Origin of the sequence: Paenibacillus sp. GCM10027629 (assembly GCF_042676425.1) — a bacterium.
GTDB lineage: Bacteria > Bacillota > Bacilli > Paenibacillales > Paenibacillaceae > Paenibacillus_K > Paenibacillus_K terrigena.
The window spans coordinates 1-57,671 of record NZ_JBHTGZ010000021.1; the positions used below are offsets into that span (position 1 = coordinate 1).

The 57,671-nt window shown below is 46.9% G+C and carries 58 protein-coding genes, 1 rRNA gene and 1 riboswitch (1 of these 60 running past the window's edge); of the genes, 57 read left to right on the forward strand and 2 right to left on the reverse strand.

Annotated elements, in window-relative coordinates:
* The first annotated feature begins 167 nt into the window (after positions 1–167).
* Positions 168–284: ribosomal RNA gene (gene rrf, locus ACFQZR_RS27715) — 5S ribosomal RNA — on the forward strand.
* An 88-nt stretch (positions 285–372) separates the two neighbouring features.
* Here rrf and ACFQZR_RS27720 read toward each other — a convergent pair.
* Positions 373–900 (reverse strand): hypothetical protein, encoded by a 528-nt coding sequence (locus tag ACFQZR_RS27720; RefSeq protein ID WP_379351551.1) that lies wholly within the window; start codon positions 898–900, stop codon positions 373–375.
* A gap of 242 nt (positions 901–1,142) precedes the next feature.
* On the opposite strand from ACFQZR_RS27720, the gene ACFQZR_RS27725 reads away from it, so the two are divergent.
* From ACFQZR_RS27725 to rsmI, 10 genes are all read left to right on the forward strand, one after another.
* Entirely contained in the window at positions 1,143–1,328 is a 186-nt protein-coding gene (locus ACFQZR_RS27725) for a sigma factor G inhibitor Gin (protein ID WP_018759508.1), read from the forward strand.
* 197 nt (positions 1,329–1,525) lie between these two features.
* Positions 1,526–3,061, forward strand: coding sequence for an aminotransferase class I/II-fold pyridoxal phosphate-dependent enzyme (locus ACFQZR_RS27730; RefSeq protein ID WP_379351552.1), 1,536 nt, complete (start codon positions 1,526–1,528; stop codon positions 3,059–3,061).
* Positions 3,062–3,075: 14 nt separating this feature from the next.
* The gene (gene tmk / locus ACFQZR_RS27735) at positions 3,076–3,777 is read left to right on the forward strand and encodes a dTMP kinase (protein ID WP_379351553.1); all 702 of its coding nucleotides are present in this window, start codon (positions 3,076–3,078) and stop codon (positions 3,775–3,777) included.
* Between the two features lie 39 nt (positions 3,778–3,816).
* A complete protein-coding gene (locus ACFQZR_RS27740) occupies positions 3,817–4,146 on the forward strand; it encodes a cyclic-di-AMP receptor (protein ID WP_018759505.1) in 330 nt (109 codons plus the stop codon).
* 38 nt (positions 4,147–4,184) lie between these two features.
* Positions 4,185–4,628, forward strand: a complete 444-nt coding sequence (locus ACFQZR_RS27745) for a YaaR family protein (RefSeq protein ID WP_379351554.1) — start codon at positions 4,185–4,187, stop codon at positions 4,626–4,628.
* A gap of 30 nt (positions 4,629–4,658) precedes the next feature.
* Entirely contained in the window at positions 4,659–5,636 is a 978-nt protein-coding gene (gene holB / locus ACFQZR_RS27750) for a DNA polymerase III subunit delta' (RefSeq protein ID WP_379351555.1), read from the forward strand.
* A gap of 1 nt (position 5,637) precedes the next feature.
* The gene (locus tag ACFQZR_RS27755; RefSeq protein WP_314590624.1) at positions 5,638–6,438 is read left to right on the forward strand and encodes a PSP1 domain-containing protein; all 801 of its coding nucleotides are present in this window, start codon (positions 5,638–5,640) and stop codon (positions 6,436–6,438) included.
* Between the two features lie 28 nt (positions 6,439–6,466).
* Positions 6,467–6,871: an initiation-control protein YabA gene (locus ACFQZR_RS27760; protein WP_379351556.1), complete on the forward strand. Its 405-nt coding sequence runs from the start codon at positions 6,467–6,469 to the stop codon at positions 6,869–6,871.
* A 57-nt stretch (positions 6,872–6,928) separates the two neighbouring features.
* Positions 6,929–7,696, forward strand: a complete 768-nt coding sequence (locus ACFQZR_RS27765; protein ID WP_379351557.1) for a tRNA1(Val) (adenine(37)-N6)-methyltransferase — start codon at positions 6,929–6,931, stop codon at positions 7,694–7,696.
* The gene (gene rsmI, locus ACFQZR_RS27770; protein ID WP_379351558.1) at positions 7,693–8,577 is read left to right on the forward strand and encodes a 16S rRNA (cytidine(1402)-2'-O)-methyltransferase; all 885 of its coding nucleotides are present in this window, start codon (positions 7,693–7,695) and stop codon (positions 8,575–8,577) included. Before ACFQZR_RS27765 ends, rsmI begins: the two co-directional genes overlap by 4 nt.
* A gap of 320 nt (positions 8,578–8,897) precedes the next feature.
* Here rsmI and ACFQZR_RS27775 read toward each other — a convergent pair whose 3' ends face one another.
* On the reverse strand, positions 8,898–9,152 hold the full coding sequence (locus ACFQZR_RS27775) for an AbrB/MazE/SpoVT family DNA-binding domain-containing protein (protein WP_018759498.1): 255 nt from the start codon (positions 9,150–9,152) through the stop codon (positions 8,898–8,900).
* 284 nt (positions 9,153–9,436) lie between these two features.
* Between ACFQZR_RS27775 and ACFQZR_RS27780 the strand changes: the two genes are divergently transcribed.
* The 46 genes from ACFQZR_RS27780 to cysK form a co-directional block, all read left to right on the forward strand.
* On the forward strand, positions 9,437–10,732 hold the full coding sequence (locus ACFQZR_RS27780; RefSeq protein ID WP_379351559.1) for an HD domain-containing protein: 1,296 nt from the start codon (positions 9,437–9,439) through the stop codon (positions 10,730–10,732).
* Between the two features lie 50 nt (positions 10,733–10,782).
* Positions 10,783–11,550: a TatD family hydrolase gene (locus tag ACFQZR_RS27785; protein WP_379351560.1), complete on the forward strand. Its 768-nt coding sequence runs from the start codon at positions 10,783–10,785 to the stop codon at positions 11,548–11,550.
* Between the two features lie 181 nt (positions 11,551–11,731).
* A riboswitch (cyclic di-AMP (ydaO/yuaA leader) is annotated at positions 11,732–11,918 on the forward strand.
* A gap of 268 nt (positions 11,919–12,186) precedes the next feature.
* Positions 12,187–13,311, forward strand: coding sequence for a resuscitation-promoting factor (locus ACFQZR_RS27790; protein WP_379351561.1), 1,125 nt, complete (start codon positions 12,187–12,189; stop codon positions 13,309–13,311).
* Between the two features lie 144 nt (positions 13,312–13,455).
* On the forward strand, positions 13,456–14,001 hold the full coding sequence (gene rnmV, locus ACFQZR_RS27795; protein ID WP_026264167.1) for a ribonuclease M5: 546 nt from the start codon (positions 13,456–13,458) through the stop codon (positions 13,999–14,001).
* Between the two features lie 5 nt (positions 14,002–14,006).
* Positions 14,007–14,909 carry a 16S rRNA (adenine(1518)-N(6)/adenine(1519)-N(6))-dimethyltransferase RsmA gene (gene rsmA, locus ACFQZR_RS27800; RefSeq protein ID WP_379351591.1) on the forward strand — a complete coding sequence of 301 codons (903 nt, stop codon included), beginning with the start codon at positions 14,007–14,009 and terminating at the stop codon, positions 14,907–14,909.
* 106 nt (positions 14,910–15,015) lie between these two features.
* Entirely contained in the window at positions 15,016–15,909 is an 894-nt protein-coding gene (yabG, locus tag ACFQZR_RS27805) for a sporulation peptidase YabG (RefSeq protein WP_379351562.1), read from the forward strand.
* 125 nt (positions 15,910–16,034) lie between these two features.
* Positions 16,035–16,310 carry a biofilm formation stimulator Veg gene (veg, locus tag ACFQZR_RS27810; protein WP_018759491.1) on the forward strand — a complete coding sequence of 92 codons (276 nt, stop codon included), beginning with the start codon at positions 16,035–16,037 and terminating at the stop codon, positions 16,308–16,310.
* A 153-nt stretch (positions 16,311–16,463) separates the two neighbouring features.
* Entirely contained in the window at positions 16,464–16,637 is a 174-nt protein-coding gene (locus ACFQZR_RS27815; protein ID WP_018759490.1) for a small, acid-soluble spore protein, alpha/beta type, read from the forward strand.
* A gap of 143 nt (positions 16,638–16,780) precedes the next feature.
* Positions 16,781–17,635: a 4-(cytidine 5'-diphospho)-2-C-methyl-D-erythritol kinase gene (ispE, locus tag ACFQZR_RS27820; protein WP_379351592.1), complete on the forward strand. Its 855-nt coding sequence runs from the start codon at positions 16,781–16,783 to the stop codon at positions 17,633–17,635.
* A gap of 84 nt (positions 17,636–17,719) precedes the next feature.
* Complete coding sequence (gene purR, locus ACFQZR_RS27825; RefSeq protein WP_379351563.1) at positions 17,720–18,553, forward strand: pur operon repressor; 834 nt, start codon at positions 17,720–17,722, stop codon at positions 18,551–18,553.
* Between the two features lie 6 nt (positions 18,554–18,559).
* Positions 18,560–18,937 (forward strand): RidA family protein, encoded by a 378-nt coding sequence (locus ACFQZR_RS27830; RefSeq protein ID WP_379351564.1) that lies wholly within the window; start codon positions 18,560–18,562, stop codon positions 18,935–18,937.
* A 138-nt stretch (positions 18,938–19,075) separates the two neighbouring features.
* Complete coding sequence (gene spoVG, locus ACFQZR_RS27835) at positions 19,076–19,360, forward strand: septation regulator SpoVG (RefSeq protein ID WP_018759486.1); 285 nt, start codon at positions 19,076–19,078, stop codon at positions 19,358–19,360.
* Between the two features lie 166 nt (positions 19,361–19,526).
* On the forward strand, positions 19,527–20,921 hold the full coding sequence (gene glmU, locus ACFQZR_RS27840) for a bifunctional UDP-N-acetylglucosamine diphosphorylase/glucosamine-1-phosphate N-acetyltransferase GlmU (protein ID WP_379351565.1): 1,395 nt from the start codon (positions 19,527–19,529) through the stop codon (positions 20,919–20,921).
* Positions 20,922–21,025: 104 nt separating this feature from the next.
* A complete protein-coding gene (locus tag ACFQZR_RS27845) occupies positions 21,026–21,979 on the forward strand; it encodes a ribose-phosphate diphosphokinase (protein ID WP_018759484.1) in 954 nt (317 codons plus the stop codon).
* A gap of 125 nt (positions 21,980–22,104) precedes the next feature.
* Complete coding sequence (pth, locus tag ACFQZR_RS27850; RefSeq protein WP_379351566.1) at positions 22,105–22,665, forward strand: aminoacyl-tRNA hydrolase; 561 nt, start codon at positions 22,105–22,107, stop codon at positions 22,663–22,665.
* A gap of 84 nt (positions 22,666–22,749) precedes the next feature.
* Complete coding sequence (gene fin, locus ACFQZR_RS27855) at positions 22,750–22,980, forward strand: anti-sigma-F factor Fin (protein ID WP_083927291.1); 231 nt, start codon at positions 22,750–22,752, stop codon at positions 22,978–22,980.
* A 229-nt stretch (positions 22,981–23,209) separates the two neighbouring features.
* Positions 23,210–26,737, forward strand: a complete 3,528-nt coding sequence (gene mfd, locus ACFQZR_RS27860; protein ID WP_379351567.1) for a transcription-repair coupling factor — start codon at positions 23,210–23,212, stop codon at positions 26,735–26,737.
* Positions 26,724–27,779 (forward strand): peptidylprolyl isomerase, encoded by a 1,056-nt coding sequence (locus ACFQZR_RS27865; RefSeq protein WP_379351568.1) that lies wholly within the window; start codon positions 26,724–26,726, stop codon positions 27,777–27,779. Before mfd ends, ACFQZR_RS27865 begins: the two co-directional genes overlap by 14 nt.
* 286 nt (positions 27,780–28,065) lie before the next feature.
* Positions 28,066–28,608, forward strand: a complete 543-nt coding sequence (spoVT, locus tag ACFQZR_RS27870; RefSeq protein ID WP_379351569.1) for a stage V sporulation protein T — start codon at positions 28,066–28,068, stop codon at positions 28,606–28,608.
* A gap of 131 nt (positions 28,609–28,739) precedes the next feature.
* A complete protein-coding gene (locus ACFQZR_RS27875) occupies positions 28,740–30,437 on the forward strand; it encodes a putative polysaccharide biosynthesis protein (RefSeq protein WP_379351570.1) in 1,698 nt (565 codons plus the stop codon).
* Positions 30,430–31,908 carry a bifunctional methyltransferase/pyrophosphohydrolase YabN gene (gene yabN / locus ACFQZR_RS27880; RefSeq protein WP_379351571.1) on the forward strand — a complete coding sequence of 493 codons (1,479 nt, stop codon included), beginning with the start codon at positions 30,430–30,432 and terminating at the stop codon, positions 31,906–31,908. Before ACFQZR_RS27875 ends, yabN begins: the two co-directional genes overlap by 8 nt.
* A 147-nt stretch (positions 31,909–32,055) precedes the next feature.
* Positions 32,056–32,328 carry an HU family DNA-binding protein gene (locus ACFQZR_RS27885; protein ID WP_018759477.1) on the forward strand — a complete coding sequence of 91 codons (273 nt, stop codon included), beginning with the start codon at positions 32,056–32,058 and terminating at the stop codon, positions 32,326–32,328.
* A gap of 1 nt (position 32,329) precedes the next feature.
* Positions 32,330–32,608 carry an RNA-binding S4 domain-containing protein gene (locus ACFQZR_RS27890; RefSeq protein ID WP_018759476.1) on the forward strand — a complete coding sequence of 93 codons (279 nt, stop codon included), beginning with the start codon at positions 32,330–32,332 and terminating at the stop codon, positions 32,606–32,608.
* A 209-nt stretch (positions 32,609–32,817) separates the two neighbouring features.
* A complete protein-coding gene (gene yabP / locus ACFQZR_RS27895) occupies positions 32,818–33,099 on the forward strand; it encodes a sporulation protein YabP (RefSeq protein WP_018759475.1) in 282 nt (93 codons plus the stop codon).
* Complete coding sequence (yabQ, locus tag ACFQZR_RS27900) at positions 33,096–33,683, forward strand: spore cortex biosynthesis protein YabQ (RefSeq protein ID WP_379351572.1); 588 nt, start codon at positions 33,096–33,098, stop codon at positions 33,681–33,683. The genes yabP and yabQ overlap by 4 nt, the downstream gene beginning before the upstream one ends.
* 33 nt (positions 33,684–33,716) lie before the next feature.
* On the forward strand, positions 33,717–34,037 hold the full coding sequence (locus ACFQZR_RS27905; RefSeq protein ID WP_018759473.1) for an FtsB family cell division protein: 321 nt from the start codon (positions 33,717–33,719) through the stop codon (positions 34,035–34,037).
* A 133-nt stretch (positions 34,038–34,170) separates the two neighbouring features.
* The gene (locus tag ACFQZR_RS27910) at positions 34,171–34,653 is read left to right on the forward strand and encodes a S1 domain-containing RNA-binding protein (RefSeq protein WP_018759472.1); all 483 of its coding nucleotides are present in this window, start codon (positions 34,171–34,173) and stop codon (positions 34,651–34,653) included.
* A 394-nt stretch (positions 34,654–35,047) separates the two neighbouring features.
* A complete protein-coding gene (gene spoIIE, locus ACFQZR_RS27915; protein ID WP_379351573.1) occupies positions 35,048–37,477 on the forward strand; it encodes a stage II sporulation protein E in 2,430 nt (809 codons plus the stop codon).
* Between the two features lie 96 nt (positions 37,478–37,573).
* Complete coding sequence (locus ACFQZR_RS27920) at positions 37,574–38,242, forward strand: tetratricopeptide repeat protein (RefSeq protein ID WP_379351574.1); 669 nt, start codon at positions 37,574–37,576, stop codon at positions 38,240–38,242.
* 77 nt (positions 38,243–38,319) lie between these two features.
* The gene (locus ACFQZR_RS27925) at positions 38,320–39,063 is read left to right on the forward strand and encodes a vWA domain-containing protein (RefSeq protein ID WP_018759469.1); all 744 of its coding nucleotides are present in this window, start codon (positions 38,320–38,322) and stop codon (positions 39,061–39,063) included.
* A complete protein-coding gene (locus ACFQZR_RS27930; protein WP_379351575.1) occupies positions 39,047–40,015 on the forward strand; it encodes a serine/threonine protein kinase in 969 nt (322 codons plus the stop codon). Before ACFQZR_RS27925 ends, ACFQZR_RS27930 begins: the two co-directional genes overlap by 17 nt.
* A gap of 47 nt (positions 40,016–40,062) precedes the next feature.
* Positions 40,063–41,511 carry a tRNA lysidine(34) synthetase TilS gene (gene tilS, locus ACFQZR_RS27935; protein ID WP_379351576.1) on the forward strand — a complete coding sequence of 483 codons (1,449 nt, stop codon included), beginning with the start codon at positions 40,063–40,065 and terminating at the stop codon, positions 41,509–41,511.
* Positions 41,512–41,578: 67 nt separating this feature from the next.
* A complete protein-coding gene (gene hpt, locus ACFQZR_RS27940) occupies positions 41,579–42,118 on the forward strand; it encodes a hypoxanthine phosphoribosyltransferase (protein ID WP_018759466.1) in 540 nt (179 codons plus the stop codon).
* An 88-nt stretch (positions 42,119–42,206) separates the two neighbouring features.
* Entirely contained in the window at positions 42,207–44,264 is a 2,058-nt protein-coding gene (ftsH, locus tag ACFQZR_RS27945) for an ATP-dependent zinc metalloprotease FtsH (protein ID WP_379351577.1), read from the forward strand.
* 230 nt (positions 44,265–44,494) lie between these two features.
* Positions 44,495–45,433, forward strand: coding sequence for a quinolinate synthase NadA (nadA, locus tag ACFQZR_RS27950; RefSeq protein WP_379351578.1), 939 nt, complete (start codon positions 44,495–44,497; stop codon positions 45,431–45,433).
* 192 nt (positions 45,434–45,625) lie between these two features.
* Positions 45,626–46,993 carry an extracellular solute-binding protein gene (locus ACFQZR_RS27955; RefSeq protein ID WP_379351579.1) on the forward strand — a complete coding sequence of 456 codons (1,368 nt, stop codon included), beginning with the start codon at positions 45,626–45,628 and terminating at the stop codon, positions 46,991–46,993.
* Between the two features lie 87 nt (positions 46,994–47,080).
* On the forward strand, positions 47,081–47,974 hold the full coding sequence (locus ACFQZR_RS27960; protein WP_379351580.1) for a carbohydrate ABC transporter permease: 894 nt from the start codon (positions 47,081–47,083) through the stop codon (positions 47,972–47,974).
* A 16-nt stretch (positions 47,975–47,990) separates the two neighbouring features.
* A complete protein-coding gene (locus ACFQZR_RS27965; RefSeq protein ID WP_018759461.1) occupies positions 47,991–48,872 on the forward strand; it encodes a carbohydrate ABC transporter permease in 882 nt (293 codons plus the stop codon).
* A 9-nt stretch (positions 48,873–48,881) separates the two neighbouring features.
* A complete protein-coding gene (locus ACFQZR_RS27970) occupies positions 48,882–50,678 on the forward strand; it encodes a sensor histidine kinase (RefSeq protein ID WP_379351581.1) in 1,797 nt (598 codons plus the stop codon).
* Entirely contained in the window at positions 50,675–51,868 is a 1,194-nt protein-coding gene (locus ACFQZR_RS27975) for a response regulator transcription factor (RefSeq protein ID WP_379351582.1), read from the forward strand. The genes ACFQZR_RS27970 and ACFQZR_RS27975 overlap by 4 nt, the downstream gene beginning before the upstream one ends.
* 268 nt (positions 51,869–52,136) lie before the next feature.
* Positions 52,137–53,753, forward strand: coding sequence for an L-aspartate oxidase (gene nadB / locus ACFQZR_RS27980; protein ID WP_379351593.1), 1,617 nt, complete (start codon positions 52,137–52,139; stop codon positions 53,751–53,753).
* Positions 53,746–54,612: a carboxylating nicotinate-nucleotide diphosphorylase gene (nadC, locus tag ACFQZR_RS27985; RefSeq protein WP_379351583.1), complete on the forward strand. Its 867-nt coding sequence runs from the start codon at positions 53,746–53,748 to the stop codon at positions 54,610–54,612. Before nadB ends, nadC begins: the two co-directional genes overlap by 8 nt.
* 2 nt (positions 54,613–54,614) lie before the next feature.
* Positions 54,615–55,385, forward strand: coding sequence for a type III pantothenate kinase (locus ACFQZR_RS27990; protein ID WP_018759455.1), 771 nt, complete (start codon positions 54,615–54,617; stop codon positions 55,383–55,385).
* Between the two features lie 28 nt (positions 55,386–55,413).
* A complete protein-coding gene (hslO, locus tag ACFQZR_RS27995) occupies positions 55,414–56,307 on the forward strand; it encodes an Hsp33 family molecular chaperone HslO (protein ID WP_018759454.1) in 894 nt (297 codons plus the stop codon).
* A 78-nt stretch (positions 56,308–56,385) separates the two neighbouring features.
* Positions 56,386–57,348: a peptidylprolyl isomerase gene (locus ACFQZR_RS28000; protein ID WP_379351584.1), complete on the forward strand. Its 963-nt coding sequence runs from the start codon at positions 56,386–56,388 to the stop codon at positions 57,346–57,348.
* 224 nt (positions 57,349–57,572) lie between these two features.
* Positions 57,573–57,671, forward strand: the 5' end (the start) of a protein-coding gene (cysK, locus tag ACFQZR_RS28005) for a cysteine synthase A (RefSeq protein WP_018759452.1). Its footprint extends 840 nt past the window's final position; the window shows 99 of its 939 coding nt (coding positions 1–99); its start codon is at positions 57,573–57,575; its stop codon lies beyond the right edge, outside the window.

Below are 57,671 nucleotides of genomic sequence, written 5' to 3' on the forward strand. Positions count from 1 at the left end.
AGCACAGCAATGTGTGGAGCTGACCAATACTAATCGGTCGAGGGCTTATCCTAAAACATAAAACGCAAATTTATTTCGCATCTGGTTTTCAGAGATCAAATATTAGCTAAGGCTGGATATTTATCCTGATGATTTTGATGGACGAGAAATCGTTCGGAAAAATCCTGTTTGGTGTCGATGGCGGAGGGGTTCCACGCGTACCCATCCCGAACACGACCGTTAAGCCCTCTAGCGCCGATGGTACTTGGACCGCAGGGTCCTGGGAGAGTAGGACGATGCCAAGCAGCTAAAGACCACTTTTGAGATTCATTTCTCGAAGGTGGTCTTTTTTTGTTTTATAGCCCAAGTGGGTGTGACAAGAAAAAAGCTCTATTACGCTTTGTAATAGAGCATTTCGCTATCCGTTAATTTGAATAGGCCGTGTTTTGGTTGTTTTCTGAAGCGTGTGAAAAGGAATTGCCTCGGAATGATCAGCCAGAGATGCCAGATGAGACTACTGGTTACGAACGAGATCGGGAACCAAGGATATAAGATCAAGCAGACGCAAAGGACTAGCCATGCGAGATGGCGATGTACACGGATAAAGATGCGATAGCCGATATATTGATCTGGAAGAAAGCCAATCCAAGGCAATACGCGGCGGAAACGCCATTTTTTACGAATGGGTTCTCCTGCGAGAAGAAGGACTGAACGGATCACCACAAAATGGATCCAGAGAACAAATAATAAAGCGATTGCACTGTATAGTAACCCAAGTGGTCCGGAGAGCAATGTCTCAAGTAGTAGGACAATGGGAACGATAGCGAGATAGAACTTAAGCACCAACTTATTGTAGACGACTTTCTGAATTAGGGTATATTGATAAAATGTTGCCTGTGTACTTGGGGGAGTGGGTGGCATTGTGTATTGTTCCTCCTTTGTGCCGAATAATATGATTTCTTCTACCCTCAATAAGGACCTTCTATGTTATATATCGGTAGACAAGCCCAAAAGATTTGCTCATCCAATTAAAACGTACAGACACCTAATTCGGTTTTGCCGCATAAAAATATAAAAACATTTGAAAACAACCTATGAAATCGGTTTAAAATACTAGATAACGTGCCATACTAATAGCAAAACAGGTTAAGGTGGGATTGTCGATGGAACATGTTCATGACAGCACCTGCATCATCTGCGGCGAGAAGAAGGAAGAAGGCATCGTCATTATATCTGAATTCATTTGTCTAGATTGCGAAGCCGAAATGGTGCATACAGATGTACAGGATGCAAAGTATCCGTTTTTTATTCATCAGCTAAAAAGAATTTTTATTTCAAATCATGTGTAATGCAAGATGAGTAATTTGTGAGGCTTTCGTTATGGCGAGGGCTTTTTTTGTTTTGGGTCCCCCGCAAATCACCTGATTGCTTGGAAGACAAGCATCAATTTGTGGGGTTATTTTGTTGTGTATGGGTAGATCTATATGTCTGTTGTGGATTTTACGGTAAAATAAAGAGGAGAACGTGTTGAAGGGATTACTCTACCATGCCATCATTAAATCATGAACGTGCACCGCTGTATGAGGCGCTGCTAGAATATCGAGAACGGAATAACCGCACTTTCCATGTACCTGGTCATAAGAATGGACAAGTCTACGAGAAAGAAGGACAGGATACGCAGCAGGTCCGCTCCGTCTATGAGGAACAAACCGTTCTCCGTCATCTCATGGCCTTAGATGTGACGGAGATAACGGGGACAGATGATCTTCATCAACCGACTGGGGTGATCCGGGAAGCGCAAGAGCTTGCTGCCGATTGTTTTGGGGCGAAGGAGACCTATTTCTTGGTGAATGGGAGCACCGTCGGCAATCTAGCCTTGATCCTCGCTTGTTGCACGGAGCCGGGCGACGTGCTGATCGTTCAGCGCAACGTGCATAAATCTATATTGCACGGCTTGATGCTGGCGGGCGCGCACGCGGTGTTCGTGACACCGCAGCTGGACGCGCAGAGCGGTCTGCCCACGGCGCCTACCGTCGCTGCAATAACGGAGGCGCTTGAACGCTACCCAGCCGCAAGAGGGGTGCTGCTATGCAGCCCGAACTATTACGGCATGGGGGTGGATTTGCACGCCATGGCAAAAGCCGTGCATGCGCAAGGCAAGCCACTGCTCATTGATGAGGCGCACGGCGCTCATTACGGATTACATCCGGATCTGCCTGTATCAGCGATCCAATGCGGAGCAGACGGTGTGGTGCAGTCTACGCACAAGATGCTGTCATCGCTTACGATGAGCGCCATGCTCCATGTCCAAGGGGATCGGTTGGATCGAGGGCTGATTCAACAGCGTCTAGCAATGCTGCAGAGCTCGAGTCCATCCTACCCGCTCATGGCTTCGCTGGACGTGAGTCGTCGTTGGATTCATATCCAAGGCGCTGATGCTTTTACACGAGGCTTAGAAGCAGTCGATTGGTTCCGCAGCAATATGAAGCTCCTGCCGAACTTTACACTGTTGACGTCCCCTTCCCAAGGTGAAGAAGAAGCTGCTTATGTTACGCTTGATCCGTTTAAAGTTACTGTCAGTGATCGAACGGGTCAATACAGCGGCTACGAGCTACAAGAAATGCTTGAAGAGCTCGGCTGTGTGCCTGAAATGTCGGATGTTAGGCATGTTGTATTTGTATTTAGCTTAGGTTCAACGATGGAAGATGCCAAGGCGTTATTCCATGCTTTAGAACAAATATATCAAAGAAATATGGAAGCTAGGGATAGCCAGATACCGAGTTGTGAGAATCATACGGAGATATTAAGTAATACGTCCATGCTTGTATCCGAGCCTATTCCATTCCGTCTGCAACCACTAGCGGCTAATGCATGGGATACCGTACCGTTAGAGCAAGCTGTACATCGTCAAGTTGCCGAAATGGTCATCCCTTATCCGCCTGGTATTCCACTGCTCTATCCGGGTGAGTATATTACTGAAGAAATGATTCGAACCTTGCAACAGCTGTCTCAACAAGGGGCGAAGTGCCAAGGGGTTTACGATTCGACACTTAAGACGCTTCGCGTATTAAGAAATGAATGAAGAGAGGCTTAGACATGCAATCTAAACAAACTTTTACACCTCAACAACAACAGAAAGGACACCCTTATGCGGGTCGCTTCATCACCTTAGAAGGTGGAGAAGGATCTGGTAAGACGTCCGCGATTCATTATATTGAGCAATATTATCAAGAACAAGGCATCCCGGTCATGCTAACGCGTGAACCAGGCGGGATTGCGATCTCGGAGAAGATTCGAGCTCTGATCCTGGATCCTGCCCATACGGAGATGGATGGCCGGACAGAAGCCCTTCTCTATGCAGCAGCTCGCCGCCAGCATCTTGTGGAGAAGGTAATCCCAGCGCTTCAGCAAGGGACGATCGTGATCTGTGACCGGTTTATCGATAGCAGTCTAGCCTATCAGGGACATGCTAGGGGATTGGGGATGGATGAGGTATGGTCCATCAATCAATTTGCGATTGGTGATGTGATGCCGGATTTGACCCTCTATCTGGATATTGAACCTGAGATCGGGCTCGCTCGCATTCAAGCGAATGCACAACGTGAAGTGAATCGGCTGGATCTAGAGCAATTAAGTTTTCACCTAAAGGTCCGAGAAGGCTATAATATAGTAGCGGCACAATTCCCGGAACGGATTCATAAGGTGGATGCAAGCCTGTCGTTACCGGAAGTTGCAGGGCAGATCTTACAGATCCTATCCGCATCACAAGAGGATTTTTCACCCTCTGTGTCAAATTAATATAGAGGGTATTTAGTCAAATGTTAAGGAGGCGTTATTATGAAACTTGTCATTGCCATCGTGCAGGATAAAGACAGCAACCGTCTATCGAATGCGTTAGTCAAACATAATTTCCGTGCTACTAAACTTGCAAGTACGGGCGGATTTCTACGTGCAGGGAATACCACATTTATGATCGGTGTGGAAGACGAACAAGTGGAAGACGTGTTAGCTGTCATTCGTACGAATTGTAAGATCCGCGACCAACTGGTTACACCGGTATCGCCGATGAGCGGTACGACAGAGTCATATTTACCGCTTCCGGTTGAGGTTCAGGTAGGCGGAGCAACGGTATTCGTGATGCCAGTCGACCGCTTTGAACATTTCTAGACCATTCTGAAGTTGACCATAGAGAGTTGGGTTACAGTATGAAGATTAATCCAGGATTTCGACCGCTAGGACAGGAATTAAAATTGACGGACAATGCCTCGAAACAGATTGGCCAGAAAAATTTCTCTGATTTTATGTTCCAACAAGATCAGCAGGCTTCGAAAGAAGAACTTAATCAACGTATCCAGCAAATCCACCAACAAGGTGATCGACTTGCGAAATCGATGACTGTGAGAGAATTATATCTCTATCGAACAATGGTCAAACGATTCTTAGAAGATACGGTGCGCCGAGGACTTGGAATTAAAGATGCCCGTGGCTGGGATCGAAGAGGCCGTGGCAAACGATATAAATTATTAGAAGAAATTGATTCGACACTGATTGCGATGGCAGAGGAGCTGTTGAACAGTGAAGAAGGAAAAATCGAATTACTGAATAAGATCGGTGAGGTTCGGGGGATGTTAATTAATTATTGCTTCTAGAAGCGATAATGATGTGAAAGTGAGGCTATTATGTCTTTTCAAGATATTATCGGCCAAGTGCGCGCCAAGCAAATACTGCAGAATGAATTGCGGAATGACACCGTTTCTCATGCGTATCTATTCGCCGGGCCGAGAGGCTCGGGCCGACGGCAAATGGCGCTGACACTGGCCAAATCATTGTTTTGTACGGAACGAGAAGGGGATTGCTGCGATCAATGTCTGGAATGCCGGAAGATTGATCATCAGAACCATCCGGATGTTCATGTGATACGTCCCGATGGATCATCGATCAAAATTGAGCAAATTCGCGCCTTACAACGTGAATTTGCTTACCGTACCGGGGACGGCAACCGTAAAGTATATATTATGGAACAAGCCGATCTAATGACGGTTCAAGCTGCGAATAGTCTGCTAAAATTTCTAGAGGAACCTTTGTCACCTGTAGTGGCTATTCTAATCACTGAGAATGGACAAGCGATGTTGCCCACCATACAGTCGCGAGCGCAATGGATTCCATTCACCCCAATGGATCCGGAGACGATGCTGCAGGTATTAGTACAAGAAGGATTTGCACAGACAACAGCACGATGTGTCGTGCATCTTGCTTCAGGGCTAGATGCATGTAGAGAAATTATCCAACAGAATTGGTTTGCAGAAATTCGAAATGTAATGTTACAATTAGGTAAGGATTGTCTAAATCAGATGAACACGGCGATGGTGACGGCGCATCAGCAGCTGTTCAAGACACCGCTAGCAGAGCATCTGGACACTCTAATGAGTTTATTCCTGCTTTGGTTTAAAGATATGATTCATTATCAGGTCAACCGAACAGAAAGTATTATTTTCATAGATCAGCTGGAATCGATCAGCAAATATGCGTTTACTCGCGACGCGGAATCGTGGGTACGCTGTATGGAGCTGACGACGGACATGCAGAAGCGTCTGCGCGCGAATGTGAATCCGCAGTTAGCTTTTGAACAATTCCTAGTTGGAGTACAGGGGGGTTAGTGTGTACAACGTGGTGGGTGTCCGTTTCAAGAAAGCGGGCAAAATCTATTATTTCGATCCATTAGATCTGCCGGTCGAGAGAGATCAGCATGTGATTGTGGAGACGGTACGCGGCGTAGAATACGGCAAGGTTGTCATTGGTCCGAAAAGCGTGGGCGAGTCAGATGTCGTCTTACCGCTTAAGAAAGTGATTCGGATCGCAGATGATAACGATGCACGTATTGTTGAAGAGAACAAATTTGCAGCAAGAAATGCGCTCACAACGTGTTTAGATAAAATCCGAGATCATCAATTGAAGATGAAATTGGTGGACGTCGAGTTCACGTTCGATCGGAATAAAATTATTTTCTATTTTACAGCCGAAGGGCGCGTTGATTTTAGAGAATTGGTCAAGGATTTAGCGAGCATTTTTCGGACAAGGATTGAACTTCGTCAGATCGGTGTTCGTGATGAAGCGAAGATGCTGGGCGGTATTGGCCCATGCGGACGTATTCTATGTTGTTCTTCCTGGCTTGGAGATTTTGAGCCGGTCTCAATCAAGATGGCTAAAGACCAGAACTTATCCTTAAATCCAACGAAAATATCCGGTTTATGCGGACGCCTCATGTGTTGCTTGAAATTTGAGCATGATAACTATGAAAGTGTGAAGGAAGAACTTCCAAGCACGGGTAAAATCGTTATTACTTCATACGGTGAAGGAAAAGTCGTAGGTATCAATGCTGGTGAGCGTACAGTTCACGTTCAAATATTTGATTTGGGTAAAGTGAAAGAGCTTCCTTTTGATGATGTTGTGGTAAAATAAGTACAATTGATTGCTCTGGGGTGGGAACTTGGAGAAAAAAGAGATTTTCACACAAATTCATAATATTGAATCACAAGCAGGGAACCTGCATGAGCAATTGGGTGAACTGAAGCTTGTGGTTAAGCAGTTATTAGAAGAGAACAAACGGTTAAGTATGGAGAATCAGCAGCTGAGGCGCGTGCTTCGGCGTGAGTCCATGCCACAAGAACAACACGAACCTGCTGAGGCTGTGAATCAAGCTGTTGCCAAGTCGTCGAAAGTTCCGGTAATTCATCCGGAAGCGATGGCGAATGCAGCTAGTGCGATTGTCGGTGAAGGCCATGATAATTTGGCGCGTTTGTATCACGAAGGTTTTCATATTTGTAACGTATATTACGGACATTTGCGGACCGAAGGCGATTGCCTGTTCTGTCTGTCATTTTTGAATAAATAACGACCGTAGGTAGACTCTGCCTACGGTTTTTTTTAATTGATCCGAGGAAAGGAACGTATGAATGTCATGGAAGAACTAAAATTACAGCCATCGGAGCGGGTGGATGATCTATTAACGCATGAACTTCGAATCATCCAGAGTGATGAAGTATTCAGCTTCTCGATGGATGCTGTCTTATTAGCGCGGTTCGCCTCGATTCCGAAACGGGGGCGTATTCTTGACTTGTGTACAGGCAATGGTGTCGTTCCACTCATTCTCTCTACACGGACAGAAGCACAGATTGATGGGGTGGAAATTCAATCCCGTCTGCATGATATGGCCAGTCGAAGTGTTAAAATGAATGGGCTGGAGGAGAGAATTCGCATCGTTCAAGGGGATTTGAAGACGTATTATCAAGAAGTTGGATATGAAATCTACGATGCCATTACCGTTAATCCTCCTTATATGAAGATGCTAACGGGGGAGCATAAGCTCAATAGCCATCAAGCGATGGCAAGGCATGAGCTTGGTTGTACGTTAGAAGATGTCATTGTCGCATGCAAGAGGCTGATTCGGACGGGTGGGAAGGTCTCGATGGTTCACAGGCCGTCTAGACTTGGCGAAATCGTGAGTATGATGCGGGAGCATAAGCTTGAACCGAAGCGGATACGTTTTGTACATTCACGAATCGACCAAGAAGCGAATATGGTGCTCATCGAAGCGATTCGTGATGGCAAACCAGACCTTCGGTTATTACCACCACTCATTGTCTATAATGAGAACAATGAATATTGCGAAGAGTTATTGCAAATCTATTATGGGCCTAAAGTGGGGAGAGACAAATGACTTGGAATTTACAGAAAAGCTTTCAGAGAGGATCTGAACCGCAAGCAGGTACATTATATTTGGTGGCAACGCCAATTGGTAACTTGGAAGATATGACGTATCGTGCCGTACGCACGCTGCAAGAGGTCGATGTGATTGCCGCAGAAGACACCCGTCAGAGCCGCAAGCTGCTCACACACTTTGAGATTCCGTCCAAGACGTTATTCAGCTATCATGAGCATAACAAGCATGCCAGTGGTCCAGAGCTGATACGTTATTTAATAGAAGGAAAAAATATTGCCTTGGTCAGCGATGCCGGTCTACCCGCGATTTCAGATCCTGGGACGGATCTTGTAGCGTTGGCGATTGAGAACAGTATCTCGGTCGTACCGATACCAGGTGCCAATGCAGCGCTATCGGCTTTGATCGTATCGGGACTGCCTACAGAACGGTTTACCTTTATCGGGTTCTTACCTCGGGATAAGAAGTCGGTTGAACAGGTCTTGGAATCTCTTCGCATGTCTGAAGGGACATTATTGTTCTATGAATCACCCCATCGTGTGTCGAAGACATTAGAGCATATGCACCGGGTACTCGGAAATCGCCGAATTGTGATGGCCAGAGAGCTGACGAAGAGATATGAAGAGTTCGCGCGTGGAACCATTGAAGAATGCCTCGCATGGCTTGAGGAGCATCCGCCGCAAGGGGAATACTGTCTCGTGCTAGAGCCTTCCGATGGCTCGGCATCTGCCGATCAGACGGTTTGGTGGGAGTCCCTGTCAATTGAGGCGCATGTTGCGCATTATGAGGAGCGTAACGGGGGCAATCGCAAAGAAGCCATGAAACAAGCCGCCGCAGATCGCAATGTATCGAGAAGGGACATTTATAACTCTCTCTTATAAGTGAAGGGCTATAGCATTAAGTTTTATTTCAATAAAGGTTCAAAATCGGCTTATCAGCATCAAGAAGGTTGATTGAAACTGAAGAAGGAGAAGCGGAGTTTAGGCAAAACCTAAATGAGCATCGGACTTCGAAGTTGAAAGCAAGATTCGACGTCGAAACAAACCTCCCGAATCACATCATGATCATAAGCCGATTTTGAACTTCCATATATGGAGAAAAAAAATATACCTTCTGGGCAGGTTAGGCCGCGGAAGGTACCAAGGAGATATAAAAAGGTTAGAATTAATAAGTTTGGTAAATCTATTATATACTAATTTTTTTATTTTGTCACAGGTGTTGGGATATCTGATAAGCATTCGTGACAAATTATTTTTCCCTTAAAGTATGTAACGTTCTCGGCATTACCACAGAAAATACAGGCAGGCTCGTATTTTTTAAGCATAATACGCTCACCATCAACATAAATCTCAAGCGCGTCTTTTTCCCCAATGCCTAATGTGCGGCGTAGTTCAATCGGAATAACGACGCGACCCAACTCATCAACTTTTCTTACAATGCCCGTACTTTTCATCATTTTGTTATTGCTCCTCTCACCAATTAAAGAATCGACAAATGTCGACATAGTTCTATGTTTTTCATGAATATAATAGTACCAAGCATTCCCAAAATAGTCAACCTATAAAATCAATGCTAGACCTAGCAATATATGGGCTGCTACTAGTTGTAGATAAATAAAGGGAAGACAGGTTTTTGGGTCTGAAAGTCTACGAAAATGAATTGGAAAAATAAAACTGACACGATTCGACAAAATCTATAGTTGTGCGACTTTATTCTAGTTCTATAGGGAGGGAAAGATATATGTACAGTTTACAATTACAAGAAGAAAAGGTATTTAAAGACCCAGTACATAAATATATTCATGTGCAGGATCAGACCATTTGGGACTTGATCAATGCCAAAGAATTTCAGCGATTACGCCGCATACGGCAGTTAGGAACGTCTTATTTAACCTTTCACGGGGCGGAGCATAGCCGATTCTCGCACTCCTTGGGCGTGTATGAGATTACGCGCAGGATTATTTCGCAATTCGAACGAAGCGGGTATTCAGATTGGCCGCAGGAAGAGCGGCTGCTTGCACTGTGTGCAGCGCTGCTTCATGATCTTGGCCATGGACCGTTCTCACATTCGATTGAAGAGGCGTTTCAGATGCATCATGAAGATTGGACTTGTCGAATCATTCGAGAGAACTCGGAAATCCATGAGGTTCTACGGCGAATATCGGATGACTTCCCTGAGCGGGTTGCATCTGTTATTCAGAAGACGTACGATAAACCTATTGTTGTTCACCTTGTATCCAGTGCACTTGATGCGGACCGTATGGACTATTTACTTCGAGATGCGTATTTTACCGGTGTGAATTACGGGACATTCGACATGGACCGCATTCTTCGGGTGTTAAGACCTTATCGGGGCCGCATTGTTGTGAAAGAGAGCGGTATGCATGCGATCGAGGATTATTTGATGTCGAGATACCAGATGTACTGGCAGGTTTATTTCCATCCCGTGACACGCAGCTCTGAAATTATCCTGCGACAAATTTTCAAACGGGCACAAGAATTGTATGACAACGAATATTCGTTCCAATTCATGCTGGAGCCATTGCCTTCTTTATTTGAAGGAAAAATTTCAATGGAGCAATATATACGCCTCGATGAGGCTTTAATTCAGACAGTATTTATGCAGTGGACGCAGGAGCAAGATGAGATCCTTGCGGATCTGTGCGATCGGTTCATGGAGCGTAAATTATATAAATATGTCACGTTAGATCACTTGGATGATCAGCAGAAAGATAAGATACATGAGCAATTCGTACATGCAGGGTTAAATCCAGCCTACGATCTGGAAATTGACTCGCCAACGGACTTATCCTATTCGATTTATCGCTCAGGAGAACATCCGATGGGCAAGCAGATTGTGCTCTTGAATCATCATGAACAGCTTCGGGAAATTTCCGAAGTATCCGAAATTGTGCGTTCAATCAGCGGCATTCGCAAAGGCAAATTCCGTTTGTATTTTCCTGAAAATAAACTACGCGCCGTTGCCCACCTGCTTGATCGGGAAATTTCTAAATTATTCGATATGCCAACGACATAATCAAGGACAAAAGATATCAAATTAAGACATTAGAAGGAGATTATGAACTGATGTTATTCGACACACATACGCATTTAGACGCAGTACAATTCGACGAAGATCGGGAGGAAGTCATTGCAAGAGCGCTGGAGCAAGGCGTTACGCAGATGATTAATATCGGGTTTAACCGTGAGACGATCCCGACGACCATGAAATTGGCGGAAAGCTATGATTTTATCTATGCTGCTGTAGGCTGGCACCCGCAAGATGCGATTACGATGCAGCCTGGTGACCTCGAGTGGATTGAAAAGTTATGTGCACATGAGAAGGTTGTTGCGATTGGTGAGATCGGACTGGACTACTACTGGGATACCTCACCAAAGGATGTGCAGCATCGCGTATTCCGTGAACAAATTCGGTTAGCAAAGCGTCTTGATATGCCGATCGTTATTCATAATCGGGATGCGCACGAGGATGTCGTTCGCATTTTGCGCGAAGAGCATGCTGAGGAATGTGGAGGCGTAATGCACTGTTTCTCCGGCAGCTGGGAAATTGCCAAGCAATGCCTAGATTTGGGGTTCTATATTTCATTTGGTGGCCCCATTACATTCAAGAATGCAAGGGTTCCCAAAGAGGTGCTCGCGAACGTTCCGAATGACCGATTTTTGATCGAAACAGACTCGCCATATTTGACGCCGCACCCCTATCGCGGGAAGCGAAATGAGACAGGTTATGTACGTCTTGTCGCGGAGGCAGCAGCGGAAATAAAAGGGCTGAATTTGGAAGAAGTTGCTAAAATTACGATGAAAAATGCCCAAGCCTGTTTCCACTTAGGATGAAAAACGGTGAAAAACGCATGAAAAACTTAATAAACGGGTGAAATAGGTAGTTTTCATCTCAAAAATCGAAGAATATTACAAAATTTTAACCATTAATATCTAAAAATGAGTTTGATGCCTTCTTTACAAGCATGGAGCATTCAGAGTATGATTCAAATCAGAGTTTGAATATTGTTCCATCCATTTTGTATCGCTGAGTCTCCAAATTGGAGAGCGGGGGAACCGATATGGACCTTCTCAGGAGGGTTCGTAATTGATTTCTTAATGGGGTGAATAGAGGGCTTCTCGCCATGAGCGGGATAGCAATCTTAGGGCGACTCTCACGTCCGAATCCGACAGCTAACCTCGTAAGCGTGCAGGGAGAGGTACCCTCGTGCGGCCATCAACTATTGTTTCCAACAGGAAGCCACGAAAGAGACCCTCTTTACGCTAGGCTTCTTTTCTTTTGAATAAAGTTGAGTAGGACGTCATACTGTTACAGAACAGGAGGTGGGGGGACGTACCTAACAGAGGATGGTGTACAGCTGTCACATGCAGGTTGATGCGGCCGTTGTGCAAAAATACAGTATATAGTCTTCGTCAATTTATGATCATGCTTAACACCTGACGGCGGGACTATGAAGGAGGTCTGAAGACGTGGGCGTTTTCCAAACTGAGGAATCCCATGGTACACGATCATCCAGCATGTCTTTCGCATTGCGATGGATGCATGAAAACGTGCGTTTGATATCACTCGTGGCTCTACTGTCACTCGCGATGACTTTCATGTTAATGGTGGTGCTGAATGTTTACGCCAAGAAGGATATTTCTCTGGTCGTAGACGGACAACATATCCAGGTCGAAACGACAAACACAGTATTACAGCACCTACTGGATGAACAAGCTATACAAGTCGGCGCATACGACAAGCTGTCGATGCCGCTCCAATCGGAGCTTAAGGATGGTGACAGCGTTGAAATTTGGCGTGCGGTTCCCGTTCTTGTCACAGCAGATGGTCAGACAAAAAACTTGTTTACGACCGAAAAAACAGTCAAAGAAGTACTCGCAGCTGCGAATATACCAATATCTGAAGACGATAAAATTACACCTGCGCTGAATACACCGATTTCGAACAAACTGGATATTAAGATTACACGCGTCAGTACGAAGTTGGTAAATCGCGAAGTATCGATTCCTTTTGAATTCGTCAAAAAACCCGATGCAACGCTCCTGCAAGGCAAACAGAAGCTAATCCAAGACGGAAAGTCTGGACTTGTTGTTCAGAAGATTGAGAAGGTCTTCGAAGATGGCAAGTTGGTTTCGATCAAAATGGTTGATAAGGCCTATAAATCCAAGGCAACACACAAGATCGTTGCTTATGGTACAAAGAAACCTGAGGCTAAAGTCCGAACTTTGTCTGCTAGTGGACCAGGGGTTGCGAAAATTCATAGCCTTGGTAAAGAAGTGAAATATGCAAAAGTGCTGAAAAATGTAACGTTAACCGCCTATTCTTCGGAAGAAGATGGCATTGGAACGCGGACGGCTTCAGGCACGACCGTAACCGAAGGGCGCACAATCGCTGTAGATAAGGACGTCATTCCGATTGGTTGGTGGGTATACATCGAAGGAGTCGGATTTAGACGAGCGGAAGATACAGGTGGCGCTATTAAGGGCAATAAGATTGACGTGTATATTCAATCCCTAAAGACAGCGAATAAATTCGGCCGTAAGAAGGGGCATACCGTCTATGTGATTGGACCGGTCAAACCGTCGGCGAGCTAATGAGGGTCGTAATTCTAGGCCATGCTTCATTTGCCAATCGTGTATTAATCATATAGTATTATCCATAACAATATGCCATGATAAGAAGAGGGAAACCTCTTCTTTTTGTATTTTGCGGAAGAAAAGAAAGGAAGCGGATTGTACATGATTAAGGAAGTCATCGTGGTCGAAGGGAAAGACGATACCACGGCCATTCGGCGGGCTGTAGAGGCCGATACGATCGAGACCGGGGGGTCTGCCATTAACAATGCGATATTAAAGCGTATTGCGCTGGCTCAGGAGCGTCGAGGCGTAATCATTCTGACAGATCCGGATCATGCCGGGGAACGTATTCGCAAGATTATATCGAATCGTATCCCGGGCTGCAAGCACGCTTTCTTGAAGGAAGCGGATGCCACCTACAAAGGGGACATCGGTGTAGAGAACGCATCGCCAGAAGCAATCCGGTATGCGCTGGATCATCTACGAACGGAATATGAGAAGAATGAACAGCTCATCGATTGGGGTGATCTGATGGATGCAGGACTAATTACCCATCCGAATGCAGCGAGTCGCAGAAGGGCGATGGGGGATATACTTGGGATTGGCATGTGCAACGGAAAGCAGTTCTATAAACGGTGCGGCATGTTCCAGATAAGCCGAGAAGAGTTCTTGGCCGCGTTAGAGCAAATTGAAAATGAAGGGCTGTAGAAATGATGAAAGAAATCAATTCAGCTGGGGCACGCATCGATATTGCGACGCCGAAGCGGACGAAAGATATTATTGGAAAGCATGGATTTTCATTTAAGAAAAGTCTAGGTCAGAATTTTCTGATTGATATGAATATATTGAACAAAATTGTAGATGCTGCAGAACTTGATGAGACCATGGGGGCTCTTGAGATTGGACCTGGGATCGGAGCGCTGACAGAACGTCTTGCGCAGACGGCAGCAGAAGTGACAGCAGTAGAGATCGATACACGATTGATTCCGATTCTGGAAGAGGTACTTGCACCTTATCCGAATGTAGGCGTCGTTCATGGAGACGTGCTGAAAGTGGATTTGAAGCAAATTTTCGAGGAGCGGTTCTCTAAGGTAAGCAAAGTCAGTGTCGTAGCGAATCTTCCTTACTATGTTACGACGCCCATTCTTATGAAGCTACTCGAAGAACGTCTACCGCTGCAAAATATTGTGGTGATGATCCAGAAGGAAGTGGCGGACCGGATGGCTGCTCGCCCAGGTGGGAAAGACTACGGCAGTCTAAGTGTAGCAGTCCAATATTATTGCGAGCCAGAGCTGGTATGTACGGTACCGCATACGGTGTTCATTCCACAGCCGAACGTGGAGTCTGCTGTGATTAAGTTGAAGGTGCGGGATACACCGCCAGTTCAGGTCGCAGACGAAGCCCATTTCTTCCAAGTAGTACAAGCCTCGTTCGCGCAGCGACGGAAGACGATTGCGAATAACTTAAAGGCGAGATTCTTCAATGAAGGCGGCCGTGAGGCGCTGGAAGCCGCGTTACAGGAAGCGGGTATTGAACCTCAGCGCCGAGGCGAAACGCTAAGTATCGCTGAATTTGCGCGTCTTAGCGACGTATTGTTGGCAGCAGGACGGGTATAACCGCTAAAATCCGGTTGATTGCAGGAAATCGATGTGGATTCGAACAGAAGATAGACACCAATCCATGGGCACCTCCATACGATAGACAGAAGAGGTGATTTGGGCCATGAAGCAAGGAGATCTTGTCGTTCGAAAATCGTATGGCGGAGACGTCACATTTCGCATCGAGGCATTTATGAAAGATTTAGTGATTATCAAGGGGATTGACTTTCGTCTATTGGCGGATGCTCCCACGAATGATTTGATGCCTGTAACCGAGGGGAAACCTCTACACTATAAAGAAGAGCAGGCGTTTATTCGTGCGAAGGAATCGACTCGGCTTCTGGAACAGCATAGACGCGTGCAGACCGAGCGGAACCAGGCAGATTTGAATCAGAAAATGATGAACCACCAACCTTACTTTGAAGTACCCGGCAAAGTGCTCCACTTGGACGGGGATCCGAATTATTTAAAGAAGAGTCTAGATTTGTACAATCAACTGCGGGTCCCAGCCGAAGGCCATTACGTGACAGAAGCAAACATGGCTGACGTCCTCTACCGACTGCTTCCCCGTGTAAATCCGGATATCGTTGTCATTACCGGACATGACGGCGTCTATAGGCATTTGAAGAATCGTGATTTGTACAGCTTATCCAGTTATAAGAACTCTCAGAATTTCGTGAATGCCATCAAAACGGCACGGCAATATGAACGGAATTTCGATGTATTGAATATCGTTGCAGGGGCATGTCAGTCGCATTTCGAAGCACTGCTCCAAGCAGGTGCGAACTTCGCAAGCTCACCGGGACGTATTCTCATCCATGCGCTAGATCCGGTGTATGTTGCAGCGAAGGCATCTTTTACACCGATCCGGGAGACGATAAATATTGTGGAAGTTCTCTCCCAGACGATTACGGGAACCGACGGTATGGGTGGTATTGAGACGCGGGGAAGTTATCGAATCGGTCTTCCGAAACTTCGAGACTTAACTAATTTGGACATTGTTCCGTCGATTCCGTGAATAATTTTCGAAATTTAACAAATTTTCCGTTGACAACTTCAAATAATCGTTGATATAATATTCAGTTATTTGACATCACCCCTTGAATTGGTTATAATGGACAAGGAAAGAGGTGGTAGTTGACAATGGCTAAAAATGCGCTGTTGGAAATTAAACGTAGCCTAGAAGCCCATGTCGGGCGAAAAATTATGCTGCGAGCAAACGGTGGTCGCCGAAAGACCATTGAACGTACCGGTGTACTTGAAGAAACCTACCCATCTGTTTTCATTGTTAAACTTGACCAGGACCAGAACGCATTTAAGCGTGTTTCATACAGTTACGCCGACATTTTGACGGAATCTGTGGAATTATCGGTATGCGAGGACGATGGCCAAGTGCGCATCACATATATCCAGAATTAAGGCTTTTGTAGTAAGCATCACGGCAGCCCTTCGGGGCTGTCTTTTTTCATGGAGTGATAAGTGAGTATGATCTGGATAGGGAACAGCCATACTAACGATAAGGGCAGCGAATACACTCCAGTCATAAATACATCCCTTAAAGGAGGACCTGAGATGAGCCGCAGAAGAAGTGTCATGTCAGATCAATTGAAAGTTGAGCTTGCAAAGGACCTCGGGTTTTATGAGACAGTCCAGAATGAAGGTTGGGCCAACATCCGAGCCAAGGATGCAGGAAATATGGTTAAACGCGCCATCCAATTGGCTGAACAAGCCGCATCAAGAAAATAATCATCATGAGCGAAGGATGTCCGACACAGGTGGCGTTCTTCGCTTTTTATTTCCTGTGACGGCTTCAAATGACTTCAATATATGATTCTGATATAATATGTTAAGTTCCTAGAACGTTCGATCAGATAAAGTAGGTGAAGACCGTGAAAGTATATGAGAAAGCGCCAGCCAAGATCAATTTATTGCTGGACGTGTTACATAAAAGAGAAGACGGTTACCATGAAGTTGAGATGATTATGACGATGGTCGATCTCGCAGATCGTCTCGAGATGGAGGAATTGCCTCGCGACACGATTATTATATCGAGTCAAGCGGGTTATATTCCGCTTGATGAGAAGAACCTTGCCTTTCAAGCTGCGAAGCTTATTAAGAATCGCTATGACGTCAAGCAGGGTGTCTATATCCACCTGGATAAGAAGATCCCGGTGGCTGCAGGTCTTGCAGGGGGAAGCAGTGATGCAGCAGCAACACTGCGTGGATTGAATCGCCTCTGGAAGCTGAATATTCCGGATCATGAACTTCAGGAGTTGGGTGCTGAGCTGGGCTCAGATGTTCCTTTCTGCGTGACGGGAGGTACGGCGATTGCTCGAGGTCGTGGCGAGAAATTAGAAATGATCCCGAATCCGCCGCAATGTTGGGTGATTCTAGCAAAGCCGCCGATCAATGTCTCTACTGCTGATGTCTATGGACGGTTTCGGGTAGACAAGTTGAACGGCCACCCGTCCATGGCGGATATGATCTCTGCGATCGAAAATCAGCAGTTCCACGATGTGTGCGGACAACTTGGCAATGTGCTCGAAGATGTTACCTTATCGCTATACCCTGAAGTACACCAGTTGAAGGATGCAATGATGAAGCTGGGAGCGGATGGGGTATTGATGTCAGGCAGCGGACCGACAGTCTTCGGCCTTGTATCGAAGGAATCCAAAGTGGCGAGAATCTATAATGGACTTAGAGGATTCTGCAAAGAAGTATATGCTGTTCGTATGCTCACATAATTAAATGAAGGAAATGTTGGTAAAATCCGTACAAAAATGATATATTTTCGATATAATATTCGGATTTAACAGAGGGGGAGTAGAATGAAAAAGTTAAAGAGAAGCGCCCGTCTGGTGGAAATGACACAGTTTTTGCTACATCGTCCCCATACATTAATACCGCTCACGACTTTTGCTGAGCGCTACAATGCAGCGAAATCATCGATCAGTGAGGATCTAGTAATCATTAAGGAAGTGTTCGAAGAAGAGGGCATGGGAGATCTCCTTACGCTCGCTGGAGCGGCAGGCGGTGTGAAGTTTATTCCGCGCATGCCGAAATCTATTTCTTTGCCTATCATTGAAGAATTGTCTCGCAAGCTAGAGGAGCCTGATCGGATCTTGCCGGGCGGCTACTTGTATATGACGGACCTTTTGGGGCAACCTGCTTTAATGAATGAGGTTGGTAAAATGTTCGCAGCGGCTTTTGCGGATGCTCAGATCGATGTGGTCATGACGGTGGAGACGAAAGGGATCCCGCTCGCTTACGCAACGGCTGCCCAGCTCAATCTTCCCGTGGTACTCGTTCGACGTGACCATCAGGTAACAGAAGGCTCTGCCGTAAGCATTAACTATGTATCGGGCTCCAATAAGAGCATTCATACGATGACGCTAGCACGTAGAGCACTCAAAGAGAAATCACGTGTACTGATTATTGATGACTTCATGAAAGCAGGCGGGACCGTTCAAGGAATGATTGATCTGCTGCATGAATTCGAAGCCGTTGTTGCAGGTGTGGGCGTTCTCGTTGAGTCTGGTGAACTAGAGAGCAATGAACGACTGCTGAATGATTATTATTCGCTTGCGAAGTTAACACATATTGATTTCAAGACCAAACAAATCTCAGTCGAACCTGGTAATTATTTCGGAGAGGAAGCGTGATTTAGGATGAATTTAGAAACGGTTGCAACAACAAATGCTCCGGCAGCGATTGGACCTTACTCACAGGCTATGAAATTTGGTAATTTATTGTTCACATCAGGGCAAATTCCACTTGGACTAGATGGACAAATTGTTGAGGGTGGAATTGCGGAGCAGACGCATCAGGTTTTCCAGAATCTACAAGCTGTCTTGGCCGAGGCAGGGGCTACACTCTCCAGCGTAATTAAGGCGACGGTGTTCATTAAAGACATGAATCAATTTGCAGCGTTGAATGAGATTTATGCATCGTATTTTGGTGACCATAAGCCAGCTAGATCAACTGTTGAAGTTGCCCGTCTCCCTAAGGATGTCCTTGTCGAAATTGAATTGATTGCGTCGATTTAATTCGATAAATGTCGAATCGCATAAATATTAGTTTTAAATTCAAAAAATATTCATAACAATGGTAAAAAAAAGAAGGAATTAGCATGGATGTGTGGAATTATACACCAAGTCTCTGATGGAAAAAGGTGGTGAACACACATGCAAATTACCGATGTAAGGCTCCGCCGCGTCAACTCCGAAGGGAGAATGAAGGCGATTGCTTCCATCACTATTGACAATGAATTCGTTGTGCACGACATTCGCGTCATCGACGGGAACAATGGGATGTTCGTTGCAATGCCGAGTAAGCGGACACCAGATGGTGAATTCCGCGATATCGCTCACCCGATCTCTTCCACAACTCGCGAGAAGATTCAAGCAGCAGTTCTCGCTGAATATGAGCGCGCAGCTACGGAAGAAGAAGTCATCGAAGAGGGAGCTTAAGGTTTGTAATTGCGCTTAGAGGAAGGGAGCCGGAGGACGGCTCTCTTTTCTTTTTGTTCAGAATAGGATATATTCTTTAATGAACTGATTAACATGTGCGAAGTATGTCTATTTGTTATGCGTCTAGAATGAGCATATGGTAAGAAGCGTTTGGGAGGTCGGAACCTTGAAGAGAATGGCAGTTGTGCTTGCTGCAGGACAGGGCAAACGCATGAAGTCGAAATTGTATAAAGTGTTGCATCCGGTATGCGGCAAACCGATGGTAGGACATGTCGTCGATACCGTATCGCGTGCATCCTGTGAGCGTACAGTCGTTATTGTAGGTCATGGAGCTGATTCTGTGAAATCGTATTTGGGAGATCGCGCTGAATATGTTTTGCAGGCAGAACAGTTAGGTACAGGTCATGCGGTGAAGCAAGCGAAATCGCTGCTAGGACATGAAGAAGGTTTGACATTAATTGTATGCGGAGATACGCCGCTAGTGACGGAGACGACACTTGAGCGTTTGATTGCGCTGCACACGGAGAAGGGTGCATCCGCAACGATTCTATCAGCGCATATGGCGAATCCTACCGGTTACGGAAGGATTATTCGTGGTGCCGACGGATCGGTTCAGAAGATTGTGGAGCAGAAAGATTGCACACCTGACGAACAAGCGATTCAAGAGATTAATACAGGGACCTATTGCTTCGATAATGCGAAGCTTTTTGCTGCGCTGGAGCAAGTGACGAATCAGAACGTGCAGCAGGAATATTATTTAACGGATGTCATTGGCATCTTGCGTGCTGCGGGCGATATCGTTGATGCGTATTGCACAACAGATGAAGCAGAAGCGATCGGCGTGAATGACCGCGTTGCGTTATCGGAAGCCGAGCAATTAATGCGTGCTCGTATTAACCGCCAACATATGATCAATGGTGTGTCATTGATTGATCCAGCATCCACCTACATTGGTGCTGACGTTGTGATCGGTCAAGATAGTATCATCTATCCGGGAACGATGATTCGCGGGAAGACCATTATTGGTAATGAATGCATGATTGGGCCTCATACCGAAATTGAAGATTCTGAGATTGGCGATGGTGTCACTGTGAAGCAATCTGTATTATCGGAAGCGACGGTAGGCAACGGCTCGGGAATCGGACCGTTCGCTTATTTGCGCCCAGGTGCACGGATTGGTCAAAATGTGAAAATCGGCGATTTCGTTGAAATAAAAAATGCAACGTTAGATGACGGTGCAAAAGTAAGTCATTTGAGTTATATTGGCGATGCAACGGTCGGCAAGAATGTAAATATCGGTTGCGGAGCGATTACGGTCAACTATGACGGGTATAATAAATCTGTTACAGAGATCGAAGATGATGCCTTTGTCGGCAGTAACGTGAACCTAATTGCCCCAGTTAAGGTAGGCAAAGGGGCATATGTCGTGGCTGGATCAACAATAACGCATAATGTAGCAGAGAACGAACTAGCTGTTGCAAGAGAACGCCAAGTGAATAAGCCGGGATATGCGGAGAAATTGCGCGCCCGTGCTAGAGCGAAGAAAGAGCATAATTCGTAACCACAATAGGATTTATCATGTTTGGTTATCGGCAGGAACAAGACGAACTAGGTTATGATATTAACACTGACTATACAACGACTGGCACGGAGGGTTTTTATTCTATGGCTTATTGTGACTCAAAATTAAAGATTTTTACATGCAACTCGAATACGTCTTTGGCACATCGCATTGCTGAACATATCGGCGTACCGATGGGAGATTCGGAGACACTCGCATTCAGCGATGGCGAGATCCATATCAAGCTAACCGAGAGTGTTCGTGGTTGTGACGTCTATGTCGTTCAATCAACGTGTGCACCGGTTAATGATAACTTGATGCAGCTGCTCGTTATGGTAGATGCTCTGAAACGGGCATCGGCGAAGAGTATCAATGTCGTCATTCCGTATTACGGCTATGCACGTCAAGATCGTAAAGCTCGCTCACGCGATCCGATCACGGCGAAGCTCGTTGCGAACTTGATCGAGACGGCAGGCGCACATCGCGTCATTACGATGGATTTGCACGCAACGCAAATTCAAGGTTTCTTCGATATTCCAGTGGATCATATGCTGGGTGTTCCGATTCTGGCGCAATATTTCCGTTCGAAGCAAATCGAGGATGTCGTTGTTGTCTCACCTGACCATGGTGGTGTTGTTCGTGCTCGTAAATTGGCTGATTTCTTGAAAGCCCCACTTGCTATTATTGACAAACGTCGTCCAGAGCCGAATGTGAGTGAAGTCATGAACATTATCGGTGAAGTTAAAGGGAAAACTGCCATTGTAATCGATGATATTATCGATACGGCTGGAACGATTGTTCTAGGTGCCAATGCATTGCGTGATGCAGGCGCCAAAGAAATTTATGTTTGTTGTACACATCCGGTCTTATCCGGACCTGCGATGGAACGTCTTGAGAATGCACCAATCACGGAAGTTATCGTGACAGATACGATTCCAATTACGCATCCTAATCCAACAAGCAAACTCAAAGTATTATCCGTTGCGCCTTTGATGGGCGAAGCGATTATCCGTGTCCACGAAGAGTTATCGATCAGCAAGCTGTTCGAAATCGAATAAGAGTAGGCTAAGCATACGAATGATGAAGGGTTACAGCTCCACGCCTAGTGGAGAAGTAGCCCTTGTCGTTCAAATATAAGAATCTATAAGTTTTACCTATAGGCATAGAGAGGAAATGCACACATATGAAATGGATTGTCGGACTTGGGAATCCCGGGACATCGTATCAGAAGACGCGGCATAATGTCGGATTTATGGCGATTGATGAACTAGCGAGACGTCATAACATCGCCGTCACCCAGAACAAATGCAAAGCGCTTATCGGCGAGGGGCATGTGAACGGGAAGAAGGTTGCCTTGATCAAACCGATGACGTATATGAATCTATCAGGAGAGTCGGTTCGGGCATTCATGGATTACTACAAAGTGAATCTGGAAGATTTAATTGTCGTCTACGATGATCTTGATACGGAGATTGGACGGATTCGTCTTCGTTATCAAGGCAGCGCAGGTGGGCACAATGGGATTAAATCAATCATTCAGCACACTGGCACCCAGATTTTCAACCGTGTTCGGATGGGGATTTCAAGACCGCCCGCAGGGTTCAATATTGCCGATTATGTCCTCAATAATTTCCCGAAGGCTGAAGCAGCGCCGCTCGAAGACATGATCGGAGCAACCTGTGATGCACTTGAATTTGCGATGCAGCATCCGTTCGAGACGACGATGGCGAAGTTCAACGGGTAACCTGAAATCCATACTGGATAATACGGCTAATTCTGAGAAGGATGGGCATACTGGGGGTATATCCTACTCTCAGGAGGCATATAGATGTCAGTAAACTATATTTGCAGGCATTGCGGGACGTCGCTAGGCCGTATTGATCAAGAACATGTAAGTGAGACGCAACTCGGGTTCCATTCCTTGACCCCTGAAGAACGCAACGATATAATATCGTATAACTCAAATGGAGACGTTACCGTGCGAGTGACATGTGATTACTGCAGAGAAGCACTCGACAACCACCCAGAATTGTCGCTCTTATCGAGTCCACTACAGTAAAAGTGTTGTACAAAAGATGATAGAAGCCTTGGCATGTTCGCCGAGGCTTATTTGTAAAAGATCCGAAGAATGGTATAGCCCATGTATACAAATTTGTAGAGGCGCTTCCCGTCATGAAGACGGCGAAGCCAATTCTACATGGTGTTGGTACGCGTTCTTGAACGCTGTATTTCCATGCCATTCCATGGATTCTCTTAAGAGATGAGTTATTCAGAGAGAGGTGCCCGCGTTGTTACACGCACTTATTCAAGCATTATCCGAAGATCGAGATTTTAAATCCATTACAGCAGGCCTTGAATCCGGGATGCGAGAGCAGCTCATATCCGGACTCACAGGTTCTTCGCGCCAAGTTGTGATCGCTGCGCTGTTCGAGAAGCTGCAGCGTCCGATCCTCATCGTGACCCATAATATGTTCGCAGCGCAGAAAATCACCGAGGATTTGCAGGAGTGCATTTCACCGGAGCATGTGATGCTGTATCCTGCCAATGAGCTGGTCGCAGCAGAATCAGCCATTTCAAGTCCTGAGACGTTAGCGCAGCGCATCGATGTCTTGATGAAGTCCTCTCGCGGCTTCCGTGGTGTTATCGTCGCTCCTTATTCCGGTGTGCGCAGATTCATTCCGACTCGAGAGATGATGAAGAGCGCACACCTGGACATTAAAGTCGGAGAGACGCTGGAGATTAATGCCTTTATGAAGCGTATGGTGGAGCTCGGATATGAACGGGTAGAGCAGGTTCAATCACGCGGTGAAATGAGCGTACGTGGCGGAATTGTGGACTTCTATCCACTAACCTCACGGCTTGCTTACCGGGTGGAGTGGTTCGGTGATGATATCGACTCGATTCGTACATTCGATCCGACGGATCAGCGTTCGGTGGACAAGGAAGAAGCCATCGTCATTCCACCATGTAAGGAGATTATTGCCGATGCACGGCGATTCCAGAATGCGGCTGTGCATGCATCGGAACTGCTCGATAAGCAGCTGGAGAAGATGGCGGATCGCAATGCGAAGAGTTTGCTTCGCGAAGAGATCGGTCGTGAGCTCGAGATGCTGCGGGAGCAGATCTATTTTCCGGACCTCTATAAATATATTTCGATGTTGTTCCCGGAGCGGGAGACGTTATTCGACTACATGGCGGAAGATACTCTCCTCATTCTGGATGAACCAACGCGTATCTTGGAGATATCGAAGCAGCTTGAACGGGATGAGAGTGAGTGGAATCTGCATTTGATGCAGAACGGCAAATCAATGCCAGGCTTCGTACTTGGTCATACGGCCGATCATATGCTGCATCATCCTCCTTTCCAGACGTTGTTCTTGTCGCTGTTCTTACGTCAAATTCCGCATACGCAGCCGCAGAATATCGTTAATTTCATGTGCCGCGCGATGCAGGATTTCCATGGACAGATGAACGTGCTCAAGGCAGAGATGGAGCGTTGGAAGAAGTCTGGGGCGACGGTCATGATGCTCGCGAGCAATGAAGAGCGGACAGAGCGGATGCGCCGCGTTCTGCAAGATTACCAGATTGACGAGCCAATGATTCTGAAGGGGAACCTGCAGACAGGATTCGAGCTGTCTTCCATCCACCTTGTCGTCATTACCGAAGGCGAGATGTTCTCGCAGAAGCAGCGTAAAGTTCGTAGTAAAATTGATAAAAAAGTCGATAATGCCGAACGCATTAAGAGCTACACCGAGCTGAAGGTCGGCGATTATGTTGTGCACACGAACCATGGTATCGGGAAATACATGGGGATTGGGACGCTGGAGATCAACGGTATTCATAAAGACTATCTGCATATTCTGTATGCAGGCGGCGACAAGCTATCCGTGCCGATCGAACAGATCGATATGATCCAGAAGTATGTCGGTTCGGAAGAGAAAGAGCCGAAGATTTACAAGCTAGGCGGTAACGATTGGGCGAAGGTTAAAAATAAAGTGCGTTCTTCCGTGCAGGACATTGCGGATGATCTAGTCAAGCTCTATGCGGAACGTCAATCCGCACCGGGTTTTGCTTTCGAGAAGGACACGCCAGAGCAGCAAGAGTTCGAAGCGATGTTCCCCTATGATGAGACGATCGACCAATTGCGTGCGATTGAAGAGATCAAGAAGGACATGCAGAACAATGTGCCGATGGACCGTCTATTGTGCGGTGATGTTGGATACGGGAAGACGGAAGTTGCCGTTCGCGCAGCGTTTAAGGCAGCGATGGAAGGCAAGCAGGTGGCCGTCCTTGTTCCGACAACGATCTTGGCGCAGCAGCATTACGAGACATTCCGCGAACGGTTCGCGGGTTACCCGATGAATATACAAGTCCTTAGCCGATTCCGTTCGAAGAAAGAGCAGAATGAGACGATCAAAGGCATCAAACGCGGTACCGTCGATGTCGTCATCGGGACGCATCGTATTCTGTCGCAAGATATGATCTTCAAGGATTTGGGACTGCTGATTGTTGATGAGGAGCAGCGTTTCGGCGTATCGCACAAAGAAAAGCTGAAGCGTCTGAAGACGAATGTCGATGTACTCACCTTAACGGCTACGCCAATTCCGCGTACGCTGCATATGTCGATGCTTGGGGTTCGTGATTTGTCTGTTATTGAGACGCCGCCGGAGAATCGGTTCCCTGTACAGACTTATGTCGTGGAACATAGCAATACACTTACCCGTGAATCCATTGAACGTGAATTAGCGCGCGGCGGACAGGTATACTATTTATATAATCGTGTTCAAGGGATCTACCAAATGGCGGAACAAATTTCGGCGTTGGTGCCGGATGCGAGAGTCGCTGTAGGGCATGGACAAATGTCCGAGCAGGAACTAGAGAAGACGATTCTCGATTTCTTGGACGGTGAATACGATGTGCTCGTCAGTACGAGTATCATTGAGACGGGCGTCGATATTCCGAACGTGAATACGCTCATCGTCCATGATGCTGATAAAATGGGCTTGTCTCAGCTATATCAGCTGCGCGGGCGTGTTGGACGCTCGAATCGGATTGCCTATGCGTACTTTACGTATCAACGGGATAAAGTATTGACGGAGGTTGCGGAGAAGCGCCTGCAATCGATCAAGGAATTCACAGAGCTTGGCTCAGGGTTCAAAATTGCAATGCGCGACTTGTCGATTCGTGGAGCAGGTAATCTGCTCGGTGCGGAGCAGCACGGATTCATTGCTTCGGTCGGATTTGATCTCTATTCGCAAATGCTCGCGGATGAAATTCAGAAACGAAAAGCTGAGATGGGCGGGGATTATGTTGCACCGCCGAAAGAGATATCGACTGTGATTGACCTGAGTGTCGATGCATATTTACCATCCGATTATATTTATGATAGTATTCAGAAGATTGAGATTTACAAGAAAGTTGCATCCTTGCGTTCCTTCGACGAAGGTGATGAGTTGCAGGATGAGCTGGTGGATCGCTTCGGCGACTTGCCACTTGCTGTTCTACATTTGCTAGCGGTTGCGAGGCTCAAAATTTACGGTCGCTGTTATGGCATCGAGGCCATTTCGAAGAAAGGCGATGACGTTGTCATCCGTATTGCAGCGAGCGAGACCGATCACATTTATCGTGACAAATTAGCGCAGCTGGGTGCGCAGTTCGACAAGCGTATTCGCTTTGAGCAGGGTCCAAGTATTATAATGAATGTGAGATGCAAAGGGTTAGATGATTCGCAGATGCTGCAATTGGTAGAAGATGTGCTTAAAAGCGCCAAAGAGGCGTTCAAAACGAAGGGAGAATTACAAGATGTTATTAAATAACCGTAAAAGTGCTTGGAAATCCTTGATGATCACGCTTGTGGCGGTACTCATGGTATCGTTAATCGCGGGATGCGGACAGAAGAATGAGGGTTCCGCTGCCAAAGGAGATAAGAGCAAGGTCGTTGCGACGTATAAAGGCGGAACGATTACTGAGAATGAATTTAATAAAGAAATCAGCATGATGACGCTTCTCTATCCGCAATACGCACAAGTCGTAACGATGGATGAGTTCAGAGAATATTTGCTCAAGCAAGAGATTGCCTACAAAATTCTAGCTGACAAAGCAACAGATGCAGCGAAGAAAGACGGCGAGAAGAAAGCGAAAGAGCAATTGGACCAGATGAAAAAAGCAGCTGGGGATCAATACAAAACCGAGTTGGACAAGCTTAAATTAACGGATCAAGATGTGCTCGCTTATATGACGCGCTTGCTTACAGTTGTTGCAGATTACAATGCGAAAGTAACCGATGACCAAGTGAAGGCCGAATTCGAGAAGAATAAGCAGAACTTCACTACAGCATCTGTTCGTCATGTCCTTGTTGCCCTAGAAACGCAAGACGGTAAAACAAAGCGTACGAAAGAAGAAGCATTGAAACGTGCGAAAGAAGTTCAAGCGAAGTTGAAAGCACCAAATGCCGATTGGAACAAAATTGCGAAGGAGTACTCCGATGACGGAGGTTCCAAAGACAATGGCGGATTATATAAAGATGCAGCTGTAGGTCAGTGGGTTGAGGAATTCAAAAAAGCAGCCATTGAGCTTCCGCTCAATAAAATCAGCGATCCGGTTGAGACACAGTTTGGTTATCATGTGATGAAGGTCGAATCTCGTGTTGAGATGACGTTCGATAAATTGACAGCGGATCAGAAGGAATCGCTTCGTGGACAAGTTTCGGGCGCGAGCATGAATCAATTCATGGAGAAGGAATTGCCAGGGTTGATTACAAAAATCGACTTGCCTAAGGTAGAGAAAAAGGAAGAGCCTAAGCAAGAAACGGGCAAAAAAACCGATGAAAAGACAGAACCAACCAGTGATAAAAAGTAATTAAATGTAACATCTGTAAATAAAATTGACTATTTTATGAACAAGCAGAAAATACGTGAAATTTTTTCACTATTTTCTGTTTTTTTGTGAAACGATTCCTTTATTTCAGCGTACAATCGAGATGTATAAGAAACTGGGAGCAGATGAATACTATGGTCAGATTTTAAATCAACCACCAGTTAAAGTTATTTCAAAGGACAGTTTTTTTGAACTAACCACATCTCCTCATTTCCATGAACCGTAGTAGTAGAAGTACAACTGATAAGAAAGTGAGGCAACAAGAAATATGAAAGCTACTGGTATTGTTCGTCGTATTGATGATCTCGGACGGGTCGTCATTCCTAAAGAAATTCGCCGTACACTTCGAATCCGCGAGGGAGATCCACTCGAGATTTTTGTTGATCGCGATGGTGAAGTTATCCTTAAGAAATATTCCCCGATTGGTGAGCTTGGCGACTTTGCAAAAGAATATGCGGAGTCTTTATTCGAGAGCACAAATCATACAACATTGATTACGGATCGTGATAATATTATCGCAGTTGCTGGTGGATCCAAGAAAGAATATTTGGACAAGTCCATCGGATCTTTGGTTGAGGAATGTATGGAAAACCGTAAAACATCGATTGAGACGAATTCCGGTACGTATGAAATCGGAAGAGATAATCAAGAGACAATCAGCTCTTACGTTGTAGCACCGATCGTCGCAGGTGGCGACCCTATTGGTACCGTTGTCATGCTTAGCAAAGACGAGAATACGAAGATGAGTATTCTTGAGACAAAAATGGCTGAGACAGCGGCTGCATTCTTAGGTAAACAAATGGAACAATAAATCGGGCTACCGATTTTATGAACTCCTATACTCGAAACATACGCAAAGCGTATGCTCGATTATGGGAGTTTTTTATATGCTATAATGAATGGATATAAATTCGGTTAGAATGGATGATTAGAGGGAGAACGATGAGAGAGCAACAGGACATGGGTTCGTTACCGACTACGGAATCCCACGTCGTTAGGGGCGCAATGGTACTTGGACTTGCAGCGTTGCTGTCGAAATTGATCGGGACGCTACAGAAGATTCCACTGCAGAACATTGCGGGTGACGGTGTTTTTGGCATTTATAATGCGGTGTATCCTTTTTATATTTTGATTGTATTCCTCGCGACAGCCGGCTTTCCGGTGGCCATATCGAAGTTCGTAGCGGAGCGTATGGCCCATGATGATGAAGCGGGAGCAAGACGGATCCTGCATGTATCGATGGCCCTCCTCAGTGCAGCAGGCATCGCAGGGTTTATCCTTCTGCATCAGGGTGCAGATCGGATTGCTGGTTGGATGGATAACATCCATACGGCGGAAGCTATTCGCTGCTCTTCATTTGCGCTGCTGATTGTACCGGTGATGTCCGCCGTGCGGGGTTACTTCCAAGGGAAATCAATGATGGTCCCAACGGCGGTCTCTCAAGTGGCAGAACAATTGATCCGGGTAGCAACGATGCTCTTTTTGCTGCTCATTCTTACACGTGCAGGCTTGGAAGAATCGATCGTTGCTGCGGGTGCAGCACTAGGCTCGACAGCAGGAGGCGTGGCCGGGCTGCTGGTGATGATGTATTACTATCGCAAAGATCGTAGAAGACCATCTCTAGAGAGGGTTGAGATACGTGCACAAGGTGCCTCGCACGTGCAAGAGGTTGCTCCATTGCAGACGCTCCTATGGCAGCTTGTACGCTATGCGGTGCTCGTGTGCCTCGGGGCGATTGTGGTACCGATGATGAGTATTGTCGATACGTTTACCGTACCGAGGCTGCTGAAGATGTCCTTTGCAGATGAAATGCAAGCCATGGCAGCTTTCGGTATATATAATCGCGGTTTGCCGCTGGTTCAACTTGTTGGGATGGTCGCGAGTTCGATATCCGTATCGATCATTCCAGCCATCACACAGGATCACCTGAGCGGCAATCTAGACAAGCTGCGGCAGCGATCGACGATTTTGCTAAGATGGTCGTGGATATTGGGCGCGGCATCGACACTCGGGATTGTACTGCTCGCAGAACCGATTAACGTGGCATTATACCGCGATTCGAATGGGACAGATACGATGGCATGGGTCGCATGCATGGCCGTAGTGAGTACGATCAACATCATGACTGGAGCGATACTGCAAGGGATAGGTAAGGTGAATGCGCCGGCTTGGCATTTGCTCATTGCTGTTGGGGTCAAGATTGCGCTCAATCTCTGGCTTGTACCTGTACTAGGCATGAATGGCGCAGCTATAGCAGGCGTGGCTGCTTACGGTATCGCAGCACTATTAAATGGGATTGTACTCTTTCAGACCCTAGGGCTGCGGATCTCATGGGGTGAGCTGGTCGTGAAGCCGCTGCTCATGATGGGGATGTTGTCCGTAACCGTGGGTGCGACCACAACCCTAATGCCGGAATTGCTGCATGGATTCGGTCTAGCAAGTGGGCGAGTGGAAGCATTCATTGTTACGCTTGTTGGCATTGTGATCGGTGTCGTTACCTTTGCAGGTAGCGGAATGGGATTCGGGGTCATTACGGCCCAAGAACTTGCGATGCTTCCCGGTGTGAAGAAGTATATCCCTAGGTTGGAGAGACTTGGGTTATTAAAAAAAGGCATTAATGGAGGGATGAAGAGTGGATAAATCAATTACAGTGCTGGGGCTTGGTTCAGGTGATCCTGATCAGTTAACCCTGGGCAACTGGAAGAAACTTCAGTCAGCAACCCATGTGTTCGTACGTACAGAGCATCATCCGATGATGACGCTGCTGCAGGATGAAGGAATTGCTTATACGTCCTTCGATTCGCTTTACGAGCAGCATGATGACTTTCCTGAGGTCTACCGTGCGATTACAGATCGGTTGATTGCATTAGCCGGTGAACATGGCAATATTGTCTATGCCGTACCGGGACACCCGATGGTCGCAGAATCGACGGTACAGCAGCTTAGACAGCGTTGTGGTGAAGCGGGTATTGCCTTGCATATTACAGGCGGCGAGAGCTTCTTGGATCAGGCGTTTACACGTCTTGGGTTCGACCCCATTGAGGGTTTCCAGCTGCTCGATAGCAGCGGCATGTCGTCTTCCTGGCTTCAGCCGCAGCTTCATACCGTGATTGGTCAAGTCTATGATGTCTTCACCGCATCGGATGTGAAGCTGGTCTTGATGGAGCTATACCCGGATGACTATGAAGTCGTGGTAGGGCATGCCCTCGGCGTACAAGGCGAAGAGCAGATCATTCGCGTGCCGCTCTATGAACTGGATCGTGTAGAAGGTTATGGTAATTTATCGCTGATCTGGGTGCCGCGGAGCAACGATGAGCAGCTTCGTAACCGCACGTTTGCAAGATTACACGAAATTGTCGGAATTTTGCGCAGTCCGGAAGGCTGTCCGTGGGATCAAGAGCAGACGCATCAGTCGATTCGCAAAAATTTGATTGAAGAAATGTATGAAGTTCTTGAGACGATCGATGATGATGATCCATTTCATATGCAGGAAGAACTTGGAGATGTTATGCTGCAGGTGATGCTGCATTCCCAGATGGAAGAGGAAGTCGGGACCTTCACGGTATATGATGTGATCCAGACGTTAAATGAGAAGCTATTGTTCCGTCATCCGCATGTGTTCGGCGACCAGTCGGCAGGCGATGCGAGTGAAGCGCTCAAGAATTGGGAGCAGATGAAAGCTGAAGAGAAGCAGCGTAAAGGCCTAGATCAAGGCGTCACTTCGGTGCTCGATGGCGTGCCTCGCGACCTACCAGGATTGATGAAAGCTTACAAGCTTCAGAAGAAGGCTGCGAAGGTTGGTTTTGACTGGGAGGACTTAAATGGTGTATACTCCAAAATCGAAGAAGAATTTGCGGAGCTGAAGCAGGCCGTCGCAAATGGCGATTCGCATGACGAGCAGATCGGAGAGCTGGGAGATTTATTATTTGCTGTTGTCAATGCGGCACGATTTATCGATGCAGACCCCGAAGAGGCGCTAGCGCGAACCAATCGTAAATTTACTTCTCGCTTTCACTATATTGAAGACCAGCTCCGTATAAATGGTAAATCTTTTGACCAAACTGATTTACTAGAGATGGAAAAATGGTGGCAAGCCGCCAAACGTCAGTAGAATAGGGGCTCAAGATCGACCTATTCGCTGGCAAAATTCTTCTCTATTTGACCTTTTTCGAAAAAAGCTGTCAAAAGAAGCAGGAATTTACTAACAAAACAAGAATACATAATCGATCTATTTTTCTAATTATGGGAGGAACTAATAATGAACAAGACAGATTTGGTAAACAACATTTCTACAAAAAGCGGATTAACTAAAAAAGACGTTGAATCGGTACTAAATAGTTTCCTTGGCGAAATTACAGATGCGCTTGCTGGCGGCGACAAAGTTCAATTGATCGGTTTTGGTACTTTCGAAACTCGTAAACGTGCAGGTCGTACAGGCCGTAACCCACAAACAGGTAAAACAATCGACATCCCAGCTTCGAACGTTCCTGCATTCAAAGCAGGCAACAAACTTAAAGACGCTGTAAAGTAAGATGCGTGTCGATAAATTCCTGAAAGTATCCCGATTAATTAAGCGTCGTACCGTTGCGAAGGACGTGTCCGATCAAGGGCGCGTACTCGTAAATGGGCGAGAGGCCAAGCCAAGCAGCAGCGTCAAAGAGGGCGATGAGATTACGATTCAATTCGGCCAGAAGCTGGTTACCGTTCGTGTCGAGCGTACGGCAGAGACGACTAAGAAGGATGAAGCTGCGCAGCTTTATACGGTGATCAAGGAAGAGCCGATTGCGAAATCGAATGATTTCCCTTGGTAGACATACATAGGTAGACATAAGAGACGGAGGCGTTAATCGCTTCCGTCTCTTTTTGCTATACTAGTTTTCATCATTTTCGGGGCCCCCGCAAAGTACCTGATTCACCTTTGAAGTTAAGTCTCCACTTTGTGGGGTTATTTTGCTATACATGATGTTCTAAAGTGGACGTCCCTCCCATAAGCTAGTCTTAGTAAAGGAGGGGCCATGCGATGGTGGAACAGGTGAAGACGAAACGGCAAGAAGTGAAGATGCTAAATCGTAAGCAGCTCGAGATTACCGGCGTAAGTAACGTGGAGAGTTTCGATAATGAGGAATTCCTGCTCAATACGGATTGCGGATTCCTCGCGATTCGAGGGCAAAATTTACATATCAAGAACTTAAGTCTCGAACAAGGCCTGATCGCGATTGAAGGCGTGATTAACTCCCTGACTTATTTAGATGCGAACTCGCAAGGCAAATCCAAAGGATTTCTAGGGAAGTTGTTTAAATGAGTTTAAATGAACAATTTGTGGCCATGTTCGCGATGTTGATTAGTGGGCTATGCATGGGGATCGTTTTCGACGGATACCGCGTGGTTGCCCACCAGCTTCATTTTCCCAAGTGGACCAAGCCTGTGCTGGATTTTTGTTACTGGGTGATCGCGGTTTGTTTCATTTTTCGAATGCTATATATCACAAATCAGGGGGAATTGCGGTTTTATGTCTTTTTCGGACTCTTTCTAGGCGTTTGGTTCTATTTTTTATGGTTCAGCTTTACAACCGTACGCATTGTGGTAATCTTAATGAAGGTTATTAAGCAGATTGTCCGGTTGATTCAGCGCTTAGTGGAGATCTTCTTACTGAAGCCAATCATCGGCTTGTATAAATTGGTAAAGTTTCTCATTCGAATTCTATTCCTGTCCGCTATGTTCATAGGCAGGATTGTGTTACAATTATTAAGTCCGTTTTGGAGGTTGTTCAAATTCCTAACGCGTCCCTTGTGGAGACACTTCAAGATCCCTGAATGGGTGAAGCGGTCGCTCGATTACGGGACAAGATTATGGAACCGCCTCTTTAAGCGCAAGCGTGAAGAATGAATCATGCTCAAACATCTCAGGGGGGATTACGGTATGTCGTCTAGGGTTCGTCAAGAACAGCCAACTAAATACACGGGCGCACGGAAACGAATCCGGCTCTGGATGATGTTCATGGTATTGTTTTTCAGCTGGGGGATTTATACATTTATTCATCAGACGGTGACACTGGCAAGTGAACGTGTGAAGCTGGAGGATAATCAGCAGATGCATCAGGAGACGAAGCTGCTGCAGTCGCAATTAGAGCAAGAGATTGCTCGGCTGAATGAGGATGAATATATCGGACAGATTGCAAGGAAAACACTCGATATGTACCCGCCGGGTGAGACCCCTATTGATAAGGGAATGCTCAAATAGCGGATTCGAATCGTGACGTGATATGCGTCTGTTGACCAAAGCTTCGGCATTCGGTATAATCACCATAGCCAAAGATTTTAAAGTATCAGAATCTACGGATTTGTATATTTTTAAGGGAGGATCATTTTATTCTATGGCAATTGAAGTGGGCACCAAGTTAGAAGGAAAAGTGACAGGGATTACGCATTTTGGAGCATTTGTAGATCTGTCAGGAGGTGTCACGGGTCTCGTTCACATCTCGGAGATCGCCGACAACTATGTTAAGGACGTCAATGATCATTTGAAAATTGATGATGTTGTCACGGTAAAGGTCATTAACGTGGATAAGGACGGCAAGATTGGTCTATCCATCAAGCAAGCGGTGGATAAGCCGGTAGAAGCGCAGACTAGGCCGCCAAGAGCGCCAAGGCCTGATCGTCAAGGCGGACGTCCAGACGGTGACAGACCAGGCGGATTTCAACGAGATCGGGGTGGGCGTTCATTCAAGCCACCAGCGAACAAGGCTACTTTTGAAGATAAAGTGTCCCGTTTCTTAAAAGATAGTGAGGAGCGCATTTCTTCCCTGAAGAAGAACACCGAAGGGAAGCGCGGAGGCCGCGGCGCGAAACGCATGTAATTCACAACTTCATCATGAAATAATGAACACCGCAACAGCTTCGGCTGCTGCGGTTTTTTATTGTTCTATTTTATTCGTCGACGCCAAATAAAAATACCGACAGGTTCCTACGGCATTCCTTGAAGTTCTGACGATTTGCCGTAGACTCTCCTCGAAAGCGCCTACAATTCGGTTGGAAATTCAGACATCATTCTCAATGCGATTATGTATTATATTGGCGGGACCCCTTGTGCTGCAAGGGATTTAACGTGTCATGGGCAACGATTGTTTTTGTCGGAAACTTTTTTTGACGAGCCTACGCATTGTGACAAACTTTCTAAGGTCTCCTTTCTATAATGGGAATCACTCACTCATTAAGAGATTATGAGATTACGAGAAGAGGTGGTGTTCACCCATGCAAACCCCTAATGTGATGAATCGAGCTTATGAAGGGATCGCCGTACGGAAATGGACGATCGTACTGACCGGTATGGGCTTTCTGCTCGGGAAAGCAATGATACTTAATGAACTTGCGCCGTTCGCGGTAGCGTATTTTGCAGTGATCTATATGCTAAGGCGTGATCTTAGCGGCTGGCTCGCGTTAGCGCTGCTCGCAGGCAATTACTTCTCGGCCGAACCGGGTATATGGGCATTGGCTGCACAAATGCTTCTAGTTCTTCTCATTCAACGGGGAGTTGAAGCGTATAATCGACCGGAGTCCTCTTTTATGCCCTTAATCGTATTCTCCTCTATGATGCTTGTCCGGTTGTTCGAGCTCGTGATCGGCAATCATATGTCATGGTATACGATTCTAATGGCGGTCATGGATGGAGGATTAAGCCTTGTTCTGACGATTGTGTTTATGCAGGCACTGCCGATTCTGACGCGTGTTCGCAAACAGACGGCGCTTAAGAACGAAGAAATCATCTGTCTGATCATCTTGCTCGCATCGGTAATGACGGGTGCAGTCGGCTTTACAATCTATGGACTGTCGCCGGATCATATTTTCTCACGCTATTTAATTCTCTTATTCGCTTTTGTTGGCGGTGCGCCGCTCGGGGCATCGGTGGGTGTTGTGACCGGATTAATCTTAAGTCTTGCAGATTTACATGCCATCTATCAGATGAGTTTGCTGGCCTTCGCAGGAATGCTCGCAGGTATGCTTCGTGAAGGGAAACGTTGGTGGGTAGCTGGTGGTATGCTGCTTGGCTCCTCGATTCTTGTGATCTACCTCGGAACGACGGCAGAAGTGATTATGTCTACAAGTGAGACGGTAGCAGCCATTGCACTATTCCTATTAACACCTAAGTCTATGATTACGATGATCTCGAAATATGTACCAGGTACGCAAGAGCATGCCTCCACGCAACATGAATATGCGCGGCGAATCCGAGATATGACTGCGGAACGCGTGAATCAATTCTCGGAGGTGTTTAGGCAACTGGCAAGAAGCTTCGGACAAGTCGCGAGTAGCGGAGAGATGGTGCGTAAAGAAGAAGAGTTCGATCATTTTATTAATACAGTCACGACGCAGACGTGCTCGAATTGCTATCGCAAGGATCAATGCTGGGAAGGGAGGTTCCATCAGACATACTCTTTCATGACCGATATGATGACGGCGATTGAGGAGAATCCGAAGCTGAAGAAGGAGGATTTACCTGGATCATGGCTGAAACTGTGCAGTAAGACGGATCAAGTAATGGGGGCGATGAAAGGGCAGTACGACCTGTACAAGAATGATTTGCATTGGAAAAGACAGATTATCGACAGCCGGCAATTTGTGGCCGAACAATTAAGCGGGGTCTCACAAGTGATGGATAGTCTCGTGCGGGAAATTCAACGGGAAGGGGCGGCACTTCACAAGCAAGAGGAACAAATTCGAACGATGCTCGAAGAGCTCGGACTTCCGATTCAAGATATCGATATTATTAGCCTCGATACCGGCCAGATCGAGATTGAGATTGTACATACCTTCCGAAGGGGGCATGATGAATGCCGTAAAATTATTGCGCCAGTGTTATCGGATATTCTAGGGGAACATATTGTTGTCGCTAGCGAACGGTTCGGTACAGCCGATGGGGGTCGGGACGGGGTGGTCATGGTCACATTTGGATCTGCGAAGGCGTTCGAGATTGATACGGGGGTGGCGAGTGCGGCCAAGGGGGGCGATGCATTATCTGGAGACAGCTACAGTACGGTGGAGCTTGGCAATGGGAAGTTCGCGGTAGCCATCAGCGATGGTATGGGTAACGGCGAGCGTGCGAAGCTTGAGAGCAGCACAGCGCTCTCTATTCTGGAGCGATTACTGCAATCGGGAATGGATGAGCAGATGGCGATTAAATCGGTCAATTCTGTTTTGCTGTTACGCTCTGCGGAGGAAGTGTTCGCGACCGTCGATATGGCGATTATCGATCAATATACAGCGAAGACGACGTTCATGAAGATTGGGTCAACACCGAGCTTTATTATTCGTAAAAATGAGGTGATCTCGATCTCGGCAGCTAATCTGCCGATCGGAATATTGCAGGATATTGAAGTGGATCTGTTGACGGTTCAACTGGAGCCGGGCGATACGCTTGTGATGATGACGGATGGCATTTATGATGCGCCGGGTCATGCGGTGAATAAGGAGCTGTGGATGAAGCGGGTGCTCCAAGAGATGAAATCGGACGATCCGCAGATGATTGCGGACGCCTTGCTCGAGATGGTTGTCAGGTGGCATCACGGCAGTATCTCAGATGACATGACGGTCGTTGTCGCACGGATTGAGCGGCACATTCCTGAATGGTCTACCGTGCATTGGCCAGGTGCAACACGGCTAGAACGTCCAAGGACGGTGAGCTGAAGAATTATGAAATGAGAAATTAAACAAAGCCTCCCTCATATGGTAAAATAATGAGCGATATGCCGTTATTTTGAATATAAGAGGGAGGCTTTTTGCTTGTTAACGAAATTTTTTCTGTTCTCGTTCTTACTCTATATTACGCGTAGTCCGATTCTAGCCATTATTCTACTTCTTGTGATCCTATATGTGTTGGATCGGCGATATGTCGGACTCACACCGAGCCTATTCAAGCCGTTCAGTCGGAACCGCCGCATCAACCGATTGAAGGAAGAGCTCCGGGCCAATCCGCATGCTTCCACATCGCGGTTCGAGCTAGCAAGATTGTACGTTGCACAGAAGAAATATCATGAAGCATGGGGGCATCTAGAACAAATCGAACGAGCAATGGAGGAGTCGGCGGATTATCATTTTGAAGTCGGTGTATGTCATTTGAAGCTAGGGCGCATCGAAGCGGGCGAGACACATATCTATAGAGCACTTGAGCTGAATCCACGCGTTGGATATGGAGATCCATACCTGCAGCTGGCTGAGGCTTATCGTACGACGCAGCCGGAGAAGGCGATCGCGATGCTGGAACAATTCCGCCAGGTGAATTCCTCTTCTTGTGAAGCCTACTATCGTCTGGGGCAGCTCTATGAGCAATTAGGCCGCGGAGAGGATGCCCGTCGAGCATATCGCGAGACGCTCGAAATCTATCGATCCTTGCCGAAGTATAATAAGCGGAAACAACGACGCTGGGCAATTCTAGCGCGATTCAAAGCCTAAATTGGATTAAACTCTCTTAAATCTGGAAAGGATAGAATAGAGCATCGTATTCATCTTATTCCTAGGGAGGGTTTATTGTGAAACAAATTCTATTGATTACGGATGGCTGCTCGAATGTCGGTGTAAGTCCGATTGTTGCTGCAGCGCACGCACGGGAAGAAGGAATTACCGTCAATGTTGTTGGTGTGGTTGACCAAGGTGCGATTGGCGAGCTTGGGGCGGCAGAGATTGCCCAGATTGCCAAAGCAGGCGGCGGGATGGATCGGATCGTTCAGCCACATCAATTGTCACAGACGATTCAGATGATGACACGGAAGACGGTCGTGCAGACGATTCATCAGGTGGTCGAGCGTGAGCTTCGGCAAATTCTGCACACGGATGCGACCCATATTGAAGATTTACCACCACAGCAGCGGTCAGAGGTTGTGAAGGTGATGGACGAGTTAACCGAGACAAGCGAATTGCAAGTTGCCCTGTTAATCGATGCAAGCGCAAGTATGAAGCCGAAGCTGCAAGCGGTTGAAGAAGCCATACGGGATCTGATGCTGAGTCTGCAGGCGCGGCAAGGGAAGAGTGAAATCGCTGTATTCCACTTTCCAGGCCGAGCTTCCGACGAGACAGTTATGGATCTGGATTGGACACAAGACTTGTCCGGCGTGGGCTCATTATTCCGCCGAATGCAAATGCGCGGAGCGACGCCAACGGGGCCAGCGATCTATAAGGTGATCGAATTCATCCAATATGATAGAATGGTTGGAAGCGATCCTGGATTTCGCAATCAGTCAGAAACGGATGGGATGTTAGGTGACTACGTCGTTTAATGCAAGCTCGAGCCTTGCACCTGGTACGTGGATTGAGGGCAAATGGCATCATCGCAGGTACCTCGTCGAGCGTCTTCTCGGCAGAGGAGCGAATGGCGCCGTTTATTTGGTGAGACGGGGGCGCGGGACTGAGCTGGCTGCTTTGAAAATCGGATATGATGCGGTGGACCTTCAATCGGAGATTAATGTATTGACAACGCTCGCTAAACATCAGAATAAATCAGATCGCCGCATGCGGAATTCAGCATCGCGGCCTTTTCTGCTCGATGTCGATGATTACAAGCTAGGGCAGATGGATATGCAATTCTATGTCATGCGGTATGTCGAGGGCGTTACGCTTCATCAGTATATGGAGAAGAATGGGCCTGAATGGATGGGGCTGATTGGGTACCGCTTATTACAAAAGCTGGTCGAACTGCATGAAGCGGGCTACGTATTCGGAGATTTGAAACCCGAGAATATTATGGTCTCGTCCTATGGACAGGTTGAGCTGGTTGATTACGGCGGCGTAAGTCGCATCGGACGAAGCGTCAAGCAATTCACCGAGAGGTATGACCGGGGATATTGGAATGCGGGATCTCGTGCCGCAGATCCGGGATATGATCTATTCGCCTTTGCGGTGCTGTGGTTGCATGTCATGGATGGCGCACGTCTGCGCCGGCAAGGCCCGGACCAGCTGCCTCAAGTTCGGAGTGCGAATGATTTGATCAACCTTGCACATACTCATATCCGTCTGAAATCTTATGAATCGTGGTTCAAGCAAGCCATTAGCGGTCAGTTCGCTTCTTCGCATGAAGCATGCAGTGAATGGAAACAGGCTGCAATTCGCAGTGGCAGCAAAATTTCATCGCCACCGATTCGTAGTCGTACACCGGGTTGGTTGAAAGGGATATTCGTCGCATCCATTATTCTGTTAGGTTCGACCCTATACATCATCCTGCAATCCAATTAGAAGCTTTACATGTTATATAGAGAGAGGGGCGGCATGAATCGATGCGAATGACGAAGATATACGCCCTTGCGGGGCAAGTCGAGCAAGTGGTAAGGGAGCACCAGCTATGGACTCCGGGGAGCACGATCGTTGTAGCTGTCTCGGGAGGACCGGACTCGGTTGCGCTTCTGCATGTTCTTCATATGCTGGCGGCTCCCGAGCGGCATCATCTTCAATTGATTGTCGCTCATGCGAATCACGGATTCCGGCAGGAGTCTGTTGCTGAAGCTGAGATTGTTAAGCGCATCGCTTCAGACCTCGAGCTCCCTTGTGAAGTTGCGCATTTGGAAATTCCCGAATATATAGAGCGTACAGGGATGAATAGCCAGGCGGCAGCACGTGAGCAGCGATATGCTTTCCTGCATGCGACAGCGGCCAAGTATGGTGCATCGCATATCGCACTGGCGCATCATGCAGATGACCAAGCCGAGACGGTGATGATGCGACTGATTCGTGGTTCAGGGGCAGCGGGTCTTGCGGGGATGGCTATTTCAAGAACGGAAAAAAATGTGGAACTTATTCGCCCTTTTCTACGTATATACAAAACAGATTTAATGGACTTTTGTGAAGAAAGTGGCTTACAATATGTAACTGACGAGAGTAATAACTCCCGCAAATATGTCAGGAATCAGATTCGGTTGGATGTGATGCCATTTTTGGGGCAATATAATGAGCAGATTGTGAAGGCATTGAACCGAACCGCAGACTTACTTCGTGCAGATAGTGATTATTTGGAACAGGAAGCGTCAGAGCAATTGACCGCGATTCTGAAGCGTACGAAGGGCGGATATCAGCTTGCCCGCGCTGATTTAACCAATACACATGTTGCTTTACAACGAAGATTTATTAAACTAATATTAAGTTATCTTGCACAAAAAACGGATACAGAATCCGATTCCTTCGATTATGAGAAGATTGAAGCGATCAGGCTGGGGATTCTTCAAACGCAGCCTACGACGTGGATGCTCGATATTTCGGAGCGAATCCAGTGCGTTCGGTCCTACGATCAGATCGATTTTATACATAGGCTTGATTCGCAAGGACCCGTAGCGTATGAATATCGAATAGAACGGGGGCACGGGGAACAGTGGATTTCTGATCATTCAGGGCTGTTGCGCTGGAATGAAATCAGCTACGATTCGGTTTTAAGCGAAGTGAGGCCGAAGCATCGATGTATTGCCTTTTTTGATGCGGACTGCGTACACTTTCCGCTAATCGTGCGGAATCGTCGTCCAGGTGATCGAATGCGAATCCTTGGATTAAATGGGTCCAAAAAAGTACAAGATATTTTCATTGATGAGAAGATTGCACCAGTGCTTCGTGACGCTTGGCCTGTTATAACGGACTGCACAGGTCAAATTCTGTGGATACCCGGCGTTCGCCGTTCAGCACATGCGCCGGTTGAAGAGCAGACGACGCGACTTGTTCGGTTGGAGCTCTGCAGTTATGAAGGGTAGCAACATCAGCTTTGAAATGTAATGGAAGGCAAGAAGCTTTCATAGTATACATTAGGAGGGGCCATCATTGTTTAACGACATTCAAGAAGTATTGTACAGCGAGGAACAAATTCAGACGAGAATTAAAGAATTAGGGGAAGTACTAAGCCGCGATTACGATGGGAGAAATCCACTTGTGATTTGTGTGCTGAAGGGTGCATTTATTTTTATGTCCGATCTAGTGAAGAACATGACAATTCCGCTCGAGCTTGATTTTATGGCTGTATCCAGTTATGGGAAAGCCACCAAATCATCCGGCGTTGTTAAAATTTTGAAAGATTTAGATGTACCTGTGGAAGGTCGCGACGTGATCATTGTCGAAGATATTATCGACAGCGGCTTAACACTCAGCTACCTAATTGATGTTCTGGAGCGACGCAATGCGAACTCGACACGTGTCGTTGCGCTCTTTGATAAACCGGTTCGTCGTACAGTCGACCTCGAAGCGGATTATAAAGGATTTGAACTACCCGATGCATTCGTCGTCGGATATGGTCTCGATTATGCTGAGAAATACCGTAACCTCCCCTACATTGGGATCTTGAAACCAGAGGTCTACTCGAACTAACAGCTGCAATCGATGCTTACCTCGTTCTATTGTGGTGGTAAGACATGCTATGGTAAAATAATTAAAGTGTCTTGAGAGGAGGTTGGGGATGAACCGGTTCATCCGTAATTCGGGTTTTTATTTGATTCTATTTTTGGTCGTGGTGGGTCTTGTTCAATTTATAGGCAATCGCAACGAATCTGCTGTAGAAATACAATATAGCCAACTTCGCGAAGCGTTAGAGGCTAAGAACGTAGCGGATATCTCGGTCCAATATCAAGGCAGAGCCAACTTGGTGACAGGTAAGTTTATTAAAGTACCTGATGGCGCCAAGACGGATAGTTTCTACTCTGTCATGCCTGACGACCCTACTGCTTATAAAGAAGTGATGGACGCAAGTAAGTCCAATGGATTTTCACTTAAAGTTAAACCGATGGAAGGCGAGAGCATTTGGCTCACGTTCCTGACTTCGATTATTCCGTTCGTTATTATGTTCGTCCTATTCTTCTTCTTGTTCAATCAAGCGCAGGGCGGCGGCGGTAAGGTTATGAACTTCGGCAAGAGCCGTGCTCGCCTATATAATGAAGAGAAGAAGAAAGTTACGTTCGAAGATGTGGCTGGTGCTGACGAAGAGAAACAAGAGCTTGTTGAGGTTGTTGAGTTCTTGAAGGACCCTCGCAAATTCGCAGCTGTCGGTGCTCGTATCCCGAAAGGGGTCCTGCTTAACGGTCCTCCGGGAACAGGTAAAACATTGCTTGCTCGCGCCGTTGCTGGTGAAGCAGGCGTACCGTTCTTCAGCATCTCCGGTTCGGACTTCGTTGAGATGTTCGTCGGGGTTGGTGCATCCCGTGTTCGTGACTTGTTCGAGAACGCGAAGAAGAATGCACCATGTATTATCTTCATCGATGAGATTGATGCTGTAGGTCGTCAACGTGGTGCCGGACTCGGCGGCGGACATGACGAGCGCGAACAGACGCTCAACCAATTGCTCGTTGAAATGGACGGCTTTGGTGCGAATGAAGGTATTATTATCGTCGCTGCGACGAACCGTCCAGATATTCTTGATCCGGCTCTTCTTCGCCCAGGACGTTTTGACCGTCAGATTACAGTTGACCGTCCAGATGTCAAAGGCCGCGAAGCGGTATTGAAAGTACATGCGAAGAATAAGCCGCTTGCCAAAGACGTGAAGATGGATGTTATCGCGAAGCGTACAACCGGATTTACCGGTGCAGATCTCGAGAACTTATTGAATGAAGCGGCGTTGCTCGCAGCCCGTAAGAATCGTAAAGATATCTCGATGCAAGAAGTGGATGAAGCGATTGATCGCGTTATCGTAGGTACAGAGAAGCGCAGCCGCGTGATCAGTGACCGCGAGAAACGTATCGTGGCTTACCACGAAGCAGGTCATACGATCATCGGTTACTTCTTGGAGCATGCCGACACCGTACACAAAGTAACGATTGTTCCTCGTGGACGCGCTGGCGGATACGTCATTATGCTTCCGAAAGAAGATCGCCTGCTTGTTACGAAGCAAGAGCTTCTTGACAAGATTACAGGATTGCTTGGTGGACGCGTGGCGGAGGAGATCTTCATTGGTGAGATCGGTACTGGCGCATACAGTGACTTCAAGCAAGCGACAAGTATTGCTCGCAGCATGATTATGGAATACGGGATGAGTGATCGTCTCGGACCAATGCAGTTCGGTAATTCGCAGGGCCAAGTATTCTTGGGTCGTGACTTCGGTCATGAGCAGAATTACAGTGATTCGATCGCTTATGAGATCGATCAAGAAATGCAGACGATTATTCGTAGTTGTTATGAGAAAGCGCAGGAGCTTCTTAAGAAGCACTCGCGTGAGGTTCATATCATTGCGAAGACATTGCTTGAGAAAGAGACGTTGGAGCTTGAACAAATTAAGCAATTGATCGATACAGGTTCGTTAGATGGTATGACAGTTGAAGCAGATGGGAATTCAGCATCTACTGAGACTAGCCAAACGGTTGAATCCACGGATGCTGCAAATGCAGTGAAAGTGAATATTCAATCGCAATCCGAATCCGATCAATCGAATAAATTTGCTTCAGACAAGGTCGATGAAGAAGTGAAAGAAGAATCACCAAGCACGGATGTGCATAACGATAACGAAGACACGGATAAAAAAGAGTAATGTATCAAAAAACCGGACAATAGCCTTTATTGTTCCGGTTTTTTTGATTTTTTCGGGGACCTCCGCAAAGGATCTGAATCACTTCGAAACCAAAGCACCACGTTGTAGGGTGATTTTACGGTTTTGACAGATTGACATGCAACGCAAGGGTGTGTAAATTAAATGGTAACTGATTCGAGGGTCATAACGCGTTAAGCGTGGATGTACGAAATACTAAAGGGGTGGGTCTAGTGGAAGCTTTGGCATTGCAGCATAAGGCAGAGCAGAATCGCGAGTTGCGAGAACGGCTAATGCAATTAAAGAAGGAACGTAATGCAATCATTCTTGCGCACTATTATCAACGGGACGAAATCCAAGAGGTTGCGGATTTCCGAGGAGATTCATTCCTGCTCGCACAGAAAGCAGCAGAGACGGATGCTGAAGTCATTGTGTTCTGTGGTGTTCATTTTATGGGTGAGAGCGCGAAGATTCTAGCTCCGAATAAGACGGTTATTATCCCAGATGAGCGTGCAGGTTGCCCGATGGCGGATATGGTCAATGTCGATGGACTGCGCAAGCTCAAAGCCGAGCACCCGAATGCGACCGTGGTCACGTATATCAATTCATCTGCGGAAATTAAAGCCGAGACAGATATTTGCTGTACTTCTGCGAATGCAGTAAAGGTGATTCAATCGGTTGATTCTGAAGAGATTATTTGGGTTCCAGACAAAAATTTGGGCCACTATGTTCAACAATTCACAGACAAGAAGATGATTATCTGGGAAGGATATTGCAATACGCATGACATGCTTACGCTGAAAGATGTCGTAGAGATGAAGGCGAAATATCCAAACGCGCAGTTCGTTGTGCATCCGGAATGCCGTCCCGAAGTTGTCGAGATGGGCGATTTTATCGGTAGTACGACAGCCATTCTAGAATATTGCCGCAAATCCGACTGCCAGGAGTTTATTGTAGGAACGGAAGACGGTACTGGATATCAGCTTCGCCTGGATAGCCCGAACAAGCAGTTCCATTTTGCTTCGAAGTTCCTCGTATGTCCGAATATGAAAGTGAACAATTTGAAGAAGCTCGTGAAATGCTTGGAGACGATGCAGCCACAAATCTACGTTCCTCCTCACATTGCAGACAAAGCCCGGTCATCGTTGGAGCGCATGTTAGAAGTGAAGTAGCACTTATTAGACTTATGATATCGAACACGCCAAGAGCCCTTGTAAATCAAGGGTTCTTTCTCTTTTAATATGGGAAATATCCCACGTTGGCATGTACCTTGAAAAAACAAACATGACTCCCTAAATAACTGCATTGTAAGCGGTTGCTTAATCTTGGATAATGAGGGCATAAACCTGAAGGGGGATTAGGATATGACAAAAAGATCACGAATGCTCGGATCGGTTATGGCTGGGGTACTCGCGTTAAGCCTAGCGGCATGTGGTTCCGGCAGCAGCAATACCAGCGATACAACAACAAAACCAGCAGATAATTCATCAACAACAACGACAACAGATAACGGTAATAGTAACAGCAATGAGAAAATCACGATTACCTTCCAAAATATTTATCCGGATACAACGGATCCTAAAAACAAAATGCTTCATAAAATCGTGGATCAATATCAAAAAGATCATCCGAACATTACGATCGAGCTGGATTCGCTCAATACGGACCAGCAGAAGTTGAAGCTCAAAACACAAGCAGCGTCCAAAGAAGTTCCGGATATTACAATCGTGAACCCTGCTGCGCAAATGCAGCCGTTCATTGATGCTGACCTGTTCGCTCCGCTCAATGACATGATCGGGCAGAACGGATTGAAGGATACGTTCCAGAAGGGCATCTTGGATTACTATACGTTCAACGGTAATGTATACGCGCTGCCGGATGGCAATAACATCGCCGTCGTCTACTATAACAAGTCGCTGTTCGAAAAAGCTGGCGTGAAAGTACCGACCACATTCGAGGAAATGGTCGACGTCGTGAAACAGCTCAAAGCAAAAGGCATTACGCCAATGGCGATCGGCGAGAAAGACTCCTGGACCGGCTCCTTCTTATTCATGAACGTCTTGCTCCGTACGAATGGTGGACCGGGCTTCTTGAAAGACGTGGTAGGCGGGAAGAAAACGTTCGAAGATCCTGCCTTCAAGGAAGCTGTAGATGCATTTGAGTCTCTTATTCAAGCAGGAGCCTTCCAAGATGGCGTTACCTCCTTCGATTATAATGCGGGCGAGAACCTGTTCAAGACAGGCAAAGCAGCCATGTACTTCATGGGAAGCTGGGCAACGGGCGGAATCGAGACCTCCGAAGCCGGCAAAGACAACAACGTCGGCGTATTCAAATTCCCTACCGTGAACGGCAAGGGTAATCCGGATGAGTTCATGTTGGCGCCAGGCAGCGCATTCGCCGTATCCAAGGACAGCAAGCATTTGAAAGAAACTTTGGATTTCTTGAACTACTTCATGTTGAATTATCCGAAAGAAACATTTGCAGCAAAAGGTGCGGTAGGGATTGCTCAGACGGTGGATGGCGACTTTAAAGCAGCCGGATACTCCGATATGGCGATGGATGTATTGAATTTGTTCAAAGAGGTCAAAGGCGGAGACTTAGCATTCGATAACACGATGAACCCAGGTACAGCGCAAGCTCACTTATCCAGCATTCAGAACCTATTCGTAGCAAAGAAAGATGCTTCGGAAGTTGCGAAGGAACATCAAACGGCTTACGAAGAGAATAAATAATGAAATGAATCCGTCGATGGTATATGGAAGGGGACGTCTTACGCCCCCTTTCGTTGTCGATGAGAGGGACTGAAGGAGGCGGAAGCCTTGAACGTATTAAAAGTATCTGGATGGGTCATTGCAGCATTTGTGCTACCGTGTTTGCTCCTATATGTTTGTCTCGTATTTATTCCGATTCTCGTGTCCATCTACAGCGGTATGCTCGATTGGAACGGGATAGGCGCTTCGAAGTTTATTGGATTCGCCAACTATACCAAAATGTTCACGAACGATTCTGTTTTCTGGCCGGCCTTAGGCAGAACGTTCCTATTAGCTGGCTTTTCCATGCTTGTACAGGTACCTATTGCTTTGTTCGTCGCGATTTTGATCAGTCGTTATGTTCGTAGACCTAATTTTCTCGTATCCAGCTATTTTCTACCCGTCATTCTGTCGGTCGTTGTGATCGGTCAGCTGTGGAAGACGATCTATAACCCAGCGTCTATGGGGGGGATGATCAATCAAATTCTTATTGGGCTGGGTCTTGATTCGTGGACTCACTCTTGGCTAACTGAACCGAAGGTTGCGATATTCGCTGTCATCTTGGTCAGCTTGTGGCAGTACCTCGGCTATCACATTTTGATTCAGTTTACTGGCATTCAGAACATTCCGGCTGATATTTACGAAGCTGCCAAAATCGATGGCGCCGATGGCTTCAAGGCCGATCGATATATTACACTACCTATGATTGTTCCGATATTCAAAATTTCTGTCGTCCTAGCGTTCATCGGCTCGCTACAATCCTTCGATCTGATTATGGTCATGACGGGCGGTGGACCGGCACATGCCACCGATGTCATTTCCAGCCATATGTACAATATGTCCTTCTTGTCGATGAAATACGGGTACGGTAGTGCCATTGCAACATTCTTGGTGTTCGTCTGCATGCTTGCAACCGTGATCATCAACTTCCTGTTCAACCGATTAGACAAACGATACTCGTAAGAAGGAGGTGCTCCCGATGAGCCAATCCGTAATCACTCCGGCTGTGAAACCCGTTATTGCTAAGCGGCTTCGTGGCTACTCGATCAAAAAAACGATTGTATTTATCTTGTTCGGCATTCTCCTTGTTACGCAGCTGTATCCATTGCTATGGTTGCTCATTTATTCACTTAAGACGAATGAAGAAATCTTATCCGGCAGCTTCTTTGCCTTCCCAGCGATATGGCAATGGGAGAACTACACCAATGCGGTAGCTGGCGGCAAGTATTGGAGCTATCTATCGAACAGTTTATTGGTGACTTCGATTACGATGGTAGGCGTTATTTTTCTCTCTTCCTTAGTGGCATTTGCGATTACGCGGTTTCGTTGGAAATATGGCCAGGCGGTTATGTTGGTCTTCTTGCTGGGGATGATGATCCCGATGCAGGGGACACTGCTCCCTCTGATGGTCATCTTTAAGAACGTGGGGATTCTGAATACGCATTTATCCCTGATCTTGCCGTATATTGCATTTCAGACGCCAATCGCTGTCTTTATTCTGAGCGGTTTCATGAAGACAATTCCCCATGAGATTGAAGAATCAGCCATTATGGATGGTGCGGGGGTATTTCGGATATTCCGCAGTATGATCTTACCGGTATCCATTCCACCGATCATGACCGTATGTATCCTAACCTTTATTAACATTTGGAATGAGTATATCTTGGCAGCGACTTTCATTTCTTCGGAAAAGCTAAAGACGCTTCCCTTCGGCGTATATAGCTTCGTTAGCCAGTACTCCGTGAATTATGGAGCGATCGGGGCATTCCTTGTACTCGGCGCATTGCCGGTCATTGTTATCTATTTCTTACTTGCGGAGAAGATCACCAAAGGTATGGTCGCTGGCGCAGTAAAAGGGTAAGATGTAGCTATGAAAAGTTACAATTCGATCCATGGCCGCTTGTTCATGATTTTCCTGTTTAGCATGCTTGGTCTGCTGCTCATTGTAAGTCTGGTCTATTACCAGCGGGCGACGGAGCAGATCAGGGATAAAGTTAGCGTCGTTGCTGAGAAAAATATATCACAGACCGCAGGGCTGTTCGACCTCATGCTCAAAGGCTATGACGGTGTAACCAAATCGCTGAACAGTAACAATGAATTAATGAGATTGCTTCATGCCCAACCGACGGCTGCGTCAGTGGCTGCGGTGAATATGGAGCATCGCATTACCGATATTCTTGGGGTCGTGTTCTATTCACGTAATGATATTGTAGGTATACATGTGATCACGGATCAGGGGACCGTTTTCAGCTTTGATCGTTCGATCCGAACAGAAACGATGGGATACGTGGGGCAGCCTTGGTATTCCGAGCTCAAACAGTCGACTGGCGAGATGAAATGGCTTGGCGTATATCCGCAATCCCTGATGAGCAGCGATATCGACCGACCTGTTTTTGCCTTTGGTCGTCAATTGTTCGATTTGAGCAGCTTGAAGCCCATTGGGCTTGTGTTGATTGAAGCTGACGCCAGTGCCATCTTATCTGCACTCTCCAATGCGAGTCTTGCACCCGGGAGCAGCGTGATGATACGAGGGGCTGACGGCAAAGAAATTATTCGTTCGAATGCTGTGAAGGAGGATATGAATATTATTCCGCCGGACTGGCCGGGGGATATCAAACCGAATACAGTCGCTGTTCGCGAATGGAATCAAGCGTTAGTTACCGCGGCGCGGATTAATATGGCCCATTGGACGGTCATTGGCGTCACGCCTGATCGCGAACTGAAATTAGAAGTCAAAGAAACACAGCAATTCCTGCTCACCGTCATCATTGTGCTTGTCCTGGTAGCCACGATTGTAGCCACATTCGTATCCCGATCTTTCTCTTCTCCCTTCAAACGTCTGATTCAGCAGATGAAGCAGGTGGAGCTAGGGAATTTCAATGGGAAAGTGCATGTCGATTCGTACGATGAGCTGAATGTGCTCGTTGGTTCGTTCAACCGCATGGTCTATCAAATGGATGAGCTGATTGAGCGGATCAAGCTCGCTTCGATTAGTGAGAAGAATGCGCAGCTTCAAGCGTTACAATCCCAAGTGAACCCCCACTTTTTGTTCAATACGCTTGATATGATTTATTGGATGCTGGATGAGCGAGAGAATGACAGACTCGGTAAGGTCATTCTAGCGTTATCTCAAATTTTTCGTTACAGCAGTGATTGGGAAGAAGCTTCCCGCGTCAAGCTTCGAACGGAGCTGGATCAACTACAGCATTATTTGACGATCATTGAGACGAGGGTCGGAGGACGCGTGCAGACGGTGATTGAAGTCGAGGAACGCTGGCTCGATGCCGAGGTACCGAAGATGATCCTACAGCCCATTGTGGAGAACGCTGTAAAGTATGGACTCGAGCCGCTAAGCCGACAAGGTATATTGAAAGTCTACTCCAGGCAAACGGAAGATCGGCTGGAAATCGTGGTTCAAGATAATGGGCTAGGGATCGATGAGGAAGCGTTATCCCAGTTGTCTCGGCTTCTTGCAGGCACACCGATACTTGAGCTAGCTCCAGAAGAGACAAATGCGCGGCGCGGTATTGGACTTCTGAATGTGCATCGTCGCATCCGTTTAATGTATGGCGATCTATATGGCATCCGTGTAGAAAGTGTCCGAAACGTAGGAACGACGGTGATTGTCTCGTTCCCAATTCCTGAGAAGGAGGAACTGGATGCATGAATATTCTAGTTGTGGACGATGAGCTTATCATTCGAGAAGGGATCGAACGTACGATTCATAAGAATTTTCCGGAGCACCGCGTCTTTCAAGCAGCCAACCCTGAAGAAGCTGTCGACTTGTTAACGAATATTCCGATCATGCTGGTCCTTACCGATGTTCTGATGCCAGGGATGACAGGCCTCGAGTTGATGGAGATCTCTCGCAAACGCCATGCTCACATCAAATGGGTGGTAATTTCCGCCTATTCTGAATTTGCGTATGCCCAAGAAGCCATTCGGCTTGGAGCCAAGGATTACTTACTAAAGCCGATTGGTAAAGAGATCTTGGTAAGCAAGATCCAAGAGTTAACGGAAGAAATTTCGCATGAAAATAAGAGAACGAAGGAAACCCAGCTATTGAAGCGGAACTTGCGATTTTGGAGGGAAGGGTTGCTCACTCGTTGGGCAGCTGGTCTAGATTTGGGCGGGATCGATTTGGCTCCGATTACGGGCAATTATCCGCATTTCCATTTGGTTATGGTACGGCTGGAGAGCGACTCGAATAGGAAGCTGGAGCATTTCATCGTTGAGAACGTACTCACGGAATTGATTGATACGGTGGGTAAAGGGTTTGTCGCCAATATGGATACGAAAAGCCTGTTAGGCCTCGTGACGTTGAATCAGGAAGAAGGACTTAACCCGTTAATTGAGCAATTGCGGAGCCATCTGAAACGGTATTTGAAGATCCCTTTTCAAGTTCTCTACTCGGGGCGGATTTCTGATGTAGAAGGTGTCCCTAAGCAAGTTCAGCAAATGGTTAAGAACTCTGCATCGCAGGTATATGATCATTATACGACGGGCGGCGAGCATGCAGTAAATGTAGCGCTCCAATATATTCATGCGCACTATGCATCGGAGCTGTCACTGGAGAAGGTGGCATCGGTTATCTATTTAAACCCGGTCTATTTCAGCCAACTGTTCAAACAAAAGACGGGAAAAGGTTTCAAAACGTATGTTACCGATATCCGGCTGGATCGTGCGATGGCCATGCTGCAGGAGTCGGAGCTGAAGGTGAGTGAGGTTGCTGAGCGGGTGGGTTACCCGGATGTCCGGCATTTCTCCCAAATCTTTCGGAAAAAAACAGGGCTTACCCCTTCTGAGTTTCGTGCGAATGAGCCTTGCTCAATCACTTGTAACGCCCAACATGAATAGCAATCACCGAGAGAGCGCCTTGAAGGTGCTCTTTTTTGCTGCGTTTCGCATATTAAAATTTTGTGAAGAAGTATTTTGGATAAGGGGTTTATTTATGCTCTCAACAGCATTAAAATAGATACAGTTTCATGCGGAATGCTTGGAAGTGATTGTTCCAGGCTTATATGTGATAAAAAGAACATCATTGAACAAGAGATGAAGAGCATAAATAAAATCCTACAGGATGCGACATCGCAGCACTCTAGTATGAGGATAGGTGGGAATGAAGATGATTCCACAGTATTTGGTTGATTTTTCTCTACAAGATTTACCGAGAATCGATACGGATGTTATTGTCATTGGCGTTGGGATTGCGGGGCTTTTCACGGCGATTAAAGCCAGCGAGCAGAATCAAGTGATTATGATCACGAAGAAATCGCTGATGGACAGCAATACGCGTTATGCCCAGGGCGGTATTGCAGCGGTCATCGCGGACGATGATTCGCCGGAGTATCACCAGGAAGATACGCTAACAGCTGGGGCAGGACTTTGCTCCGAAGAGGCGGTTCATGTGCTGGTTCATGAAGGGCCGGAAGGGGTCCGGCAGCTCATGAAGATGGGTACGGAGTTCGACCTGGAGGATGGCGAATTGGCGCTAACGAAGGAAGGGGCGCACAGCCACCGCCGTATTCTGCATGCCAACGGGGATGCGACGGGATTTGAGATTGTTCGTGCGTTATCGGAGAAAGCCAAAGTCAATCCAAGGATCGATATCTGGGACGACCATTTCGTGATTGATTTAATAACACATGATGGCGAATGCATCGGTGTACTAGCTCAGAAACCAGATGGCAGTCGTGTATTTGTTCAGGCAAAAGCAACGATCCTGTGTTCAGGCGGCGCAGGGCAATTGTACCGTTATACGACGAATCCTGATGTGGCGACAGGCGATGGAATCGCCATGGCATATCGGGCTGGCGCCTATATTCAAGACATGGAATTCATTCAATTTCATCCAACCTCCCTCTGTTATCCGGGTGCTCCAAGGTTTCTCATCTCCGAAGCGGTACGTGGAGAAGGTGCTTACTTGCGCAATATAAAAGGCGAGCGATTTATGGACAAGTACCATCATCAGTTGGAGCTTGCTCCTCGTGATGTTGTTGCTCGCGCGATCGTGAGTGAAATGGAGGAGACGAATTCTACATTTGTATTCCTCGATATTACCCATGAATCCGAAGCCTTCATTAAGCATCGCTTCCCAACCATCTATGAGACTTGTCTGAAATATGGGCTAGATATGGCTGCGGATTGGATTCCTGTGGCTCCGGCTGCTCATTATACGATGGGAGGCGTTCAGACGGATCTGAACGGCGAGACGAATTTGAAGCGGCTTTTTGCCTGCGGTGAAGTGTCTTCGACAGGTGTCCATGGAGCGAATCGTCTAGCGAGTAACTCCCTGTCCGAAGCGATTGTATTCGGCCGTCGGATTATCGAACGTATCAATGCGTTGTCACCACAGGCCCAGGTTTCAATGGATATCTCCTTTACGGAAGACCGCAAGGAGGTGCCAAGCCAGGCCATCGTAGAACGACGGTTGAAGCTGCAGAAGGTGATGGTGAGATATGCCGGATTACGGCGTCATGCTGTGGGGCTGCTCAAGGGTCTGGATGAATTAAAACGGCAATATCCGATTTATCATACATGCTTAACCAAACGTGAAGAATATGAATTTGCCAACATGCTGACGTGCGCAACACTCGTGACGGAATCCGCGTTATGGCGCGAAGAAAGCCGCGGTGCGCATGCTCGTGAGGATTACCCTGAGCGTGATGATCTGGCGTGGCACAAGCATACCGTGTGCCGCCGCAATCATGGCATTACAGAGGAGCGAATTGAACATGTTTAATGCATATAATCAGGCACTGCGCGACCAAATTCGCGCATGGCTTCAGGAGGATATCGGGACGGGTGACGTAACGACAGCCTTCACGATCCCAGTTGGTGCACAGTCCAAGGGCATCATCCACGCCAAGGAAGCGGGTGTGATCGCAGGGATTCCTGTGGCGCAGCTCGTATTCGAAATCGTGGATCCGACACTGACATGTTATGCGCAGGTGGAAGATGGGCAATATGTTGATAAAGGCACGACACTTATTATCGTTGAAGGCAGTACGCATAGTATTTTGACTGGGGAACGCCTAGCTTTGAACCTCATGCAGCGTCTTTCGGGGATTGCGACGAAAACCCGTAAGTTCGTAGATGCGCTAGAGGGGCTTCCAACACGTCTTGTCGATACGAGGAAGACAACACCGGGCCACCGTGCACTAGAGAAGTATGCAGTGCGCGTTGGTGGAGGTGCTAACCATCGCTTCGGGTTGTATGATGCGGTCATGATCAAGGATAATCATATTAAGGGTGCAGGCGGGATTATACCGGCCGTCGAACGAGCACGTATGAACATTCCTCATACTATGAAAATCGAAGTTGAGGTCGAGGATTTCGATCAACTCGAAGAAGCACTGCAAGCGCAGGCGGATATTATTATGTTCGATAATATGAGTCCATCGCGCATGGCGGATGCCGTACGACGGGTGAAATCGCGTGCGCCGCATATTGTGACCGAGGCATCCGGCGGAATTACGCTTGAGAGTATTCGTGAGAAAGCAGAGAGCGGCGTTGAAGTCATCTCTGTCGGCGGGTTAACGTATTCGGTTGCAGCCTTGGACATTAGTCTAGATCTAAACGAGAAGAAGGCGGAGGCATAAAAGTGATACTGGTTATCGATGTAGGGAACACGAATATCGTATTGGGACTCTATCAAGATCGTGAACTGCTGCACCATTGGCGGTTAAGTACGAATCGATCTGCAACGGTAGACGAATATGGCATTCAAATTCATAATTTATTCCGAATGGGCCGTGTGGAGACGAGTGCGATCGATGGGGTGATTATCTCATGCGTCGTGCCGCCGATCATGGGTACACTGGAGCATTTGTGCGAGACTTACCTCGGTAAGACGCCGCTCGTTGTTGGACCGGGCCTCAAAACGGGACTCAATATTCGTTACGAAAACCCACGTGAAGTGGGGGCGGACCGTATCGTAAACTCGGTCTCCGCGATTGAACAATATGGCGGGCCACTTATTGTAGTCGATTTTGGTACAGCGACGACCTTTGATTACATTGATCAGAAGGGTAATTATTTGGGCGGAGCGATCGTTCCGGGTCTTGGCATTTCAACGGAGGCGTTATATCAACGAGCTGCCAAACTGCCGAGAATCGACCTATCGAAGCCGAAATCCGTCATCGGGCGTAACACCGTCCACTCTATGCAAGCGGGAATTATCTACGGTTATGCGGGGCAAGTCGATGGGATCGTTGAGCGGATGAAAGCCGAGACAGGTGAGAACCCTAAAGTCATTGCCACGGGCGGACTTGCGGCGCTTATCGCGAAGGAGTCACGATCGATTGATGAGATTAACTCCATGCTGACATTAGAGGGCTTGCGTCTCATCTATCAACGAAATCAGCATGCATAATAGGAAATACAGAGCAGGAGGTACGAACATGACAGAAGCAGGACAACAGAAGGATTATTTGATTCGGGGTACAGCCTATAACGGAAAGGTGCGCGTATTTGCTGTACGGACGACACAACTGGTGGACGAATTGAGACGCCGTCATGGTACCTATCCGACTGCAACAGCGGCACTTGGACGTACGGCATCGGCAGCTGCCATGATGGGTGCGATGCTCAAGGGTGAAGAGAAGCTGACGATTCAAGTGAAAGGGAACGGACCTCTTGGACAAATCGTAGTCGATGCGAATGCGTATGGTGAAGTTCGCGGTTACGTGAACAATCCAGATGTTCATTTGCCGAGCAATGCGCAAGGGAAGCTGGATGTTGCTGGTGCAGTAGGACGCGAAGGCTTCATCTACATGATTAAGGATTTGGGGCTTAAGGAGCCTTACCGTGGCAGTACGCCGATTGTCTCAGGTGAGCTCGCGGAAGATTTTACGTACTATTTTGCCAAATCAGAACAGACGCCTTCTGCGGTAGGACTTGGCGTTCTCGTGGATACGGACGGATCTGTTATTGAAGCTGGTGGATTTATTATTCAATTATTGCCGGGATTAACCGATGAAGAAATTACGAAAATTGAGAATGCACTTGGTGTGCTTCCGACGGTAACGACTTTGCTTAATCAAGGAATGGATCTCGATGAGATGCTCCGCCAGATCGTGGATGATGTGCAGATTATGGATCAGATGGACATCCAGTTCCGCTGCCAATGCTCACGTGATCGGGTAGAGACGACATTGCTCAGCCTTGGAAAATCTGAGATTGAACAGTTGATTGCAGATGATGAACAAGCCGAAGTCATTTGCCACTTCTGTAATGAGCCGTACCAATTCAACCGTGAAGAGCTCGCTGCTTTGCTCGAGCGTGCCACGAAATAAGAAGCATGACGAGGTGTACCACCTGCTAGATCAGTCTTGAAGTACGATGGAAAAGGATATTGGGGAAGAATGACAAGGATGGAGAAAGGCCTTTGGGTTTCTGTTACGGTGCTGGTAGGTTGTGTTGTTATTTTATCATGTATTATTCTGCTTCGATTGTCGGCGTCGGAGGCGAAGCAGCAGGAAGGTTCAGACGCCTCGTCACAGCATGAAGATTCATTGTCATCCTCGAGCGTAATTGCTCGGCTTGGAGGTGATTCCATCACCGAAGGGCAGATGCAGCACGAGCTGTCGAGGAAATATGGCGTGCAAATGCTTCAAGACATGCTGAAGGAGAAGGCTGTTGATCAAGAGGCAGCGCTTCTAGGCATTGAAGTGACACCCACAGAGGTGGATCAAGAGCTGAAGCGTGTGGTGGCTGGGTACGAAGATGAGGAAGCCTATTATAAGCTGATGCTTGAGCAAGCTGGGTTAACACGGGCTGGCGTACGTGATGATATCTATCGCGGGCTACTCATGGATAAGATTATGATCGCTTATGCGAATGTTCGGGAAGACGAGATTAACGACTATATTTCAGCCAACCCGAAGGTATTCCATGCGCCTGAGCAGCTTAACATCTCTCATATCATGGTGGATACGAAGAAAGAAGCTGAGGAAATCCTGGAACAACTTGCTGATCATGCTGATTTTGCATCATTAGCAGAACAATATTCAACGGATGTCTTCTCGTCGGATCAGGGCGGCGAAATAGGCCTTATTGATGTGGATGATCCCTTTACGGACCCTGTTATTCTTGCCTCTGCCAAGCGACTTGAGGTTGGGCAAGTCGATGGTCCGGTCAAGCTCAAGCAAGGATACGCGATTATCCAGTTGAACGGCAGAATAGCAGCGCGATCGATGAGTGATGAGGAATCTCGTATCGTGGCGCGCAAAGAGATTGCACATACGAAAGGGAAGTCTTCGCAAGAAATCGAGCAGGATCTCCTTGAGAAATATGGGGCGGAAGTCTTGGATTCGAAATATCTGGCGATCCAATGAATAAGTGCTCTGTAAATACGATATCGTATTTACAGAGTATTTTTTTGTGCCTAGTAGGCAATTCAGGCGTGAATTTTGGGCATATGCCTGTTATTTTAAAGATCTGGTACTTTTTTCATGTATTGTTGTTGACAACCGCTTCGCTGGTTTGATACTATGATATTAATTTAAACCTACTGAATTAGTCGGAAATAATAAATTGATGAATACTGGGAGGCATTATCATGGCTAGAATCGTACAGAATGTTACGGACCTTATTGGAGATACACCTCTTGTTCGCTTGAATCGCATTGTGCCTGAAGGCAGTGCAGAGATTTACGTG

Coding starts and splice junctions, on each gene's coding strand:
- ACFQZR_RS27720 (WP_379351551.1), bottom strand. CDS start 900: ATGCCACCCACTCCCCCAAGTACACAGGCAACATTTTATCAATATACC.
- ACFQZR_RS27725 (WP_018759508.1), top strand. CDS start 1,143: ATGGAACATGTTCATGACAGCACCTGCATCATCTGCGGCGAGAAGAAG.
- ACFQZR_RS27730 (WP_379351552.1), top strand. CDS start 1,526: ATGCCATCATTAAATCATGAACGTGCACCGCTGTATGAGGCGCTGCTA.
- tmk (WP_379351553.1), top strand. CDS start 3,076: ATGCAATCTAAACAAACTTTTACACCTCAACAACAACAGAAAGGACAC.
- ACFQZR_RS27740 (WP_018759505.1), top strand. CDS start 3,817: ATGAAACTTGTCATTGCCATCGTGCAGGATAAAGACAGCAACCGTCTA.
- ACFQZR_RS27745 (WP_379351554.1), top strand. CDS start 4,185: ATGAAGATTAATCCAGGATTTCGACCGCTAGGACAGGAATTAAAATTG.
- holB (WP_379351555.1), top strand. CDS start 4,659: ATGTCTTTTCAAGATATTATCGGCCAAGTGCGCGCCAAGCAAATACTG.
- ACFQZR_RS27765 (WP_379351557.1), top strand. CDS start 6,929: ATGAATGTCATGGAAGAACTAAAATTACAGCCATCGGAGCGGGTGGAT.
- rsmI (WP_379351558.1), top strand. CDS start 7,693: ATGACTTGGAATTTACAGAAAAGCTTTCAGAGAGGATCTGAACCGCAA.
- ACFQZR_RS27775 (WP_018759498.1), bottom strand. CDS start 9,152: ATGATGAAAAGTACGGGCATTGTAAGAAAAGTTGATGAGTTGGGTCGC.
- ACFQZR_RS27780 (WP_379351559.1), top strand. CDS start 9,437: ATGTACAGTTTACAATTACAAGAAGAAAAGGTATTTAAAGACCCAGTA.
- ACFQZR_RS27785 (WP_379351560.1), top strand. CDS start 10,783: ATGTTATTCGACACACATACGCATTTAGACGCAGTACAATTCGACGAA.
- rnmV (WP_026264167.1), top strand. CDS start 13,456: ATGATTAAGGAAGTCATCGTGGTCGAAGGGAAAGACGATACCACGGCC.
- rsmA (WP_379351591.1), top strand. CDS start 14,007: ATGAAAGAAATCAATTCAGCTGGGGCACGCATCGATATTGCGACGCCG.
- yabG (WP_379351562.1), top strand. CDS start 15,016: ATGAAGCAAGGAGATCTTGTCGTTCGAAAATCGTATGGCGGAGACGTC.
- veg (WP_018759491.1), top strand. CDS start 16,035: ATGGCTAAAAATGCGCTGTTGGAAATTAAACGTAGCCTAGAAGCCCAT.
- ACFQZR_RS27815 (WP_018759490.1), top strand. CDS start 16,464: ATGAGCCGCAGAAGAAGTGTCATGTCAGATCAATTGAAAGTTGAGCTT.
- purR (WP_379351563.1), top strand. CDS start 17,720: ATGAAAAAGTTAAAGAGAAGCGCCCGTCTGGTGGAAATGACACAGTTT.
- ACFQZR_RS27830 (WP_379351564.1), top strand. CDS start 18,560: ATGAATTTAGAAACGGTTGCAACAACAAATGCTCCGGCAGCGATTGGA.
- spoVG (WP_018759486.1), top strand. CDS start 19,076: ATGCAAATTACCGATGTAAGGCTCCGCCGCGTCAACTCCGAAGGGAGA.
- ACFQZR_RS27845 (WP_018759484.1), top strand. CDS start 21,026: ATGGCTTATTGTGACTCAAAATTAAAGATTTTTACATGCAACTCGAAT.
- pth (WP_379351566.1), top strand. CDS start 22,105: ATGAAATGGATTGTCGGACTTGGGAATCCCGGGACATCGTATCAGAAG.
- fin (WP_083927291.1), top strand. CDS start 22,750: ATGTCAGTAAACTATATTTGCAGGCATTGCGGGACGTCGCTAGGCCGT.
- ACFQZR_RS27865 (WP_379351568.1), top strand. CDS start 26,724: ATGTTATTAAATAACCGTAAAAGTGCTTGGAAATCCTTGATGATCACG.
- spoVT (WP_379351569.1), top strand. CDS start 28,066: ATGAAAGCTACTGGTATTGTTCGTCGTATTGATGATCTCGGACGGGTC.
- ACFQZR_RS27875 (WP_379351570.1), top strand. CDS start 28,740: ATGAGAGAGCAACAGGACATGGGTTCGTTACCGACTACGGAATCCCAC.
- ACFQZR_RS27885 (WP_018759477.1), top strand. CDS start 32,056: ATGAACAAGACAGATTTGGTAAACAACATTTCTACAAAAAGCGGATTA.
- ACFQZR_RS27890 (WP_018759476.1), top strand. CDS start 32,330: ATGCGTGTCGATAAATTCCTGAAAGTATCCCGATTAATTAAGCGTCGT.
- yabP (WP_018759475.1), top strand. CDS start 32,818: ATGGTGGAACAGGTGAAGACGAAACGGCAAGAAGTGAAGATGCTAAAT.
- yabQ (WP_379351572.1), top strand. CDS start 33,096: ATGAGTTTAAATGAACAATTTGTGGCCATGTTCGCGATGTTGATTAGT.
- ACFQZR_RS27905 (WP_018759473.1), top strand. CDS start 33,717: ATGTCGTCTAGGGTTCGTCAAGAACAGCCAACTAAATACACGGGCGCA.
- ACFQZR_RS27910 (WP_018759472.1), top strand. CDS start 34,171: ATGGCAATTGAAGTGGGCACCAAGTTAGAAGGAAAAGTGACAGGGATT.
- spoIIE (WP_379351573.1), top strand. CDS start 35,048: ATGCAAACCCCTAATGTGATGAATCGAGCTTATGAAGGGATCGCCGTA.
- tilS (WP_379351576.1), top strand. CDS start 40,063: ATGACGAAGATATACGCCCTTGCGGGGCAAGTCGAGCAAGTGGTAAGG.
- ftsH (WP_379351577.1), top strand. CDS start 42,207: ATGAACCGGTTCATCCGTAATTCGGGTTTTTATTTGATTCTATTTTTG.
- ACFQZR_RS27955 (WP_379351579.1), top strand. CDS start 45,626: ATGACAAAAAGATCACGAATGCTCGGATCGGTTATGGCTGGGGTACTC.
- ACFQZR_RS27965 (WP_018759461.1), top strand. CDS start 47,991: ATGAGCCAATCCGTAATCACTCCGGCTGTGAAACCCGTTATTGCTAAG.
- ACFQZR_RS27970 (WP_379351581.1), top strand. CDS start 48,882: ATGAAAAGTTACAATTCGATCCATGGCCGCTTGTTCATGATTTTCCTG.
- ACFQZR_RS27975 (WP_379351582.1), top strand. CDS start 50,675: ATGAATATTCTAGTTGTGGACGATGAGCTTATCATTCGAGAAGGGATC.
- nadB (WP_379351593.1), top strand. CDS start 52,137: ATGATTCCACAGTATTTGGTTGATTTTTCTCTACAAGATTTACCGAGA.
- nadC (WP_379351583.1), top strand. CDS start 53,746: ATGTTTAATGCATATAATCAGGCACTGCGCGACCAAATTCGCGCATGG.
- hslO (WP_018759454.1), top strand. CDS start 55,414: ATGACAGAAGCAGGACAACAGAAGGATTATTTGATTCGGGGTACAGCC.
- ACFQZR_RS28000 (WP_379351584.1), top strand. CDS start 56,386: ATGGAGAAAGGCCTTTGGGTTTCTGTTACGGTGCTGGTAGGTTGTGTT.